Annotated in this window: 53 protein-coding genes (1 of these 53 running past the window's edge); 14 read left to right on the plus strand and 39 right to left on the minus strand. The window is 52.6% G+C overall.

Going from position 1 to position 57671, the window contains the following annotated elements:
- Positions 1-69 carry the beginning of a WD40/YVTN/BNR-like repeat-containing protein gene (locus NST26_RS17115; protein WP_036726547.1) on the minus strand. It extends 1179 nt beyond the left edge of the window, so the window shows 69 of its 1248 coding nt (coding positions 1-69); it begins with the start codon at positions 67-69; its stop codon lies off the left edge, out of view.
- An 85-nt stretch (positions 70-154) separates the two neighbouring features.
- Positions 155-1540 (minus strand): APC family permease, encoded by a 1386-nt coding sequence (locus NST26_RS17120; RefSeq protein WP_036726545.1) that lies wholly within the window; start codon positions 1538-1540, stop codon positions 155-157.
- A 199-nt stretch (positions 1541-1739) separates the two neighbouring features.
- On the opposite strand from NST26_RS17120, the gene NST26_RS17125 reads away from it, so the two are divergent.
- On the plus strand, positions 1740-2663 hold the full coding sequence (locus NST26_RS17125) for an L-lactate dehydrogenase (protein WP_036726543.1): 924 nt from the start codon (positions 1740-1742) through the stop codon (positions 2661-2663).
- Positions 2664-2931: 268 nt separating this feature from the next.
- Here NST26_RS17125 and NST26_RS17130 read toward each other — a convergent pair whose 3' ends face one another.
- The gene (locus NST26_RS17130; RefSeq protein ID WP_340979521.1) at positions 2932-3861 is read right to left on the minus strand and encodes a tyrosine-type recombinase/integrase; all 930 of its coding nucleotides are present in this window, start codon (positions 3859-3861) and stop codon (positions 2932-2934) included.
- Positions 3862-3897: 36 nt separating this feature from the next.
- Positions 3898-4809, minus strand: a complete 912-nt coding sequence (locus NST26_RS17135; RefSeq protein ID WP_036726540.1) for a LysR family transcriptional regulator — start codon at positions 4807-4809, stop codon at positions 3898-3900.
- A gap of 120 nt (positions 4810-4929) precedes the next feature.
- Between NST26_RS17135 and NST26_RS17140 the strand changes: the two genes are divergently transcribed.
- Entirely contained in the window at positions 4930-6204 is a 1275-nt protein-coding gene (locus tag NST26_RS17140) for an APC family permease (protein ID WP_340979522.1), read from the plus strand.
- 202 nt (positions 6205-6406) lie between these two features.
- Here NST26_RS17140 and NST26_RS17145 read toward each other — a convergent pair whose 3' ends face one another.
- The gene (locus NST26_RS17145) at positions 6407-7783 is read right to left on the minus strand and encodes a DUF4179 domain-containing protein (RefSeq protein ID WP_340979523.1); all 1377 of its coding nucleotides are present in this window, start codon (positions 7781-7783) and stop codon (positions 6407-6409) included.
- On the minus strand, positions 7780-8316 hold the full coding sequence (locus NST26_RS17150) for an RNA polymerase sigma factor (protein WP_340979524.1): 537 nt from the start codon (positions 8314-8316) through the stop codon (positions 7780-7782). The genes NST26_RS17145 and NST26_RS17150 overlap by 4 nt, the downstream gene beginning before the upstream one ends.
- Positions 8317-8452: 136 nt before the next feature.
- Here NST26_RS17150 and NST26_RS17155 point away from each other — a divergent pair, with 136 nt between their 5' ends.
- Positions 8453-9403, plus strand: coding sequence for an alpha/beta hydrolase (locus tag NST26_RS17155; RefSeq protein ID WP_340979525.1), 951 nt, complete (start codon positions 8453-8455; stop codon positions 9401-9403).
- A gap of 155 nt (positions 9404-9558) precedes the next feature.
- Here NST26_RS17155 and NST26_RS17160 read toward each other — a convergent pair whose 3' ends face one another.
- The 4 genes from NST26_RS17160 to NST26_RS17175 form a co-directional block, all read right to left on the minus strand.
- Positions 9559-9915, minus strand: coding sequence for a hypothetical protein (locus tag NST26_RS17160; RefSeq protein WP_340979526.1), 357 nt, complete (start codon positions 9913-9915; stop codon positions 9559-9561).
- 112 nt (positions 9916-10027) lie between these two features.
- Entirely contained in the window at positions 10028-11248 is a 1221-nt protein-coding gene (locus NST26_RS17165) for an aminotransferase class I/II-fold pyridoxal phosphate-dependent enzyme (protein WP_340979527.1), read from the minus strand.
- A gap of 267 nt (positions 11249-11515) precedes the next feature.
- The gene (locus tag NST26_RS17170; protein ID WP_209873797.1) at positions 11516-12013 is read right to left on the minus strand and encodes an AAA family ATPase; all 498 of its coding nucleotides are present in this window, start codon (positions 12011-12013) and stop codon (positions 11516-11518) included.
- A gap of 90 nt (positions 12014-12103) precedes the next feature.
- A complete protein-coding gene (locus NST26_RS17175; protein WP_340979528.1) occupies positions 12104-12409 on the minus strand; it encodes a hypothetical protein in 306 nt (101 codons plus the stop codon).
- Between the two features lie 170 nt (positions 12410-12579).
- On the opposite strand from NST26_RS17175, the gene NST26_RS17180 reads away from it, so the two are divergent.
- Positions 12580-12753, plus strand: a complete 174-nt coding sequence (locus NST26_RS17180; RefSeq protein ID WP_200869554.1) for a hypothetical protein — start codon at positions 12580-12582, stop codon at positions 12751-12753.
- A gap of 81 nt (positions 12754-12834) precedes the next feature.
- On the opposite strand, the gene NST26_RS17185 is transcribed toward NST26_RS17180, so the two are convergent.
- Positions 12835-14619 carry an ABC transporter substrate-binding protein gene (locus tag NST26_RS17185; protein WP_340979529.1) on the minus strand — a complete coding sequence of 595 codons (1785 nt, stop codon included), beginning with the start codon at positions 14617-14619 and terminating at the stop codon, positions 12835-12837.
- A gap of 144 nt (positions 14620-14763) precedes the next feature.
- Between NST26_RS17185 and NST26_RS17190 the strand changes: the two genes are divergently transcribed.
- Positions 14764-16005, plus strand: a complete 1242-nt coding sequence (locus NST26_RS17190) for an MDR family MFS transporter (RefSeq protein ID WP_209873789.1) — start codon at positions 14764-14766, stop codon at positions 16003-16005.
- A 412-nt stretch (positions 16006-16417) separates the two neighbouring features.
- Here the strand turns inward: NST26_RS17190 and NST26_RS17195 are convergent, their stop codons facing one another.
- The 8 genes from NST26_RS17195 to NST26_RS17230 all read right to left on the minus strand — a co-directional run bounded on the left by NST26_RS17195 (position 16418) and on the right by NST26_RS17230 (position 25514).
- On the minus strand, positions 16418-17767 hold the full coding sequence (locus tag NST26_RS17195; RefSeq protein ID WP_340979530.1) for an FAD-dependent oxidoreductase: 1350 nt from the start codon (positions 17765-17767) through the stop codon (positions 16418-16420).
- A 16-nt stretch (positions 17768-17783) separates the two neighbouring features.
- Positions 17784-18632 (minus strand): carbohydrate ABC transporter permease, encoded by an 849-nt coding sequence (locus NST26_RS17200; protein ID WP_209873783.1) that lies wholly within the window; start codon positions 18630-18632, stop codon positions 17784-17786.
- Positions 18616-19530: a carbohydrate ABC transporter permease gene (locus NST26_RS17205; RefSeq protein WP_036726527.1), complete on the minus strand. Its 915-nt coding sequence runs from the start codon at positions 19528-19530 to the stop codon at positions 18616-18618. Before NST26_RS17205 ends, NST26_RS17200 begins: the two co-directional genes overlap by 17 nt.
- A gap of 19 nt (positions 19531-19549) precedes the next feature.
- Complete coding sequence (locus NST26_RS17210; protein WP_340952440.1) at positions 19550-20242, minus strand: hypothetical protein; 693 nt, start codon at positions 20240-20242, stop codon at positions 19550-19552.
- A gap of 86 nt (positions 20243-20328) precedes the next feature.
- Positions 20329-21618, minus strand: a complete 1290-nt coding sequence (locus NST26_RS17215) for an ABC transporter substrate-binding protein (protein ID WP_340952439.1) — start codon at positions 21616-21618, stop codon at positions 20329-20331.
- A 130-nt stretch (positions 21619-21748) separates the two neighbouring features.
- On the minus strand, positions 21749-22516 hold the full coding sequence (locus tag NST26_RS17220; RefSeq protein ID WP_340952438.1) for a response regulator transcription factor: 768 nt from the start codon (positions 22514-22516) through the stop codon (positions 21749-21751).
- Positions 22509-24371 (minus strand): cache domain-containing sensor histidine kinase, encoded by a 1863-nt coding sequence (locus tag NST26_RS17225; RefSeq protein WP_340952435.1) that lies wholly within the window; start codon positions 24369-24371, stop codon positions 22509-22511. The genes NST26_RS17220 and NST26_RS17225 overlap by 8 nt, the downstream gene beginning before the upstream one ends.
- Before the next feature lie 186 nt (positions 24372-24557).
- Complete coding sequence (locus tag NST26_RS17230) at positions 24558-25514, minus strand: helix-turn-helix transcriptional regulator (protein ID WP_340952433.1); 957 nt, start codon at positions 25512-25514, stop codon at positions 24558-24560.
- Between the two features lie 101 nt (positions 25515-25615).
- Between NST26_RS17230 and NST26_RS17235 the strand changes: the two genes are divergently transcribed.
- Positions 25616-26569 (plus strand): Gfo/Idh/MocA family protein, encoded by a 954-nt coding sequence (locus NST26_RS17235; RefSeq protein WP_340952430.1) that lies wholly within the window; start codon positions 25616-25618, stop codon positions 26567-26569.
- Positions 26570-27168: 599 nt separating this feature from the next.
- Here the strand turns inward: NST26_RS17235 and NST26_RS17240 are convergent.
- The 5 genes from NST26_RS17240 to NST26_RS17260 form a co-directional block, all read right to left on the minus strand.
- Entirely contained in the window at positions 27169-27657 is a 489-nt protein-coding gene (locus NST26_RS17240; RefSeq protein WP_340952428.1) for a flavodoxin domain-containing protein, read from the minus strand.
- 12 nt (positions 27658-27669) lie between these two features.
- Positions 27670-28569, minus strand: a complete 900-nt coding sequence (locus NST26_RS17245) for a hypothetical protein (RefSeq protein WP_340952425.1) — start codon at positions 28567-28569, stop codon at positions 27670-27672.
- 10 nt (positions 28570-28579) lie between these two features.
- Complete coding sequence (locus tag NST26_RS17250; protein WP_340952423.1) at positions 28580-29203, minus strand: TetR/AcrR family transcriptional regulator; 624 nt, start codon at positions 29201-29203, stop codon at positions 28580-28582.
- 190 nt (positions 29204-29393) lie between these two features.
- Positions 29394-30416, minus strand: a complete 1023-nt coding sequence (locus NST26_RS17255; protein WP_340952420.1) for a hypothetical protein — start codon at positions 30414-30416, stop codon at positions 29394-29396.
- A gap of 72 nt (positions 30417-30488) precedes the next feature.
- Entirely contained in the window at positions 30489-30998 is a 510-nt protein-coding gene (locus NST26_RS17260; RefSeq protein ID WP_036726510.1) for a GNAT family N-acetyltransferase, read from the minus strand.
- Positions 30999-31133: 135 nt separating this feature from the next.
- Between NST26_RS17260 and xerS the strand changes: the two genes are divergently transcribed.
- From xerS to map, 4 genes are all read left to right on the plus strand, one after another.
- Positions 31134-32228 carry a tyrosine recombinase XerS gene (xerS, locus tag NST26_RS17265; RefSeq protein ID WP_340958041.1) on the plus strand — a complete coding sequence of 365 codons (1095 nt, stop codon included), beginning with the start codon at positions 31134-31136 and terminating at the stop codon, positions 32226-32228.
- Between the two features lie 48 nt (positions 32229-32276).
- Complete coding sequence (locus NST26_RS17270) at positions 32277-33143, plus strand: pentapeptide repeat-containing protein (protein WP_340952418.1); 867 nt, start codon at positions 32277-32279, stop codon at positions 33141-33143.
- A gap of 240 nt (positions 33144-33383) precedes the next feature.
- Entirely contained in the window at positions 33384-34010 is a 627-nt protein-coding gene (locus tag NST26_RS17275; RefSeq protein ID WP_036726507.1) for a TetR/AcrR family transcriptional regulator, read from the plus strand.
- 43 nt (positions 34011-34053) lie between these two features.
- Positions 34054-34803: a type I methionyl aminopeptidase gene (map, locus tag NST26_RS17280; RefSeq protein ID WP_036726505.1), complete on the plus strand. Its 750-nt coding sequence runs from the start codon at positions 34054-34056 to the stop codon at positions 34801-34803.
- A 970-nt stretch (positions 34804-35773) separates the two neighbouring features.
- Here the strand turns inward: map and NST26_RS17285 are convergent.
- From NST26_RS17285 to NST26_RS17320, 8 genes are all read right to left on the minus strand, one after another.
- Positions 35774-37102, minus strand: a complete 1329-nt coding sequence (locus tag NST26_RS17285) for a molybdopterin molybdotransferase MoeA (protein WP_340979531.1) — start codon at positions 37100-37102, stop codon at positions 35774-35776.
- Positions 37103-37286: 184 nt separating this feature from the next.
- On the minus strand, positions 37287-37793 hold the full coding sequence (locus NST26_RS17290) for a DUF4178 domain-containing protein (RefSeq protein ID WP_036726503.1): 507 nt from the start codon (positions 37791-37793) through the stop codon (positions 37287-37289).
- 41 nt (positions 37794-37834) lie between these two features.
- Positions 37835-38245 carry a DUF350 domain-containing protein gene (locus NST26_RS17295; RefSeq protein ID WP_036726501.1) on the minus strand — a complete coding sequence of 137 codons (411 nt, stop codon included), beginning with the start codon at positions 38243-38245 and terminating at the stop codon, positions 37835-37837.
- 126 nt (positions 38246-38371) lie between these two features.
- Positions 38372-39040: a PspA/IM30 family protein gene (locus tag NST26_RS17300; protein ID WP_036726499.1), complete on the minus strand. Its 669-nt coding sequence runs from the start codon at positions 39038-39040 to the stop codon at positions 38372-38374.
- Positions 39041-39108: 68 nt separating this feature from the next.
- Positions 39109-39459, minus strand: coding sequence for a prenylated flavin chaperone LpdD (gene lpdD, locus NST26_RS17305; protein ID WP_340979532.1), 351 nt, complete (start codon positions 39457-39459; stop codon positions 39109-39111).
- Positions 39460-39546: 87 nt separating this feature from the next.
- Positions 39547-40491, minus strand: a complete 945-nt coding sequence (locus NST26_RS17310) for a dihydroorotate dehydrogenase (protein ID WP_340979533.1) — start codon at positions 40489-40491, stop codon at positions 39547-39549.
- Positions 40484-41188 (minus strand): dihydroorotate dehydrogenase electron transfer subunit, encoded by a 705-nt coding sequence (locus tag NST26_RS17315; protein ID WP_340940340.1) that lies wholly within the window; start codon positions 41186-41188, stop codon positions 40484-40486. The genes NST26_RS17310 and NST26_RS17315 overlap by 8 nt, the downstream gene beginning before the upstream one ends.
- Before the next feature lie 86 nt (positions 41189-41274).
- Positions 41275-42315, minus strand: coding sequence for an NADH:flavin oxidoreductase/NADH oxidase (locus NST26_RS17320; RefSeq protein WP_340979534.1), 1041 nt, complete (start codon positions 42313-42315; stop codon positions 41275-41277).
- Positions 42316-42489: 174 nt separating this feature from the next.
- Here NST26_RS17320 and NST26_RS17325 point away from each other — a divergent pair, with 174 nt between their 5' ends.
- Positions 42490-43392: a polysaccharide deacetylase family protein gene (locus NST26_RS17325; protein WP_340979535.1), complete on the plus strand. Its 903-nt coding sequence runs from the start codon at positions 42490-42492 to the stop codon at positions 43390-43392.
- A 126-nt stretch (positions 43393-43518) separates the two neighbouring features.
- On the opposite strand, the gene NST26_RS17330 is transcribed toward NST26_RS17325, so the two are convergent.
- Positions 43519-44202, minus strand: coding sequence for a 3D domain-containing protein (locus tag NST26_RS17330; RefSeq protein WP_209873728.1), 684 nt, complete (start codon positions 44200-44202; stop codon positions 43519-43521).
- Positions 44203-44501: 299 nt separating this feature from the next.
- On the opposite strand from NST26_RS17330, the gene ppk1 reads away from it, so the two are divergent.
- Positions 44502-46622 (plus strand): polyphosphate kinase 1, encoded by a 2121-nt coding sequence (ppk1, locus tag NST26_RS17335; RefSeq protein WP_340979536.1) that lies wholly within the window; start codon positions 44502-44504, stop codon positions 46620-46622.
- Here the strand turns inward: ppk1 and NST26_RS17340 are convergent.
- The 4 genes from NST26_RS17340 to NST26_RS17355 all read right to left on the minus strand — a co-directional run bounded on the left by NST26_RS17340 (position 46570) and on the right by NST26_RS17355 (position 50533).
- Complete coding sequence (locus NST26_RS17340) at positions 46570-48096, minus strand: Ppx/GppA phosphatase family protein (protein ID WP_340979537.1); 1527 nt, start codon at positions 48094-48096, stop codon at positions 46570-46572. The two genes, ppk1 and NST26_RS17340, sit on opposite strands and share 53 nt — an antisense overlap.
- A gap of 109 nt (positions 48097-48205) precedes the next feature.
- A complete protein-coding gene (locus tag NST26_RS17345; RefSeq protein ID WP_340979538.1) occupies positions 48206-48928 on the minus strand; it encodes an amino acid ABC transporter ATP-binding protein in 723 nt (240 codons plus the stop codon).
- Entirely contained in the window at positions 48915-49574 is a 660-nt protein-coding gene (locus tag NST26_RS17350) for an amino acid ABC transporter permease (protein WP_076079313.1), read from the minus strand. Before NST26_RS17350 ends, NST26_RS17345 begins: the two co-directional genes overlap by 14 nt.
- Before the next feature lie 134 nt (positions 49575-49708).
- The gene (locus NST26_RS17355; protein ID WP_209873716.1) at positions 49709-50533 is read right to left on the minus strand and encodes a transporter substrate-binding domain-containing protein; all 825 of its coding nucleotides are present in this window, start codon (positions 50531-50533) and stop codon (positions 49709-49711) included.
- Positions 50534-50765: 232 nt separating this feature from the next.
- Between NST26_RS17355 and NST26_RS17360 the strand changes: the two genes are divergently transcribed.
- Positions 50766-52517, plus strand: coding sequence for an alpha-glycosidase (locus NST26_RS17360; protein WP_076079315.1), 1752 nt, complete (start codon positions 50766-50768; stop codon positions 52515-52517).
- 127 nt (positions 52518-52644) lie between these two features.
- On the opposite strand, the gene glgA is transcribed toward NST26_RS17360, so the two are convergent.
- Both glgA and glgB read right to left on the minus strand, forming a co-directional pair.
- Positions 52645-54081, minus strand: coding sequence for a glycogen synthase GlgA (glgA, locus tag NST26_RS17365; protein ID WP_340979539.1), 1437 nt, complete (start codon positions 54079-54081; stop codon positions 52645-52647).
- Between the two features lie 45 nt (positions 54082-54126).
- Complete coding sequence (gene glgB, locus NST26_RS17370) at positions 54127-56043, minus strand: 1,4-alpha-glucan branching protein GlgB (protein ID WP_340979540.1); 1917 nt, start codon at positions 56041-56043, stop codon at positions 54127-54129.
- A 216-nt stretch (positions 56044-56259) separates the two neighbouring features.
- Between glgB and NST26_RS17375 the strand changes: the two genes are divergently transcribed.
- Positions 56260-57483 carry a glucose-1-phosphate adenylyltransferase gene (locus tag NST26_RS17375; protein ID WP_340979541.1) on the plus strand — a complete coding sequence of 408 codons (1224 nt, stop codon included), beginning with the start codon at positions 56260-56262 and terminating at the stop codon, positions 57481-57483.
- The last annotated feature ends 188 nt before the right edge of the window (positions 57484-57671 follow it).

The following is a 57671-nucleotide window of genomic DNA, read 5'->3' on the forward strand; positions in this document are numbered from 1 at the left end:
AGGCCGGGTTGCCTCCGGCGGAGGGGCGGACGAGCAAGCTGAGAGAATCAGCAGAGTCATAAGAAGCATCAACGCCACTCTTAGAACCTTGGAACATGAAGCTTTGGCTGACAATGCTCTCTCTCCTTTTCTACATTAATGAGTAGTTAAAAGATTATTTCTTCGTATTCAGATTACTGCGTTTGTAGCCGTACAATGAGTAAATCACCAGTCCGAACGCAACCCAGATGATGAAGCCAATCCAGGTCTCTCTGCCGAGATTATACATTAAATACCCGCAGGCTGCCGCACTAAGGAGTGGAACCAGCGGAACCCAAGGAACACGGAAGCCTCTGCGGAGATCTGTCTTCGTCCGGCGGAGCATAATGACCCCGAGAGACACAACCAGGAAGGCAAATAAAGTGCCGATACTCGTCAGATTCGCCAGCCTGTCCAGAGGTACGAAGCCGGTAAGCACAGCGATCAGGCTGCCCACCATCCAGGTGCTGCGCACCGGGGTATGCGTCTTGGCGCTAACCTTGGACAAGCTCTTCGGCAGCAGCCCGTCACGCGAGATAGCGAACAGCAAGCGGGTCTGGCCGAACAGCATAACCAGCAGAACGGTTGTCATTCCGGCAATCGCCCCGATGGAGATCAGTCCGGCAATCATATTCTGGCCCACAAACCGCAGCGCAAAGGACACCGGATCGCTGACATTCAGGCTCTGATAAGGCACGATGCCCGTCAGGACCAAGGATACGGCGATATATAAGACTGTACAGATCGCAAGGGATGAGATAATCCCGATTGGAAGATCGCGCTGCGGACGCTTCACTTCTTCTGCCGCGGTTGAAATGGCATCAAAGCCGATATAGGCAAAAAATACAGTGGCCGCGCCGTTCATCACGCCATGAATCCCGAACGGCAGGAAGGGCGTCCAGTTCTCCGGCTTTACATAGAAAATACCGGTGATGATGAACAGCAGCACCACGGAGATCTTAATTGCGACCATCACTGCGTTGAAGCGGGCGGTCTCCTTGACCCCCCGTGTCAGCAGATAGGAGATCAGCAGGATAATGATGACGGCAGGCAGATTGATGAATGTTCCCTTATCCGCATTATACGCTCCAGACAAAGCTGTGGGCAAATGTATCCCGAAGCCCTCCAGCAGACCCTGGAAATAACCGGACCATCCGCTGCTTACCGCTGCGGCGGCAACCCCGTATTCCAGTACAAGATCCCAGCCGAGCACCCAGGCCAGCAATTCGCCGAAGGCGACATAGCTATAGGCATAGGCGCTGCCGGATACCGGCAGGGTCGAAGCAAATTCAGAATAGCACAAGGCGGATAGCACACAGGCAATCCCCGCGATGATGAAGGACAGCACCAGTCCCGGGCCGGCATGCTCCGCAGCAGCCACCCCCGTCATAACAAAGATCCCGGTGCCGATAATGGCTCCTACCCCAAGCATCGTCAAATCCAAGGCGCCCAGTGTCTTGCTAAGTTTCTCCGCTCCGGCATTCTGGGGAATGGCCAGCGGTTTTTTGCGGAATAAATCCATACTTCAGTTCGCTCCTGTCAAGTGGTTGAGTGGATAACAGAAAAATCGTTGTTAGCTTACCCTATTACGGGTAATGGATGAAAAACGGATAGCTTGAAAACACTATCCCTAGCGATTATGATGGATAAGATTGGACAGCAAGTGGAATGGCTCTGCCTTCCTTATACTACCAAAATACAAATGCTGGAGGAGATTTGACATGGCCCCATTTAAGCCCAATCGTGTTGTAGTCATCGGTACCGGTGCAGTCGGAACCACTACAGCCTATACGCTGCTGCTGCGTAAGCGCATGCCCGAGCTTGTACTGATCGATGTGAACCACCAGAAGGCGCTTGGTGAAGCGCTGGATATGAACCATGGTATGCCTTTTGTAGGAGGCGTGAAGCTATGGGCCGGTACCTATGAGGATTGCCGCGAAGCCGACATTATTATCGTCACTGCCGGAGCCTCCCAGAAGCCTGGTGAAACCCGGATCGACCTGCTCCGCAAGAACATCTCGATCTTCAAAGATATCATCCAGAAAATCACGAAATACAACCAGCACGCGATCCTGCTGATTGCGACCAATCCGGTCGATATCCTGGCGTACGCCACCCTGAAGATCAGCGGCTTCGACCGCAGACGGGTTATCGGCTCAGGAACGGTACTGGACAGCGCCCGCTTCCGTTACCTGATCGGGAAGCACAAGGAGATTGACCCGCGCAGCATCCATGGACAGATCATCGGGGAGCATGGCGATTCCGAGCTGCCGGTCTGGAGTCTCGCCAATGTCGCCGGGATTGATCTGGGCTTCGATGAAGCCGAACGCAAAGAAATCTTCGAGGATACGAAGAATGCCGCTTACGAGATTATCGATGCCAAGGGATCGACCTCCTACGCCATCGCGCTTGCACTGGACCGCATTGTAGCGTCCATCCTGAACAATGAAGGCTCCGTTCTGAATGTATCTACACTACTGAACAATTACAACGGCGTCTCCGATGTGTTCCTCGGCGCTCCGTGTGTTGTGGACCGCTCCGGTGTGCGTGAGGTGCTTGATCTTCCGCTCAGCGAAGAAGAACAGAGCTTATTCCAGCAGTCCGCTGACAAGCTCAAGAGTGAAATTACCAAGCTGGAGCTATAATTCCAGCCGGAACGAGCCGGCCGCCAATCCGCAGGGATTGGCGGCCTTTTTTTTGAAATCTAAGCATCCAAGCATTTACAAGACGCGAAGACGCGTTAAGCGACTAAAGCGAATGATGCGGTTGATTTCTCATCTCCGTTTTTCCCTTTCTCATGGTAGCAATTCATAGACAAGTTGTCATCATTAAAATGCACATTGCATGTAATTTATGAGTTAGGATATGAACAAAAATTCATAGTTCAAGTGATAATAATGCTAGACAGTTCGATTACAGGCTACCACTCAGCTTATCAGCGCTGCTGATTTGCAGTCGGGACATCGCCTCTTCCTTCTCCCGGCTCGTGATATGGGTATAGACTGTAGTTGTCTGAATGGAAGAGTGACCCAGCAGCTCCTGCACCGTCCGCAGATCCGCGCCCTTGCGCAGCAGCATAGTGGCGAACGAATGCCGCAGCTTATGGCTCGAATAGGCACGCTGCTGGGAAGAGGGCAGCTCACTCTGGAAGCGGCTGAAGGTATCCGCAGCAATGCCCTGAATTCCCCGGATCGACAATCTGCGGCCCTTCTGCGAGATGAACATGGCCTCTTCTTTGCTGCGCCAAGGGGCCAGCCGGTCCGCAATCGCCTGATCGAGATACGGGGCTACATCCTCCGGAACCGGTATGCCCCGCCATTTGCGCCCTTTGCCGAAGACCCGCAGAGTGCGTCGGTCTACATTATAATCACTCAGATTCAGCGTATGTACTTCCCCTACCCGCAGCCCCATATAGGACATAAGCAGGAAGACCGCCAGATTGCGGCTTCTGTACTTGCCGTCCACCGCTGAGAGGAACCGCTCCAGCTCTTTCTCCTCCAGATAGACCGGCTCACGGTTTTTGTCGGTCTTGGATTTCTTGATCCCTGCCGCCGGGTTAATAGATAACAGCTCCAGCTCGGACAGTGCCTTGAACAGACAGTTAACCGAGGCATGCTTGCGGTTACGGGTGGCATCGCTGACTCCCCGCTCACGGACCGAGGTCAGATAGGACACCACATGCAGCTTCTTAACCGTTCCCAGCTCCTTGCCGTTCAGATGGTCCAGGAATTCCCGCACATCCGCAAGGTAGGATTTCTGGGTATGTGCTGTATAACCGGCATCCTTCATCCAGATCAGGAAGGCCTCCAGCTCTTCTTCGTATGTTCGTTCCAGCTCATTCATGATCTGTCCCCCTCCCTCTTAAGTACAACTATTATATCATTCCTCCGCAGTAGCTTCCCTCCATCCGGCAGCATGCTTCTCTACCATTCTGAGGAATTCGCTGAGCGCAGGAGACTTCCATTTCTTGTTATGGTAAGCGATCTGGGTGGCCACCCGCTGCGACTGGTCATTCCAGTTCAGCCGGCCCAGCTTGCCTTCCGCAAGCTCGCGCTTCACCGTAATCTGCGGCAGAAAAGAGAGACCGAGTCCGGCCATCACGCACTGCTTGATCGCTTCAATGCTCCAGAACTCCAGATTCGGATCAGGAAAGACACCGTGGCTGTTCAGATGACGTTCAAACAAGGTGCGGTAGGTGCAGCCCGCTTCGGTATGCAGAATCGTTACGTTCTTCAGCTGATGCGGCTCCACTTCAGCAAGCTCCAGCAGCGGATGATCCAGCGGAGCCACCAGAGCCATAGCTTCATGAATCAGCGTCTCACAGTATATATCCTTATACTCTGTTTCCGGCTGCAGCAGGAAGGCCAGATCCAGCTCCCCGGAGCGGATGAATTCGGTCAGCTCCCAGCAGGCCCCCGGCTTCAGGGTAATCTGCACCTGCGGATAACGGCTGCGGAAATCCTTGATAATTCCGGGAAGCCGGAAGGCCGCCAGGGATTCCGGTGCGCCGATCCGCAGCGAACCGGCGATTTCGGTCTCAGACCGGAGGGCATTCTCAGCCATCGTGTGCATCTTGGAGATTTCCTGGGCATATGGCAGCAGGCGGCGGCCTGCATCGGTAAGCATAATCTTTTTGCTGATCCGGTCGAACAGGGGTTGCCCCAGCTCTGCTTCCAGAGCCTGAATCTGTGCGGTAATGCTGGACTGGGCATAATCCAGCTTCTGCGCAGCGCGGGTGAAGCTGCCGGTCTCTACCACAACGAGAAAGGTGAACAGATGCTTCGATTCCATAGCGAACCTTCCTTTGATCCATCGGTTTTTTGAATGGATGTTATTTGATAATTCCGTTTTTCCAATGGATCTATTATCTGATACTCTATAACTAAATACAAGGAAAGCGGGATTATACATATGAAGAAACACACCTCGTTACAACGTACCATCGGCATGCCTCAGGCCGTTGCCTTATACATCGGGGCTGTCCTCGGTTCGGGGGTATTAATTGTCCCCGGACTGGCAGCCGAGATGGCTGGCCCGGCTTCGCTGCTGGCCTGGGGCTTCATGACCCTGCTCATTCTTCCGCTTGCCTTATCCATGGGCCTGCTCTCTGCCAAGTTCCCTAACGCCGGGGGCGTCTCCCACTTCGTGACTCTAGCCTTCGGGCCGAAGGCCGGGGCCCTTGTCGGCTGGTTCTTCCTGCTGTCCGTTCCGATCGGCGCGCCAGTCGCCGCATTGACCGGTGCAGGATACATGACCGCAGCGATGGGCTGGGGCGATCCGGCCCGAATCGCCCTTGCCGCCGGGATGCTGGTCATTGGACTCCTTACGAACTGGATCGGCATGCAGGTCGCCGGTAAAGTGCAAATTGCTGTGGTGATCGCTATTGTTGCCGTACTGGTCTTCTCTTTTGCCGCTGCGCTTCCAAGGATGGAGCGTGCTCACTTCACTCCGTTTGCGCCGCATGGCTGGATGAGTGTCGGGCAGGCGGCGGCGATCCTCTTCTGGTGCTTCATCGGCTGGGAAGCAGTCTCGCATCTGTCGGAAGAGTTCAAGGAACCTGAGCGGGCTGCGGTTAAGGGTGTGACCCTCGCGGCCATCATTGTCGGTGTCCTGTATTTCCTCTCGGCACTTGCTACCGTAGGTACACAGAGCTATCTGCACGGCGGGGCAGATAGCTCCCTGCTATGGATCATCAGCCAGCCGCTGGGGGCATGGGGAGGCTTCATCGCCGGACTCACCGGTCTCTTCATCTGCACGGCGACGATCATTGCCTATGCAGGTGCGGCTTCACGCGTGGCTTATGCCTTGTCCCGGCAAAGTTATGCTCCGGGCTGGATGGGCCTTTTATCCAATCGTTATCAAACGCCTGTGGGGGCCATCGGCTTCCTGGCGCTCTGCTTCACCTTGATATTATCGCTCTACGGCAGCGGGGCGCTCTCGATAACCACACTGATCACCTTCCCCAACGCCACCTTCATTCTTACCTATATTGGGGGTTGTGCCGCCGGAATCCGCCTTCAGCGCGGCAGCCGTGCAGGCGTAACGATCAGCGTCATTTCCTTCGCCGCCACACTTGCCGTGTTCCCGTTCACAGGCTGGGCGATTCTCTACCCGCTGCTGATTACGGCGGCTTTTGCCGGGGTGGACTATTGGAGATCCGGGGCTAGGCGTGTGGGTGAGCGGTGAGGGGGACAAATCATCTGAGCGCTGCTTCCAGCCCGTGTACCTGGAAGCTTGCATATTGTGTTCGGTTTTTCGCCTACATTTGGTCCACGCGCCTCCGCACTGCCCATTGTGTTCGTAAAATTCCTCTACAACCGCAAACAGGCCACGCCATCCATAACAGGACAGGCGCGGCCTTTCTTTTATAAGCGTTGTAGTTAAGCAACTATTTGGTCCACTGAACCGGAATCCGCAGACGGAATTGCTGTATATCCTCTGGATAGGAGAAGTACCGGGCCCTAATCTCAAGCTGATCTGAAGGCTGCACGGGCGGAAAAATCAGTTTAAATGCCAGTTTGTCCCGGTTAATCCGAACCCGCTGTCCTGTTTGTGTGATCGGCTCACCTTTTCCTTGCAGTAAGGTTAGCTCAGTTAACTGGCTCATCACCTGACTGACCTCGTAATATACAACCGTCTGCTTTTCCTCATAATCAACTGCCGTAACCGTAACCGTTCCTCCCTCATTCCCCTTTAGTGTCAGCGGGAGCGAACCACTTAAGCGTTGACGATCTTCATGTGATTTAATCTGCGCATTTTCTAGTGTCTCATAGACGATCAGTGTCATATATTCCGGTTTGGGATTAAACGCTGTAAGCGGTGAGAAGTTGAAATAATAATACTCATCAGTAGCTCCATCTCCTCCTTTATTCATATACAAGGTTCCAATATCATCTTCAAGCATTACATTAAGCCAATCATGAGGATAACTTTTCATCAGAATAACTTGCGAAGTTAAAGGCCCCAATGTTAGCTTGTCTACAGTATATAGTGAGTTATCATACCTGAAATCCAAATTCTTGGGATAGACCGTTGTGCTTAGCGCGGCACTCTTCCCTCTATCCAGCATGACAGATACATCCCAGTTGCCCCTCGTCGTCCCTATGCAGTCGATACTCATATTCAGCCTAAGCTGATCCGGCAGATCCTTGTCCCCAAAGCTTAGACGGGTTGTACCTACGAAGGTATGATCTCCTGTAATCGTGAAATCATGGGTCGAGATTCTTTGCGGATCATGCCCTTCGAAATTAAGCTTATAGAAGACAGCCGCTTCCTTGCCGGTAATAGGCGCTGAGGATGACGGATAGGTTACCTCATAATTTAGCACCAATGAAATGCCATCGTAATATTCCTCTACCAGATTGAAGGTTATTCCTTTATCTGCAATAACCGCACCTGCCGGATTACTGAGATGCTTCTCTTCAATGGGCTTTAATTCTTCTCGACCCCCACCTTTGGCATACAGATAATCGAAGAACGGAATGACGCGCAGCGCCTCTGCAACCTGGGGCGAGATGAATCCGATCCCGGTAATGGATCCGGCTGTAACAGCCAGCGCAGCTGTGGCGCCGATGACCCACTTCCTGAACAGTGACGCCTGACGTCTATCCCTTCTATCTTGTGCTACTCCTCCGGTATGCAGCTGCCACAGTTGATCAAAATCAACAGAAGAAGGCATACTGTGTATGATGTGTTCTGCTTCCTTCTGTAAATGAGCGGATAATACTTCGGATTCAACATCCAGCCTGTCCTTAGCTATCGTCATTTAAGCCCCTCCTTCATCATCAGCACACCGGGGTCAAGTTCGCCGCATTCTCTCAGCTTGCGCAGTGCCGCATGAAGCCTGGATTTGCAGGTTCCCAGCGGAATACTTAATACCTCTGCGGTTTCGGGAAGCGATAATCCGGCATAATAGTGCAGGGAGATCACTTCGCGCAGCTTCGCGGATAGATGGGTGACCGCCTGCCATAATTCCAGCTGATTCTCACTATGCAGAGCGATGCTCTCGGCGGAGTGCTCTTTTCCCTCTATAGGAACGCCCGCCAGCAGTTGTATCCAGGTCTTCCTGCGTAACAGATTACGGGACGTATTGACGGCAATCCGGTACAGCCAAGGCCGAAGCGGCCTGGAGGGATCATATAAATGATATTTTGCAAAGGCACGCAGAAAAGTCTCCTGGGTAATATCATCGGCCAGCACCCGCTGCTTGGTCATCATAAGGGCAATGCCATAAATATAAGCGGAGTGTGCTTCAAACATGTCCTTGGCCTGTTGTTCTGTGATGGGATAATCCTTCAACGCTCGCTCCCCCTTTCTCTACTTGGTATACGCTTTGACCCGGGCGATCCGTTCGCTTTACGTTTCAGAAACTTGTCAGGCGGTTATGGATGAGGAGAGCATGACCTAATCTGCTAGAAGAAGGAGACTGTAACCTATGTCTGATCATAAAAGAGTTATTCTTGAACCTGCAGCTCAGAAATTCGCCGATGATAATGCCAAGCCTCCTTTCCTGCCCGATCTGGGTCCGGAAAAAGGCCGCGAAACGGTCAACACCGTCCAAGCTGGCGATATCGAAAAACCTGAGGCAGATCTTCAGGATCTGACCGTAACCGGCGGCCCCGGTGGTGAAGTGAAGGTCCGCATTGTCCGTCCGGTAGGCACCTCCGGTACTTCCTTGCCGGTCATTCTCTACATTCATGGAGCAGGCTGGGTATTCGGCAACAGTCACACGCATGACCGGCTCATCCGCGAGCTGACTGTGGGTACGGGCGCCGCAGTGGTATTCCCGGAATACAGCCTGTCCCCGGAAGCCAAATATCCTACGGCCATTGAAGAAATCTACGCAGTCCTGGAATGGATTGCTAGTGAAGGCTCCACGTACGGACTGGATGCATCCAGGCTGAGTGTCGCCGGGGACAGTGTCGGCGGTAACATGACTGCTGCCATCACCCTGATGGCCAAAGAACGCAGTGGTCCGGCCATCTCTAAGCAATTGCTTTTCTATCCGGTTACAGATGCTTCCTTCGATACCGAATCGTATCATCAGTTCGCAGAAGGATATTTCCTCCAGCGCGAAGGCATGAAATGGTTCTGGGATCAATATACCACCGATCCTGAGGAGCGGGCACAGATTACGGCCTCTCCGCTACGGGCCAGTCTGGACCAGCTTAGCGGTCTGCCGGAAGCCTTGATTATCACAGGTGAAGCCGATGTGCTTCGTGATGAAGGGGAGGCCTATGCGAATAAGCTTCGCGAAGCAGGCGTTCCCGTTACGGCAGTGCGCTTCCAGGGCATTATCCACGATTTCGTGATGCTGAACGCGCTGGCAGACACTAAGGCTAACCAAGGAGCTTTGCTGCTGGCAACGGCATGGTTGAAGGACTAAGTCACTAGAATATAACTATGTAAAAATAAAGCAAGCCCGTACCGGAGAATTCCAGTGCGGGCTTGCTTACATATATGAGGTTGCCGGATATGAGGTTGCCGGAACCGGCAGCAGTGCGGTTTAGACTACCTGCTTCGAAGCAACCTGCGGTCCGTCTATTTCCGCTGGGAATAGAACTCCGCTGCTTTGATCAGCATATCCTTCAGTGATCCGAAGGAAGTCGTCTTCGCTACATGCTCATCGAGCTGATTCGACGGGAGCGATTTTATCTCCTCTGCTGATCCGGCAGAGAATCCTCCTTTTTGCAGCAGATCCTTCAAGGACTCGAAGGGAGTGAACTTTTGCAAAAAAGAACTCGATAGCAGTTGCTCCAGCGGCAGCTTCTGCAGAAGTTGCTCGACAGGCAGCTTGTTTAGCGGTAATTTCTGCAGCAGCTCGTAGGCACGGCCTTCTTTGAGGGAACCGACTACTCCTTGTATTTTATCGCCTAATCCTCCAATGTTAAATCCCATAAGGTCAACCTCCTGAAAATCTGTAGTTGATCCTTATTACCCCGAATTCAGATCAGCGAATTATACAAGTTAACATAATGTTGATTATGTTACTCAACAGCACTTCTCAACCTCACCTGCCCGAACGCAGAAACTCCCCGATCCTCCTGGCGGCTTCCAGCAGACGTTCTTCCTCCTCTACCAGTGCAATTCGCACATACCCTTCCCCCTGGCTGCCAAAAGCATCTCCCGGAATAACAGCTACTCCGGTTCTCAGCAGTAGGTCATGCGCGAAGCGGCGCGAGCTTCCGGCTTCACCCATACTCCCATAGGCATCCGGCAGCCTTGCCCAAATAAACATAGTAGCTTCCGGCGAGGGGACTCCCCACCCTTCAAGATGCAGCGCTTCTACCACAAGGTTCCGCCGCCGCTCATACAGTGCAGCCACTCCTTGGTCCGGCCCGGAGTCCATCGCCTGCTCCAGCGCCACAACCGCAGCTTCTTGAATCGGCTCGAAGACACCGTAATCGACATTGCTTTTCAGCTCCCGCAGCGCCCCGACGGCCTGCGCATTGCCCGTCATGAAGCCGATGCGGCATCCGGCCATGTTGAAGCTTTTGGAGAAGGAATGAAATTCAACGGCGATATCCCGCGCCCCCGGTACCTGGAGGATGCTGATCGGCCGGTAACCATCGAAGCCCATCTCTGAATACGCCAGATCATGCACGACCAGCACCTCCCACTTACGGGCAAGCTCCACGAGCCGCTCCATATAAGCCAGATCCACAGTAACCGAAATCGGATTGCCGGGAAAACTGAGCAGGATAAAGGATGCTTCGCGCCATACCTCATCAGGAATACTCTCCAGATCCGGCCGGAACGCATTCTCCTCTAGGAGCGGCAGCGGCCAAGACCTAACCCCCGCTATTGCGAGCGCTCCTGAATAAATGGGATAACCGGGGTCCGGCACAATCGCCAGATCACCGGGATTGCAGATGGCCAGGGCCAGATGCGCCAGCCCGTCCTGCGAACCCATCAGGGACACCATTTCCTCCTCCGGGTCTACCTCCGCGCCGAAACGCCACTGCATCCATCTCGCCGCCTGATTGCGGAACGCCGCACTTCCCTTGGACGACGGATAGGCATAGCTATTCTCCCGAAGCACCGCATCACTTAACGTCTGACGAATCTCAGGAAGAGGAGCCCGGTCCGGACTGCCAATTCCAAGATCGATGATGTCCAGTCCCGATTGCCAGGCTTCTGACTTCCATGCCGCCACCTCGGCAAAGATCGATGATCCCAGATTAGACAGTTTGTCTGATCTCCATTTATGCTGCTTGCTGCTATGAATCAATGGACTCCCTCCAGCGTATGTTTTTCAATGCCGTTTCCACTTGATAGTATAGCACGGGTTCCACACTCCGAAGAGGAGAAAGAACAGATGAACTTTTTGGATGGGTATCAATCCTATTATTAATATATTATTCCAGCAAAAACATTCAATTTAAGGTGACAACTAGTTCGAGAAGTCATATAAAAGTCCATTAGAAGTGAAACAGCGTATAATTTATGTTATACGCTGTTTTTTCGATGTTATTATGCGCCTTCATCGCTATCTTTTTTAATTCCCGCCAGCAATCATATGTAGGAACTCTTTTATGATGACATCAATCTCCTTGCCGTTCGTATTCAGCTTTTGTGTATTCATTTCTTTGTAATTCTCTAACCTGTTAATGCTATTTTCAATTTCACTCTCGCTCCTCTCATCCTGACGCATACGCTTTATCAATTCTTCCTCAGAGCACATTAACGTAACTTTTATTAGCTCATATTCATTTCCTTTTAAGCCTGCAAGAATTTCATCGAATATGCTTTCCTTATGAATCACCCAAGAGAAGAAGACATACTTGAACATGGAATTCTCAAGGTACTGATTGAGCATATAATGGATGTTATTCATTACCATCGTTTTGTTCTCTTCGGTAACCTCCCAGGGGTTCATTAACCAGCACCAATCTCCATCAAGCCATACGGAATGTTCTAATTCTTTATACAGCTTACTGACAATCGTACTTTTTCCGACTCCCATGGTTCCATTTACGATTACAAGCTTTTTCATAATGCCCTCCTTCGAATAATTGACCAGCAGCTCCTAAATAGCAAAAATGCCCTGCATGGATTAGTCCAAGGCAAGGCATTTCCTATTAGTCTATGAAGATTGGGAGAACTGGGTTAATCCGCGTTCGGTTAGTTCTTTCTGCCGCCGCGTTAACTCTTCCAAATTGTACAGTCTTTCGGACATGTACTCAACATGCTGAAGCAAGGATGCGAATCCCAGTATGAAGATGCTTGAGACTGCGCCGCTAACCCAGAATGTTACCATGAATCCCCAGGAAAATGTCTTATCATCAAATGAAAATTCCGGCTCCGGTGCAAAAATATTACCTGCTACGATCCCCCCAATGAAGGCTGCTGCAATAGTTATGTAGGCTACCCATTTCAATGCTTTTACCACTACGTTTCCTCCAAGCTCTATAGTATAAAACCACTTTACCAGATTCATACAATAGAGTAAACAAACAATTCATTAGATTCCTTTATGCCGCAATAAAAATGCATCTCCGTCGAATCGCTACCGGCTCCCGGGCATAGGATAGAGTATTACAGACGAAAGTGGGAATTCACATGTCCAAGAATAAGCGCGGTAAAGCACTTTACACTACCCCCTCCCGGGCCAGGGGCACCTGTCCGATCTGCGGGAGCACCCGGATTAAGCTTTTGTATTTCGGCAAAGGCCCGGAGGGTGAGAAGCTGACGGTCTGCAAAAAATGTGACGGCAAGCAGCAGCAAGCGGTCTGAACTACGGCTTAAGCGCTAACCGCATCACGCACAAAAAAACGGCCTGCTTCCCCCTTCAGGAGAGCAACCGTTTCTTTGTGCCTACTCAAACCCCGATTTTACCCACAGCTTGGAGATATCCAAAAATCCGAAGGAGCCGGGCTCCAGTCCGAACAGATTCTGACTTAATTGCGCTTTTTTATTCATATGACAGCCATACAGTACCCAATCGTTATCACGCAGCTTGCCTTCGGCCAGCTCCAGTATCTCTGCCCTCTCCCCGGCGGCCAGCCGGGCGAAAGGCTTCAGCACCTCTGTGAGCTCAGATTTCTGGCTGTCAAGCAGCAGGTGATGCAGATAATTCGACTCATTGCGAAAATAATTAATCATCCCCCACTGCCAGTCATCCTCCAGTACTTCTTCGCAGATCACAAGATCCGCTTGGTTCACCAAGTCCGGCAGATCATATTCCCCTAAAGGATACAGCTCAAGCTGTAATCCAATTTTCCTGCTGCGCTCCTGTAGCCAAATCGCCTCATCCTGATCCTCTTTACAGGCCCGGTAGGCCAACTTCACTGACTCTCCTCTGTATCCGCCTTCCTCAAGCAGCGCCCGCGCTTCCTCCAGTTGCGGCTCAGCGAACTCATACTTGCTGCTCTGCCAGGGAAGGAAGCTGTCTGCCGGCATAATCCGGTTGCCTCCCAGCTCACGAATCAGGGCAAGCTGATTATAGAGGATACGCATGGCCTGCCGGACTGCAGGATGATGGTGTACGCCTTCTTTTCTAAAATTAAACAGAATGTATCTGCACCCGACAGCCGGATAATCGATATTATGACTCCTCCCGTCCTCCGCTGCCGGCAAGCTGTTCAGGCTGGTACTGGCACCCGTCAGCTGATATTGTCGTACCCCCGAGGCCAAATGCGGCAGGTACCAGATCTCGACCCGGTCCAGCAAAGGGCGTATTCCATAGTAGAAATCGTAGGCACCGAGTACAAGCACATCCTGACTCAGATCCACTACCTGATAAGGCCCCGTGCCGACCGGATGCACAGCGAAATCCACATCGTATGGAACAATCGACATATAGATCGAGCTGAACAGATGCAGGAAAAAGAAATTAGGCTGCACCAGATCGAACCGTATAACGTAGTCCCCCTCCAGCTCCACATGAATGATATCCTCAAAATGACAGATCGCCGGACTTCTAAGTCCGATCAGACGCTGTAGGGTTTCTTTTACATCCCTTGAAGTCATCATGCGGCCGTGGTGGAATCGCACCCCCTTGCGCAGATAGAACAGGTAGCTTGTACTGCTCTCGTTAGCCTCCCAAGTGTGGGCCAGCCCCGGCAGGAAAACCTCGTTCTGTGCATCATAGGTAATCAGGGTACTGCAAATGTGTCCCAGCAAATAAGTCTCAAAAGCGGTGTATACGGTGGCCGGGTCCAGCTTCTCCATCGCACGGTTACGGGAGATTCGCAGCACCTCCTGCCCGGATATGGAGCCGGGTTCTCTCCAAAAGCCCATTTGCTTATCGAGAACCGCCAGCAGGCGTTCTTTGAGCGGCTCGTTAACCGGGTATTGACCAATCAATTCGATAGCAGGCTTAATCCGGCCTTTGCTGACCAGCTCTTGAAATCTCTCCTCCAGTACCTCATCTACATGACGTAAAAAAGTCATCTGTGAGCGATTTCCTCTCCCTCTTCCGGGTATCCAGGCAATCAGCTGCTGCTCCTCCAGCTTCCGCAGAATAAACTTCACATTGCGCGGTGTGCAGCACAGGATACCGGTCAACTGCTCAATCGTCACCGGAATCGGCTGCTGGAGGTTATATGCCGGAGCCAGGGCTGCGGTCAAACAAAGATAATGTGTACTGCTGGTATCCATGTTCTCAAGCTCCTTTTAAAAGGTGAAAAGTGATATGTAATTCTTACACTTTTATTTCCCCCTTTGTTCTATACAATTATACATAATCATTCGCTAAGAAGCATGCTTCAAATTCAAACCATTGACTAGGAGACAGGGATTCAAATGAAACAACATCTGCGCCACATTCACCCGCTGGCCTGGACCATCATCATCGGCACGATGTTCGGCCGGCTGGTTACTTCAATGAGCATTCCTTTTCTCTCGATCTATCTCACGCAGGTGCTTGGAGCTTCCGCTACCCAAACCGGGTTCACGGTGGCCGTCAGCTCGCTGGCAGGGGTAATGATCAGCTTCTACGGCGGTTATATCTCGGATGTGATCGGGCGCCGGATCGTCATGCTGGTCTCCGTGTTCGGCTGGGCCTGTGTATTCTTCGGCTTCGCCGCAGCACAGCATTTATGGGTGTTTTTCTTGGTGAACACGCTCAACGGACTGTGCCGCGCCGTATTTGAACCAACTTCACGGGCATTATTGTCAGATATCACCCCGCCGGAGCAAAAGCTGCTGGTCTTCAATCTGAGGTATGCCGCGGTGAATCTGGGTGTGGTCTTCGGCCCGATTATCGGCCTCCAGCTCGGCTCCGCCAAGTCCACCTTCCCGTTCGTGATCGCAGGGATCGTCTATATCGCCTATGGACTTGTTCTGTTCCTGCAATTCTCGGTGCACCGTGCCAGTCTGCCTGTTCATGGAGAAGTGCGGACGCCGAAGCTGCTCGATGCGCTCGCGGTCACCGGAAGGGATAAGGTATTTTTGCCTGTTCTGCTGGGAACCATCTTCTGCGTCCTCGGGTATGGCCACTTTAGCTCTACACTGGCGCAATTTCTGGCGATGAACACCCATTTCAGCAATGGCAGCCAAGTCTTCTCTTACATGCTGTCGCTTAATGCAGTCACGGTGCTGGTCGTACAGTATCCCATCGTGCGTACAGCCAGCAAGTTCGCGCCGATTATCCCGCTCATTCTGGGCAATGTCTGCGTAGCCCTTAGTCTGCTGCTGTTCGGGATGCCCGGGGGGGTGCCCCTGCTGATGTTCAGCGTGGTCCTGTTCACGGTCGGGGAGGTTCTGCTCTTCACGATGATGGATATGCTGATCGACCGGATTGCTAAGCCGGAGTGGAAAGGCACTTATTTCGGCACGATCGGCTTCAATAATCTGGGCAGCGTTATGGCACCTATTCTCGGAGGACTGCTGCTGGATCAGTTCGGCGCTCTGAATGGGCCCGCTGTATTCGTACCGCTTGCGCTGACCACGGCGCTCGGCCTTCCTTTCCTGATTACCGCGCATAAAAGACTCCGCATCCGCGAGCTTGCTGAAGTAAGTGCGCAGCGTAAGCTTGGTGCTTGAGCTATTTGAGACGAAAATAAACCCCAGACCTGCGTAAAGCGGATTTGGGGTTTATTAATATATACTTATCATTGTTTTTAACTCTTGTGATCGTTAATAAGTTAACATAATAATTATTATGTCGTAAATAATAATTATACTGCAACTAAACGCCGCTGCACTAGCCCAATGTGGTCGGTTTTCCGACTACATTCCGCCTACGAACCCTCCCAGTGCCCAATGTAATCGGTTTTCCGATTACATTCCGCCTACGAACCATCCCAGTGCCCAATGTAATCGGTTTTCCGATTACATTCCGCCTACGAACCATCCCAGTGCCCAATGTAATCGGTTTTCCGATTACATTCCGCCTACGGGACCCTCCCAGTGCCTAATGTAATCGGTTTTCCGATTACATTCCCGCTCCGCAGCTCTATAAAACTACCCCATCCCGCTTCAGCTGCTCCTGCAGCTGAAGGATATCGAGCGCCTGCGGCTTCACCCCTGCGGCCGCCGCGAGCGCCGCAGCTGTTCCGGCCGCCTGGCCCGTGGCCATGCAGCTTGGCGTTAGCCGGGTCGTGGCCAGCGCTTCGTGCGAGGTCGAGATGCATCTGCCTGCGGCCAGCAGATTGGACACATTGGCGGATACCAGACAGCCGTATGGAATATCGTACGCGCCGTCTCCGGCGATGAAGGAGGCCGTTACCCCCTTGCCGGACGGATCGTGAATGTCGATCGGGTAGCCGCTGCGGGCAATGACATCACTGAACTTGCGGCCTTCTATGACATCTTCTTTGATTAGCAGGTAATGCCCTTTAATCCGCCGCGATTCGCGGATGCCGATTTGCGGCGCAACCGCTGAGATCGAGGCCCGTTCGAAACCTGGAACATCGCGCTTCAGAAACTCGGCCATGAGCAGCACCTGCTTGCGGCCCTCCTGCTCCGCCAAGGTCAGATCCTCTGCATTCGTTGCATCCAGCCCCTGGACGCGGGTGCAGTTAATCAACACCTCATCGTCTGCCGGACCGGCAAAGAACAACACCTGGTCACGGTTGATCGGCACCTCGCCCCGCTTCCATTGCGAGTAGAATCCGCTTACCCCGGTCAATGGCAGGTCCGGCAGCTCGGCAATCGGCGTTTTGCTGTAGAACTCTTCGGGATGGCTGATCATATACGATTTGACCTTGTGCAAATCAACGCCGCGCATTCTGAATTTCATCGTCATCGGCTGGGAGCGGTTATCCCCCTCCCGGCCTTGCAGCGTTTCGGCCCCGGACAGCTTGGCTACGTCGGCATCTCCGCTGCAATCCACGAAGATGCGCCCTTTGATAGGCGTACGCCCGGATTTATTAGTCACCACCACATGTTCAATCACGCCGTCATTCACCATTACCTCATCCACAAAGCTGTGCAGCAGCAGCTTCACCCCAGCTTCGCGCAGCATATCTGTAGCTACCACTTGATAAATCTCAGGATGGTATGGCGTCAACGTATGCACGAAGCCTACCGTATCACGCAGGTGGCCCGGCGAACCGCCGTTTGCTTGCAGCCGGTCTACGATTTCCTGAGCGATGCCCTTGATCACCTGCTCGCCGCTATCGGTATGAAAGGTCATCCACGGATAGACCATAGCAGCGGTAGACATCCCGCCCACGAATCCGTAACGTTCAACGAGCACCGTCTGCGCCCCCAGCCGTCCGGCAGCAATGGCCGCCGTGATTCCTGCCGGGCCGCCCCCCACGATAACGACATCTGCCTCTATTGCAGGATTCATTTCATCCACTCCTTTTCGGTATGTGCTATTCCTTCAGCCCCGTCATAGCTACGCCCTCGATGAACCGCTTCTGCGCCAGGAAGAAGACGATCAGCAGCGGCACGGTTGCCATGACGGTGGCACTCATCAGATAATGCCAGGAAGTGCCCACTTCATCTGTAAACAACGATAATCCCAGCGGCAAGGTCATCAGCTCACGCGTATTAATGAAAATAAGCGGGTCGAAGAACTCATTCCAGATGGACACGAACGTGAAGATCGTCAGTGTGGCCATGCCCGGACGGGCAATCGGCAGCATAATTGTCCAGTAAATGCGGAACCGGCTGCAGCCGTCGATCATCGCCGCCTCCTCAAGCTCCGTGGGTACAGTAATGAAGAATTGCCGCATCACGAAGATTCCGAACACGCCGCTTGCGCCGAAGATCGGCAGCAGAATCAGCGGCAGATGCGTGTCAATCCAGCCCAGGTCGCGCATGAACAGGAACATCGGGATCGCCGTCACTTCATGCGGGATCATCATGGCGCTGAGCAGCACCAGAAACACAGCATTTCTGCCTGTGAAGGGAATTTTGGCAAAAGCATAACCGGCCAGCGAAGCGAAAAACACCGTTCCCGCCACGACGACAAACGAGATATAGACACTGTTAAAATAGAAGCGGTGAAACGGGATCAGTGTAAAGACATCCACATAATTCTGAAACTGGAATACCGGCGGAATCAGCTGCGGCGGGTAGGTGAAAATATCCTGCGGCCGTTTGAAGGAGGTGGACAGCATCCACAGAAACGGAACAAGCATAATCAGCGATACCGCCGTTAATGCAGCATACACTCCTGCTACAGACAGCCTTTTGCTGGTGTTAGGCGTCGCCTTCATTGAATACCCACCTCTTTCGCAGCTGCCACTGCAGCAGAGTCAAGATCAACACGACAAAGAACAACACAAATGCGAGCGCCGAAGCGTAGCCCATCTGGAACAGCTTGAACGCTTTTTCCCAGATGTAATAGACCAGCACCTTGGTGCTGTTACTCGGTCCGCCCTGGGTCATGACATAGATCTGGCCGAACACCTTCAGCGAGCCGATTACGGTCATCACTACAGTCAGAAATACGGTGGGCGTAATCATAGGCAGGGTCACGTTGAAAAAGGTTTTGGTCTTGCCCGCCCCGTCCAGCTCAGCCGCCTCATATAACGAACGCGATACCTGCTGGATCGCAGCGATAAATAACACCATATTTAGGCCCACGTTCTTCAGTACACTTGTCACAATAACGGCTGGCATCGCCAGTCTCTCATCATACAGCCAGGCGGCTCCTTTAATGTTGAACAACATCAGCAGCTGATTGATCAGCCCGGAATCGGTGGCGAACATATACTTCCAGACGATGGACCATACAATCAGCGAAGTCATCACGGGAACGAAGATCGCGGTGCGGAAGATACCAATGCCCTTTAGGCTTCGGGATAACAGCAGCGCCAGCATCAGAGCCAGCACAATGTTAAACGGCACCAGACCCAGCGTGAAATAAGCCGTGTTGCCGAAGACCTTCCAGAACAGCGGGTCCACCGCAATATCCTTGTAATTATCCAGACCGACAAACCGGTGCCCGCCAAGCAGCGGCCAGTCATTTAAGCTCATATAGAGCGCTTTCCCCATTGGAAATAACAATAATAACGTGAACCCGAGCAGCATTGGCGATATAAAAAGCCATCCGGTCACCTGTGCCTCGCGGGCAAGCGGACCCTTGTTTCGTCTCTTGACCTTTCTGTTCATGCCGGAATCCACCGCCCCCCTAGCTCAATTTGTCTATTGCACCACGGAACGAGCTAACCGCACGCCGCAGCTCCTCCTCTGTCTTGCCCGTCACCACCGCACCTAACATGATCGCTTTCACTCCGGCACGTTGCAAGGATGGTACATCTCCTGTAAGCAGCTTACGCTGGGAAGGTACCAGCACAGGAAGACCGGAATGGTCGGCCAGATACCGGTATTTCAGCAGATCTGCGAAGCTAAGACCCGTACCGTATTCGCTGCCAGGCACAATTGAAGCTTCAAGCGCCGTGATCCCGAATTGCGCCCCTGCCTGAACCTGACTAAGATCATAGGTGTCATTAATGGCAAAGGTCCGGTCCAAGCTGTGATCCTCCAGCATGAAGGAAGGCAGATGATGGGCATAGATCGAATAGAAATCGAAACCGAGCGGAGCAAGCCGCCTAATCTCTTCTTCCGCCACACCTTCTAAGCTGCCTGAAGGAACTACCCCCAAGGGACCGTCAAAGGTAGAGCGGATCTCGCTAAAAATGTCTTCATAGCTGTCAAGCGCACCGAAATGCGTACCGCTGGCCCGGTGGCCGACATTAAAATGAACCTTCAATGCATCCGCGCCTTCCTCAAGCGCTGCCTTTGCCAGTCTTACATCATTGGCAGGAAGGCTGATGATCAAGGACAAGCCGCTTAGCTCCAATCTTTGCTTCAATTTACCCATTGTATTTCGCTCCCCATTTCGGGCGGTCCGTCAAGCCGGACGCTGCGCTCTGCTGAACGCCGGTTGACGGCCCCTTGCCCGGAGTCTTATTTCAAAATAGCCTCGACATCGCTCTGCATCTTCGCCATATTGTCCTTGGCGGACGCGGACCTGCCGAACAGGCGGTCAAAGCCTTGCAGCACCGCATTGTCGATATCCTGCCAGCGGATGTGGCCTGGAATGATGCGCGCCTTCGGCATTTCATCGATAACCGCTTGCACGATGTGCTCAGCTGGCGGGTTGTTCGGCTGATTCAGGAACGCATCAGAATTGAGCACTGATGTGCGCGGAGGTACGAAATAGGTGGATGTCGCCTCAATGCCTGACTGGCTGGCGAACAGCTTGAGCAGCTTTTTGGCTTCCTCCGGATGCTTGCTGTCCTTGAACAGCGTATAACCTGCTTGGCCCAGCATCGGAACACTGCCTGCGGAGCCGGACGGCATCGGAGCAATGCTCCATTCAAACCCTTTAATGTCACGCGCTTTCGAGACATAGCTGTAGTTGTCGAAGAACATGCCCAGATTCCCTGCGTCGAAGCTGATCTGCTCGCCTGCTTTCGGATGGGATTCATCCTCATACATCATCCGCTCCAGCAGCTCCATGGTCTCCACGCCGTACTGGTCATTCCAGGTGAACGCAGTCAGATCCTCATTGAACGGGCCGCTTCCATAAGACCACGCGTACGAAGATAGAATCGCCCAGGTCTTCCAGTCACGGAAGAAGTTCGCGCCATATACCCGGCCCCCAGCGTCTTTGACAGCAATTGCTTTGGCCGATTCCTCAAAGGTCTTCCAGGTCCATTTCCCTTCGGAGGCCAGCGTATTCGGGTCTGTCAGGTTCGCCTTGTCGAACAATGTCTTGTTGTAGAACATGACCACCGGCGGTGTTGAGAACGGCAGGCCCAGCAATTGATCCCCGTCCCGGAACAAGTCTAGTGTGCTCGGAATATAATCGTCCAGGTTAAAGGAAGCATCGTCTTTGAAGGAGGAGACATCCGCCAGAATCCCGTTAGCCTTGAACTGCGGGATCATCCGCTCCGAGACCCAGGCGATATCCGGAAGGGATTTCCCTGCGGCCAGCACCGATATTTTCTGCTGATAATCCGTGAATGGCACCGAATCCATAGTCACCTTAATACCCGGATTGTCTGCTTCGAATTGGCTGATCAGCTTGTTGTACACATCCATATGCCCTTGATTGCCCCACATCAAGAACTTTAACTCCACATCTTCCTGTTTCCCGGGACTCTCGGCATTTCCGCTTGCTGCGGGCTTGGCACAACCTGCCGTTAAACCCAGCAGCATGGCTGAAAGAAGCATTGCTCCTGCTTTTTTCATGAATATCCCCCTTTGATATGTTAGTTTTAATGACTCTTTTAGTATAAAGGAGACGTATTCGGTGTAGAAATCATCCAAAATACAGGAATGGTTCGTTATATTTATGTTTTACGTTAGAATAACTAACATTTCATTCATGACTATTAAATTGATTGCGGTATTCTCCACCCGTCATCCCCGTCTGCTGCTTAAATACCAGCATGAAATGCTTCGGGCTTTGATGGCCGGATAGGCGGGCGACATCATAAATTTTGAGCTGGGTATGGCTGAGCAGCCACTTCGCACGTTCCATCCGGGAATCGGTTACATAGTCTGAATAATTGCAGCCCGCCTCCCCCTTGAACAGCTGGCTCAGATACGTAGCGTTCAGATTGACATGGGAAGCTACCGTCTGCAGGCGCAGATCACCGTCAATATGCAGTCTGATATATTCCTTAACATCCCGTATGATCTTGCGTGTATCTCCTCCGCTCTCCACCCGCAGCGGGCCTGTCGTCTGTTCCGGGGAAGTGATGCCATGACGTTTATCGAGCAGCAGCCGTGCTTTTTCCATCACGCTAACTAGCTCATGACGTTCAACCGGTTTTAACAGGTAATGAAGAACTCCGTATTCTATGGCTTTTTGAGCATATTCAAATTCGCCGTATCCGCTCACAATAATGACCAGCAGCCCGGGATACATCGACTTCACCTTTTCGGCCAGCGCCAGTCCGTCCATTTCCTTCATGCGGATATCGGTAATCATCACATCCGGCAGCTCGGACTTTAAGTACAGGAGCGCCTCCCGTCCGCCCGGCATTTCAGCCGTCACCTCGAAAAAGGGCGCCGACCGGCTAATCAGCTCGCGCATCCCTTGTCTAATCACGATTTCGTCCTCTACGAGCAGCACTTTATACATCCTCTTCTCCCCCTGATTCCGGTATCGTTATCGTAATGGTCACGGCCAGCCCTTGCCCCGGACTTCCGTCAACCGTGAGGCTCCCGCCTTCCCCGTACAGCAGCTTGATCCGCTGGCCGATATTGCGCAGCCCCAGACTCTCCTCCTCGCTGCGCCGGAGCGAATCCATGGAAGGAGATTGTTCGATCTCCCGGTTCAGCGCCGTGAGTTCCTCCTCCTCCAGTCCGTTCCCGTCATCGCGGACCGTAATCAATAGCTCGTTGTCAAAACGCAGCGCTGACACCCAGATCGTCCCTTCTTCGCGCCCGGCGATCCCGTGATCGATGGCATTCTCCACCAGCGGCTGAATGGTGAGCTTCGGAATGCGTAAATACTGTACATCCTCTTCAATCTCGTTATGCACCGTCAGCTTACCGCCGAAACGAATCTGCTGGATACGGACATAGGAGTCCACGAACGCGATCTCCTCTCCCAGCGACACGAGCCGGCCGGCCTTGTCAATCGTATAGCGAAGCAGCTTGCCCAGTGCGGATACCATATCGGATACCTCATCATGCCTGCGCTGGACGGCCATCATATTGATCGATTCCAGCGTATTATAGATAAAATGCGGGTTGATCTGACTCTGCAGGGCAGACAGCTCAGCCTCCTTTTCCCGGAGTCCAATCACGAGTACCTCATGAAACAGGCGGTTGATTTCCTCCATCATCTTATTAAATCCCCGCCCGAGCTGCCCGAATTCATCTCCCGCCAGCGGACTGACCCGCATGTTGAAATCCCCCCGCTCCACCCTGGACATATTGCTCTTGAGCTCAACCAGAGGGAGGGTGATCCGGTACGACACCGCATAAGCGAGCAGCAGCACCGTCACCAGGCAAAAGAGGGCAAGCCATAACGTAAAAATCATCATCGCGCGCGATTCCTTCAGCATCACTCCAATGGGAGTCAGGCCGATGACGGTTAAGCCCGAATACGGGGACTTATGGCTGACAAACAAATAATCTGTGCCTCCCAGCCTCTCCCGCTCCCCGCCATGCAGCTCCTTAATCCGCCCGGAGCCCATAAGCTCGCCGTAGGCCGACTGCCCGTTATCCGGCTTTTGCTCATACAGCAAGCGCTGGTCTCCGTCAATGATCATCAGGTTCGTAGACTCTTCAATCTTCAGCTTAGAGAAGACGGAGCCGAAGGCTGACTGCTTAGCGTCAATGAGTATGTAGCCCAGACGCTTCAGCGTTCTGGGTTCCTTGATCACCCTGGCTACCGAAATATAAGATGAGGGGTCGGTTCCGGCATAATAAGACGGATGATGCGGAGGAAGAAGGATCCATTCGCCGTCTGACCGCTTGAGGGCGCTGAACCATTCGTCATGCCTGCCATCCCATGAGGTGTTGACCGCCAGCGGCTCCACGTTGGAGAACAGGGTTCCGCTGTTGCTCAGCAGGTGAATGCCCCGGATTTCCGGGCGATCGTAGGCCTGCGCAGAGGTATAGAGCTTCATTTTCTGATAATCATCAGACAGCGCCCATGTGCCTGAGCCCATAGGACCATCGTATTTAGCCAGAATAGATAACACCTGCTCGTCATACAGAGGCATCAGCGACAACCGCTCCAGATCCTTCAGCAGCCTGTCCAGATTGGCGTTGGCCTGTCCGGCGACATCCACCGTATATTGCTTTGTTTTCTCGTTTAAGGTGGAGGAGAAATGACGGTACGTCACCATCCCCTGCACACTTAACGGCAGCAGCGTCAGCATGGTGAACAGGAGCAGCAGTCTGGTACGCATTTTACTTCTTCTCAACTGTAGGATCAGCCCCCGCAGCATCTCAAGCCCTCCTTTTGTTAAGTAAGCTGACATCAAAACCTCTTTACAGTTTATCGTATAATGTTCTGTAATTGAATTCTATCCTCTTATGTTTGGAAAAGGTACGGTTCAACAAAGTCAATAAACCCCAAACCTGCTGAAAAGCAAGGTCTGGGGTTTATTATTTTCACTCTTCGATTGTAGAATTAGTTAACATAATGTTGATTATGTCGCCTTATTTCAATTATACATTTTATCCCACATTCGCACTTGATTGCTGATATACTCTCTCAGCTCTGGCGGCCCCACAATTTCAGCATGAACCAATAGCGGCAGCACCCTCGCACAGGCCGAGCTATAATCGTACATATTCACAGTAAACAGCCAGGCATCTCCATCAGATCCGGTATTCATAACCTCCAGCCCCTGCAACATCTGCTCATTCTTAACACGGGTACGGATGACCACCGGATAGAACTCCCGCGCTCTGCTGGTCTGAACGAAGGCTTGCTCTGCTTGACTCCAGTATGCTTGGAGGGAGAAATGCTCAGGAATGGCATAGGTCTCCTCCAATAAAGTAACGGCTGTGAACCGTTCGCACTTGAATGTCCGCAGATCCCCGGCGCTCTCGCAGTAGGCGGCAAGATACCATTCCCCCTGCTTCACGATGAGTCCATAAGGCTGCAGCTTCCGCTGCGAGCTCTCCCCATTCACCTTAAGGTACTCTGCCGCAATCTTCCGTCCCCGCCACACCGCAGTGCGCAGAATCTCAAGATACGGCACCGCTGCCTGACCGCTCCACCACGGCGTATCATCGAACAGAAACCGGCGCTGCGCGGTACGAATATCCTCTTGATACGGAGCAGGCAAGCTTGCTTCCAGCTTCAGGAGCGCATTTTTGAGCAGCAGACTGGTCTCTCCTGAACCGCCCGCCGGCATTCCCATCCCGGTCAAAAAGAGCTGGACCACCTCTTCCCCATGCAGTCTCCGCAGACTCACCGTATAGCCTTCCATGAGCGAAATCCCGCCGTTCGGCCCGGTGGTGGTGACCAGCGGGATTCCAGACTCCGCCAACACATCGATATCTCTGTAAATGGAGCGGACGGACGTTTCGAGGGCGATGGACAGCTCGTTCGCCTTCATCCGGCCCCGGGATTCAAGCAGTAAAAGTATAGCAATCAATCGGTGCAGCCGCATGCGTCTCCCCCAAACCTTCTTATTCGTCATCTATTCTTGCCACTCAGTTGTCAACAATACTGCGTTAAGATGAATGTATCAAAATCAAGGAGCTGCTGCAAATGAATATTGGTATATTGGGAACTGGATTCGGGGCGTATCACGCCTCTCTGCTGAAGCAAATGGAGTTCGTGAACAGGATCGTGGTCTTCGGGAGAAATGAGGACAAGCTGCTGAAGCTGAAGGAAGAGCTGGGGGTAGAGGTTACAACGTCCATCGAGGACATATTGTCTGATCCCGAAGTGGATGTCATCGATCTCTGTTTGCCTTCTGCGCTACATAAGATCTATGCGGTAGAGGCACTGAGACGGGGAAAACATGTCTTTTGCGAGACGCCGGTTGTTCTGGAGCCTGAAGAAGGACGGGAACTGCTGGATGCCGAACAGCGGTATGGCCGCAGAATCCTCGTCAATCAATTCATCAAATTCGATTATGCCTATGAATACCTGGAACAGTCCGCCCGTGAATCCGCCTACGGCCAGCTGCTGCATGTCAGCTTCCGCAGGGAGACCGCACCGGTGTGGGGGGATCTGGGCCTGTCCGCCATCGCTGCCAATCTGATGATTCATGACCTGGATGCTATCGCGTGGCTGCTGGACACACCTGTACCCACTTCCGTCTGGGGGACCTCTGGAGGTATGGACGGTCAGGCGCTGGTTCATGCTTCTTTCGCTAAGGCCGGTGTTAGTGCGCAGTTAACCGTCTCTTCACAGATGCCGGAAGCGTACCCGTTCACGGTTGGTTACGAAGCTTATTTTGAGCGCGGCAAGCTGGTATTCCAAGAGACCAATGCTGCGAACGGAGAGGTTGAAGCCAGCCTGACCAGCTATACTTCTGAGGACAAGACGGCTATCCCGGTAATCCCGAACAATCCTTATGAGAAAAGCCTGCGGCATGCCCTGCTCTCTTTGCAGAACGGGACCCTCTCCCAACTGTCATTGCAATCTGCACTGAAGTCCGTGGATATGGCCTGTAAGCTGACGGATCAGCTTACAGCGGGCACAGTAGCTTTGTGATTATGCAGCCCAGAAGTTGGTCAATGCAGGCTTAACAAATAGCTCCTCAGAAAGTTGTATTTGGAGAGGGGCTTAGTTGGATTTTCTCCACTTGCTGAAGATCGAATCGCCCAGGATGGGGTAACAATTGGAAAAATGGCACTTCTTCAGGCAGTTTCCCCGCAAATAAGCATAATTGCCTCCAGTAGATGCTGTTTTTCCAATTGCTTAAGGAAATCTATCGGAAAGCGTTGATACAAGATACATTTTTCCACGTGTTTCAGGATTCAGGTGCGAAACCTCTCCCGGGTTGACAGCGAGAACCTGTTTTGGCAGGGGGTTGGCCTCACTTTTTCCTTTTGTTAGTTGCTAAGTTAATGTGGTGTGCCGGATTTAAGCGTAGTAATTAGGAGAGCAGGTAATTTTGTTTTCCTATTATGAATTTTTCATATAATGAAATATTATAATTATAGGGTGTAGATTTATGTTAAATCATCATGCGATGTTTGGGGCTAGACGTTTGGCGATTAATCGGTGAGGGGATATTGCTCAAGTTAACATAATTATTTTTATGTTACTTTTCAGTCTCTGCTCATTACAACTATCCCTCGTCCCCTACCCTACTCGCCTGCCGACATCGTATGCGCAAAGCGTTCCAGCTTATCCATGGACAGCCCGCCTCCTGTCTTGTGCTCCTTACCTTTTACCATACGCAGAATCCACTTGTCTAAGGCAGATATCCGGTCCGGGTAGATCTCATCGCCCATGATCTCCCTGGCAAGCGCCTTGTTGTAGATAATCTCAGGGTAAGCCTGCTTCAGTTCCTCCTCCCCCTTCTCCCCTGTCATTCCTGCACAGATGAACAATCCCAGCCGTTTGGTTAAAAGCTCTTGCTTGTGCGTTGCTGTGAATGCAGTCATCTCCTTCCGGATTCTGCCATAGTAGATGGAGCCGCCTAGGATTACTGTGTCATAGCCAGTTAGAACCGGCAACTTGCCAGTTCTCAGATTCACCACTTCGGCCGCGTTCAGCCTGGCTTGCAGCAGTAAAGCGGCTTTTTCCGTACATCCGTATTTGCTTGCATACACGATCAATATCCGGTTGCTCACTTAAGTCCGCCTCTATTCTATAGGTAATGGGCTTGCAGGTGGTGCGGGTTCCTGCGCGTTGCGCAGTACAAGAATGAGACACCAGATGACTGCCAGATTGAAGATTGGGAACAGGATCAACTCTACCATCGAGACATGAACTCCTGCCCTCAGCATCCCAATCATCATGGAGGAGATGGAGGTCAGCAGGGTGGCGGCTTTTACCAGGACGACTGGAGCCAGAAGGTAACCATAAGACTGCCTGCGGACGAGCAATGCCCCTGTCAGAACCATGAGCGGAAGCAATACAGCTAAATCCAGTGCCTGAATCACCAGCGTGGTGTAATGCTCAAGCAGAGCAGGTGCGGTTCCATTCCGCCAGCCGCCGGCAATCCGGCCCAGCCATAGCATAATAATCAGGAAGGCGATCAGCAGCAGGATGAAGCCAATGCTTACCCCCGGAAGCTTCGTCTTCATCAACACCCCCTCCCGCTCCACCGAGCGAAAGACCAAAATAAATGCAAATAAGCTGCCCGAGAACAGCAAGACGTAGACCAAAAACAGATCATTATACATGGCCAAAAAACAATATGAAGCATAGGTATAGGTGAAGTATCCGAGCGCTCCGGCCAGCAGCAACCGACCCCGGATCGTTCCTCTGAGACTCAGCAGCAGTGATACGAGCAGCAAAGGAATGCCCACCACTAAAGTAACGCCATCCTGAGCGATCGCCTGGGCTGCTGCGGACAAAGAATCATTCTTGTAGATTCCGCTTCCGTACAATTCAATCTGTTCTCCCCGGATGGATGTGTAAATTGGATGGCTCCCCCCTTTCTCAGCTCCTTCCCCTGAAAATAGCCCGATGCCTGACGCAACAACACCAAGCACTATCACCATCCACGTTAAAAAAGTAATGGTTCGTCTATGGCTCATTCTAATCCTCCTATCCTTGTGCAATATGCACCATGGCTTCTATGTGCCGGGTAATCAGAGCCTCCTTCTGCGCCTCAGGCAGATTCTCCTCCACCATCAGCCTCATAATCAGCCCGAATGCTGCGCTCCAGATGATTTGGGCGGTGAGCTCTAGCTCCCTCTCCTCACAGGAGGCCATCCCGCTGAATTGACGGAGCGTATCACAGAGACCCGCGATCCCGCTGCGTTCCAGGGCAGCCCCCTGATGCAACACCCCGGTGTGGCTAAGCACAGACGGCGAATCATTCAGCATCATACTCCGGTACTGTGAGCCTTCTGCGGTTGTGATCTTAATGAACTGTCTCAGCGTGCGTCTTAAGCGCTCTTCTGGAGATGTTTCATCCGGCGAAGCTTCTGATCCGGCAATTAGTCCGCCCATTAGCTCCCGGTAGCCCCGCTGAAGAAGCTGCTCCACAATGTCCTCTTTTCCCTGAAAATAGTGATAAATAATGCCGGCCGAATACTCCATCCGTTCAGCGATTTTGCGAATCGACAGCTGCCTGATCCCCCTCTCCGCCAGCAGCTCGCCAGCCGTAGTCAGAATCAGATTACGCATCGCTTCGCGCTCCTGCTCTTGTCTCTCTGCTTTGCCCATGATTGTTAGACTCCTTCTGTCAGGGTGTTGCTGTTCCGCTTCGTTGAACACTGTAATGGTTTTGAACATCGTTCAACTTAGATTATAGACGCCGGAACCTGGGAAGGTTGTGATTATTAATACATTACAGCAAAAAAAGCCTGAAACCCCGCAGGTGTCTCAAGCTTTCGAGCTTCGGCAGATGCTCTGCCTAATCAATATTAGCGATCTTCCACTCCCCCTGCTTATTCGGCAGCAATGAAATCTCGTAAGTGCCCTCAGTAATATAGCCCTCAGAGGTCATCTGGGTAAACTCCACATAGAAGCCCGCCCGCTTGGTTCCCTCGATAGGAATTCCGGCTACGGTCAGTTTATTGAAGCGGTAGACATTCTTCTTATCCAGCAGGAACTGCAGAGCTTCATTAAGCTGCGGTGATTGCATAGTTGCAGCAAATTTCTCTTTGTCCTTAGCTGCCCAAGCTGCAATACAGTCCAGTGTCTCCTGGAGCGCTTGCTTGTTGCCTGGACTTGTACCTACATCAGGGGCTATGAAGAACACTCCCGGCTTAATCGGGGGTTGCTTCTCCAGGTATTCCATACCACTCAGCATGGATGTGAAGAGTGGAAGCAGCTTATCGCGTTGCTCATCCTGAATATGGATCTCGGCCCGGTAAGAATCGTTATAGGCTGTGAAAATAAATGCCTCAACCCTCCGGTCCTCCTCCATCCTGCTCCCTTCATATTCCTTGAACTTCAGCAGCCTCCGGTCCGTGCCCGGCTCAAACTTCCCTCCAGCTGCATCCTTCGCAGAGCTTAGCTTAATTAACGTAATATAATTATGCTTGTCCTCTGTCCCCCATGCCGTTCTGCCATCCTGTTCAAAACGGATCATCGTCTCCGGCAGAAATACCCCGAGCGGTAAGGTCTGGTCTGCGGAATAATCCGCTTGGACATTGACGCCATCCAGCTCGTAGCCACTGCCGCTTCCTGTATACTCCCGTACTTCGGGAATCAGCGACACGGATTTAACAGCAGGCGCGGCAGTTGCAGACGGAGCCGGAACCGCGGTTGCAGGAGCAGTTATTGCAGCAGTAGCAGCTGCGGGCGTTGCTGATGCCAGATCGGTATGTTCTGCACCCGAAGAATTCTGATCCGAAGCATTGCTGCAGCCTGTGCTGATTGCTATTGCAACTGCTATACAGCCCGCTCCCCATAAGCTCATTTGCTTGGACAATCTAATCACCTCAGTTACCAGACGCTGGATACGATCCAAAGTTGCGCTGAAGCCTGCCAGGAATAGGTAATTTTATTTCTTAACCCTATTCGTATTTAATGTGCTGAAGTATTGACTTGGATTGCCTTGGCGGGAGTTGAACCGCTCCTGGAAATCACCGCCGGTGTAAGCTCCGATAACCCGGTGCCAGAAATCCCGTGCTGGAGTGTTGGCACGAATCTGTGACACCTTCCAGTTGCCGGGGAACATATCGAACAGCCGGTGTGCGGCCCAGGTCCCTACGCCGCTGCGCCGGTAGCGCTGCATTACAAAAAACTCCGTCATATAGAACTCGCCCTCCGGGTCGCGCAGCAGACGGTCGATCAGGGCAAAGCCTGCGACATTGCCATCTACAGTGAACAGGTAGGCGAATTTATTTTTACCGCTGCTCCAGTAAGCCTCAAGTCCCGGATAGGACGGGAACAATCCTTCACGGTCGACCTGCAGCTCCAGATAGCGGGTAAAGTCATACAAGTAGAACTGCATTAATCTGCTGATAATCTGCTTCTGCTCTTTAGGAACCAGCTCGATTCCAAGTTCCATTCAGGTTCACCTCAACCGTTTTTGTTTACTACCCATCATATAACTTTGTCTCATCAGGAGCAAGGTTTGCCAGAAACATGGTAAGATAGAAGGACAGCCCTCCCCTTTGGGGAAACTATAAAGAAGGTGAAACTCATCAGTATTCAAAAAGCGGCCGACCGGACAAACCTGGATCAGCGGCTGCCGCAGATGCCCTGGTTTGTCCAGCAGTTTATCGACTATAAACGGCCGGATCTGTCCCCCTCCACGCTGCTGGAGTATATCCGGGACTATGAATCCTTTTTCGGCTGGCTGCGGGGTGAAGGTCTCTCTGTAGCGGCCAGCAATGCTGACATCACACTGCTTGAGCTGGAGACCCTGCATATGGACAGCATTGTCGGCTACCGTCTGCACTTGACCACCCGGGCTGAGAATGCCAATTCGCGGGTGACCGTATCCCGTAAGCTGTCTGCGCTGCGCTCGCTGTTCCATTACTTAAGCCAGATTGCCGAGGATGAGAACTTCTACCCGCTGCTGAAGCGTAACATTATGGCCAAGGTTGAGATCAAGCGCATTCACAAACCGAAGGACACCGCCGCCAAGCTCAAAGGTAAAATTCTGGAGGACGAGGAGCTGCTGGAGTTCGTTGGCTACATCTATGAAGGATATGGCACAGCTGTGGAAGCCAATAAGCAGGCTTATTATTCTTGGCAGCTTAACCGTGAACGGGATGCCTGTATTGCCAGTCTGATCCTGAATTCCGGCCTGCGCGTCTCCGAGGTGGTTAACCTGAACGTGGATGATCTGGATGTCAACAATAAGCTGATTTATGTCTTCCGCAAGGGTCATAACGACGAGACCTTCAAGACCCCGGTCTATTTCCGGGAACAGTCGAAGGATGATCTCAGCTTGTATCTAAGCCTCCGCCAGAACAGGTACAAGACGCCGAAACGGGAAAAAGCGCTCTTCATTGCCCTGCCCAACGGCAGCAAAGAAGGCAAACGGATGACCAAACGGGCGATCCAGGAGATGATCATCAAATACGCCAAACGGTTCGGCAAGCCTTATCTGACGGTGCATAAGCTGCGGCATTCTTTTGCCACAGATTATTACCTGCAGAATGACATCTACCGGACGAAGGAACAATTGGGCCATGCTTCTACGGAGACTACCGAGATCTATGCTCATCTCACAGATAAAACGATGTCCGAGGCGATTGAACGCCGTCTGGACAATGAACCGCCGCAGTAAGCTGTATGACCGCTATGTTAATCTCATTTATTTTTTGGAGGAATACGTTTGTCAGACAATCATTCATCTACTGAATTTCCTACGAATCCCGAACTGCCGGAGCTGCAATCGGATTGCCTGAACTGCTTCGGGTTATGCTGCGCAGCGCTTCATTTCTCTGCATCCTCAGACTTCGCCATTGACAAGCCTGCCGGACAGCCCTGTCCCAATCTGCGTGAAGACTTCCTCTGCGGCATTCATACTGAGCTACGGGAACGCGGCTTCCGGGGCTGCACCGTTTACGACTGCTTCGGGGCCGGGCAGAAAATCTCCAATCTGACCTATGGCGGACGCGACTGGCGTCAGGCTCCCGAGACTGCTGGACAGATGTTCGAGGTTCTTCCCGTAATGCGCCAGCTGCATGAGCTGCTATGGTATCTGCACGAGGCACTCACGCTGCGCGGGGCCGAGACCCTGCATGATTCGCTTATCAAAATGCTGGAGCAGACGCAGGCCCTCACCCTGCTCAGCCCGGACCAGCTGCTTCAGCTCGAAGTGCCCCTGCACCGAGCTGAAGTCAACGAGCTGCTGCTGCGTGCCAGCGAGCTTGCGCGCACCGCTGCCCGCAAGCAGCTCTCTCCGGCACCGAAGCGCCAGAAGAACTATGGGCGCGGGGCCGATCTGATCGGGGCCAAGCTGCGCGGGGCCGACCTCCGCTGCCTCAGCTTACGGGGCGCGTATCTGATCGCTGCGGATCTCAGCGGCGCTGACCTGCGGTTCGCCGATCTGATTGGCGCGGACTTCCGCGATACGAATCTGCGCGGAGCCGATCTGCGGGGCAGTCTCTTCCTGACTCAGGCGCAGCTGCAAGCTGCGCAAGGCAGCCCGTCCACCAAGCTGCCGGAATCCTTAAGACATCCGGAGCACTGGGCTTGATAAGTGGAAACGGCTTTGCCGTCCTTTTAAGGACGGTACCGTTTCGGCGAGAAATAGAAGGATAATTTATAGCGTGAAACATATACATTCTTATATTTGGAGAAGAAACCGGATGATGTTCTATCCGGTTTTTTTGTGTCGTCCAGATGGTTGGTTCAACGATTTTCCCTTGCCATTTGCCTGCCGATGATTTATATTGACATGACAGCAGGTCTAAAATAAATGAGGTGAACGGATAAGATGACTCCCCGCACGAAGGAACAGAACGAAGATATCCGGCTGCGGCGGCTGGTGCAGATCCGAAAAGCAGCAGCGGACGTATTTTTGAATAAAGGGCCTTTATTAGAAATCCGGGATGTGGCTGCGGCGGCCGGTCTCGGTTATGGTACGGTCTATCATTATTACAGCAATAAGGGTGATTTGCTTCACGACTTGTTATGGGATGCGCTCGACCGGGCCGGGGAATGGCTGAAGTTCCCGCCTATGGCAGAGCCCGGGCTACCGCTAAAGATCCCGCTGGAGGGTTCTGCCGCCGGGGTGCGGCTATTGCAGCTATGGGCGGAGGATCACGCTATCTATCTGCTGTGTAAGCAGGCTGGTGAGGGATTCCCTTCCCTGCCTGAAGCCCGCTCTTCCCCGCTCACTGCCGAGTTCCGCCGGGAGGTGCTGACCCCGCTGTCCATGATGCTTGGCACTGGACTTACGGAGGAATCACTTTCTCCTGGAGGGACAGTAGTCGATGCGCCGTCTGGATTACAATATACAGAGATGCTGTTAGCCGCTCTGGTTGGCTGTGCTGCATTGTCCCTCCGCCGAGGGCAGCTTAATGAAGATGCAACGGAGATCGTCAGAGTTCTGAAACTATAAAAGACAGACAATAGTGAAAGATTAAGGAGCGAATGCACATATCATGATTATTCTTAAATCCCCCAGAGAAATTGAAGAGATGAAGCAAGCCAGCCAAATTGTTGCCGATTGCTACCGTGAAGTCTCCAAACACATTGTACCTGGAATCACTACGCTTGAAATTAATGATTTGGTAGCCAAACATATCACCAAGCTAGGTGGCAAGCAGTTCACCAAAGGCTACAACGGATTCCCTGCCGAGACCTGCATATCCATTAACGATGTGGTTGCCCATGGGATTCCATCCAGCAGACGGGTCGTGAAGGAAGGCGACTTGCTGAAGCTGGACATTGTGGCGCAATACGGGGGTTGGTTCGGAGATTCGTGCGTGAGCTACGCTGTCGGTGAGATCGGGCCGGAGGCACAGAGATTAATGCAGGTAACGAAGGAGTGCCTGGATCTGGGAATCGCCCGGGCTGTTCCGGGAGGACGGCTGGGTGACATCACATCGGCCATACAACAGCATGCCGAAGCACACGGTTATTCGGTCGTGCGCGATCTGCTGGCGCATGGCATCGGACGAAGCTTGCATGAGGAGCCGAGCTACGTGCACATCGGCACCGCAGGCAAAGGCATCCGACTCAAAGAAGGCATGGTATTTACGATTGAGCCCATGATTAACGAAGGCACATACCAAATCACCATCGACGATGATGAATGGACCGCAAGAACGGCTGACGGCAAGCTCTCCGCGCAGTATGAGCACACCATTGCAATTACTGCAGATGGACCGCTGATTTTAACAGCCCAGTAAACATTGTAGTAGAACGTTAACACATATAGGCTGGATCTAGTTGACCACTTACGAACCCTAAGAACCCTCCCGTTTCTGTCTAGGGATTGTCCCCTATTAGAAAACTGAAGGGTTTTATTTGTTACCTTTATGACCGGGTTTTGTGGTTACGGCGTTGGATGCTGTCGCGCGATTGGGTGATTCTGCTTGTTGGCTGCTGGTTAGTGTTTTGAACTTACTATTATGAATTTTTCATGTGTTGAATTTTTGGAATTTAACTACTATTGTTGGATAATTGTCTGTTGCCAGAGCTCCATTCTTCAATTTCTGCTCCAGTTCTGACTTCATTAATTCCAGCTGTTGAGTTATAGAGTGATCCCGAGGTCCTACTGTTCCAATATCCCAATATACCTTGATCTTCTAACAATTCATTTTTATTAATTATTGTTGGTGTTGTTTGGTGGTTGTTATTTGGTTGTTGTTTGGTTGTGCATGTTTCTGTTATGAATTTTTCATATGTTGAAACTTAATAATAAAGGTTTAGTTGGTTAGTCATTTGACTTATCGGCTTGCTGGCCGGTCGCTACTAGAAATGCTGAGAACTTGCCGTGCTCCTTCAGGTTAAGGGGATGCTTAAGTGCAGTTTGTACAACTAAATCTCCTGATGTCCCGCCGATAATCCGTTTAGTTGTATTTCGTGCATTTAAACTAACCTGATTCCTCGATTCTGGCCTATTCGGGCAAATTTAGTTGTACAGACTACAATTAGAGGAGGAAATCCTTGATTTTTACTGTTTTTAATTGTACTGAATACATCTATCCCTGAAAGCTCGCCTCAAGCGAACGTCCTCAAGTCCTCAAGTCATTCATCCATCCATCCGCTCGTCCATCCATCCGCTCGTCCGTCCATCCGCTTATCCATAGCCTCATCTCCCTCCTAACTGAACTCACTTCATAAGCTCTGATACTCCCCAATTCCTTTGCTTCAAATTCACCCTCGAATCTCACCCGGCAGCTTCAGCACGGTTACCTTGTCACCAGCAGATAATTGTCCGCTGTCCGGCGGGATGACGATCAGGCAGTCGCTGTCTTTGATCGTAACTGTGACGGATGACTCGTCCACGGCGGCTGGATAAACATAGAGAACTGCTTCGCGGATCTCCAGACGGGCGCGGACATAGCGGGTGAAGCTGTTGGCCCGCTCATAATTTACACCCAGCACCGCTGTCCACTCCGGCAGATACGGCTGTACTGCACCCTGCATCAGCCCGATGACCGGACGGGCAAACAGTTGGAATCCTACGAAGCATGCGCCCGGATTGCCGGATAAGGCGAGCAGGATGCTCCCGCCGCGAACGGCTGCCGTAGTGACGCTGCCGGGGCGCATGGCTATTTTATTGAACAGCATCTCTCCGCTCTGCTCACGGACCAAATCACCCATAATATCATAATCCCCGACAGATACGCCGCCGGTAGTAATCACCAGATCATAGCTCTCCAGTGCCATCTGCACCTTACTGCGGGCCAGCTCCAGATCATCGATGATTGCACCCAGCATCACGGGCTCCCCGCCCGCTTCCCGGATTAGCGCCTCCAGCATGGGTGAGTTGCTGTTGCGGATTTTGCCCGGCACTAACGGCTCGTCCACCTCCAGCAGCTCAGTCCCGGTAGCGAAGACCGCCACCTTGGGTCTGCGGCGGACAGGAACGTCCGGCACCCCGAGCGCTGCCAGAACAGCAATCTCGCCAGCGCCGATTAGAGTCCCTTCAGGAAGCACTGGATCACCCGCTCTAAGCTCCAGCCCGCAAGGCGTAATATGCTGACCCCGCTCTTGCGGCTTGCGGATACCGACATAAGTGACTCCGCCCTCTATCCGGCTCTCCGTAGCCTCCATCATAATTACGGTGTCTGCGCCGCCAGGAATCTGCGCTCCCGTCATAATGCGCGCAGCAGTGCCAGCCGTAATCTCCCTTGAGGCTACTGCGCCGCAGGGTATGACATCGATGACTTCAAGCCACACCGTGTCAGGGTCTCCTGCCGCTAAAGTATCTGCCGCAATCACGGCGAAGCCGTCCATACTGGAGCGGTCAAATGCCGGAAAGGGATGTGGTGCATGGGCAGACTCAGCCAGATAACGCCCGCTGCTGAGATGCAGGTGTACAGCTTCCGGCGCAAGCAGCGCAGCATAAGGCTTCAGCCTGCCTTGCGCCTCTGCAACCTGCAGCACTGACCGCTGAAATTTATCACTGCTGTATTCCTTGTTATTATCCCTGCTATATTCGTTGTTATATTCCTTGTTATGATGCTCTCGGTTAGTCACTGTTGAATTCACTCCTTCTGCTTCTCCGGTAGATTGCTGCTGATTAAACCAATTACGCCCTATTCTAACATGAAGGCATGGCAAAAGGGATGCACAGGCCTGTTACAAGCGCATGCATCCCTTAGTCCATTGCAATTCTATTCTGCAGTCAGCAGCGCAGCCGCAGCCCAGCTCCAATTCAAGCTTAAGATGCGCGGATCACTCTGACATCAGCCGAAAGGACGCTTTCACCCTCATAGAGCATGAACCGTCCATTCTGCCATTCCACACGCAGCAGCCGCGAATCATCCGCCTGGTATTGCCAGACATGCTGCTCCCCGCCGTTCATATAAGGCGTCTGCCCGGTAACGGCGGCATATCCTTCATATTCTTCCTCCAGATAGAAGGTCCGGTCATCCAGCTCCAGGGTAGCCGGGACCTCGGAAGGACTGTCCAGACGCCCGTCTATCGGGTGATACAATCTGTATTGCAGCTCTTCCCGCTCTTCTATATACAGATAGGCGATCCGGCTCCCGTCACGCAGCGTCAGTACAACAGCATTACGGCCACTCGTCTTCGTCCGGCCCGTCACTTCATAGGTGACCAGGGAGACCTCACAGATATCTCCGGGAGACAGGGTCAGCATGCTTGCGGGCGCTTTAGGCGCCTCCGGCTTCGAGAACAGATTGCCGATTCTTTTCCAAAGACCCAAAGCCATCATCCTCCTACAGATTGGTACGCTAATCCTTCTTCTTATCCGCGAATAAAGGCCGCTATAATCAATGCCCCCGTCACATGCAGCGAGCCTGCCATCAGGCCGTAGCCGACCTTGCCAAGCTGAGTGCCATGATCCAGTTCAAGGTTCCCCCACCGGCTGAGGAGCTGCTCTACCGTCTTCTCCAGCACGAATAACAGGATAAAAGAGACAATCGAGACGATAAGGGCGGTCCCGAGCCGGTTCGCCGCAGCAATGGATGCCGATAAAATATAGCCTTGTGACAGCAGCTTCAACACCAGCCGGGTAGTCACGGCCATATTCCCTGCCTTCAGCTCTTCCATATCATTATAACGGGTAAACAGCGAATCCACGAGCATCAGCACACACAGTAGTACTGCGCCGCTGACCGTCCATACTACCATGGACACCAGGGTATCGAAATCCATTACTCCAGCCCCCGCTTGTTCATATTTCATAACAGGTAAGACAAACATAAAGCGAAGGAGAAACCGCTGGTTCTGTCTCCCCTTCGCCTGTGGCCATCAGCCTGAAGTCCGGCTTATGCCAATATGTTATTGTTTATCGTATTGCTTCATCAGCGCAGCCAGCTCATCTTCAACCGCCTGGTCTTTGCCCAGCTTCTCGAACTCATCATCGAGCGACTTGTTGCCCGAGCTCATCTCGTTGCTGGCTTCTGCCTGTGCTTCGGCCTGCAGCATCTTGTCTTCCATCCGTTTGAGTCCGGCAGAAGCAGAGTCGGAGCTGAAGCCGCTCATCGCTTTGTTGATTTCGGTCTGTGCCTTCGCAGCGTTGTAACGGGCAACGAGTGTCTCCCGCTTGTTCTTCATCTGGGTAAGCTGTTTGCGCATTTCATCAAGCTTGCCGCGCAGGTTGTCGGCGGAAGCCTTGTTCTGGTCGAAGCTGGCCTTGTACTCTACAAGCTTGGCTTCTGCCGATTTCTTCTCTTCAAGAGCACGGCGGGCCAGATCGGCGTTACCGGCTTGAGCGGCTGCATGAGCTTGTTGATTACGCTTGTTCACGAGCGCTTCCTGCTCTTCGTACAACTGTTTGAATTTCTTCTCAATAGCGATCTGGGCAGCTACCGCTTTCTCAGCATCCTCCAGATCCTCCGTCATGTCACGAATGTACTGGTCGGTCATTTTAACCGGATCTTCAGCTTTATCGATAATCGCATTCACATTGGACATGGTCAGATCACGCAATCTTTTGAATATAGACATCGTTCATTCCTCCAAAATAAAAGTTAGTTGTTCAATGGTATCTTTTACGCAGGGAGATGGGGATCGTTTCAAAAATTTGTTCCGGCCTTCTGTAATAAATATTGCTCCACCTTATCATTCACAATATTTACGACCGCAAGGATGCCCTCTTTGCTCAGATCGTCATAGTGGATGCCCATCACAACTGTGACTGTCCGGTTCAATGCGGCAGCAGCCTTCAGCGCAATGGCTTCACTGATCGTATGCTCCTTATGATGGGGAACGGCAGAGGTCATCACCCGTGCGAATTCTCCGTCCATGTACGCCGTGCTTGCTGCACCGATATGGCGCACTCCCCCGGTAATCAGCAGCAGCAGATCACGGCCCACCTCGGTCTCGGACAGCACGATATCGTCAGGATGCACCAGATTCGTTGTCAAGCAGAACTCCCCTCCCTTTATATTAACCATAGGCTGTAGAGATCTCTCATTCTGCGGCAAAAAGATCATTGCAAACCGGCTTGCTGCCTATACAATACCACGGATCTCATCCAGTGAGGAAATATTCTCTTCCTTCATAAACTGCTGCAATTCTTCTACAAGTGTGCTGCCCGCCCGCAAATTCATGAAATTGTAGGTTCCAACCTGTATTACAGTCGCTCCCGCCATAATAAATTCAATAATATCCGTGGCTGAAGTGATGCCGCCCATGCCGATTACCGGAATGGTTACCCGGCGGGCAACCTGATGCACCATACGCAGAGCCACCGGCTTAACCGCTGGTCCGGATAGTCCCGCATAGAGGTTATTGAACACACTGCGGCGGCGGCGGACGTCGATCTTCATCCCGGAGATCGTGTTAATCAGAGAGACGGCGTCCGCCCCCTCTGCTTCACACATCACAGCCATCTCCGCAATATCCTCGGCATTGGGCGACAGCTTCACGGCCAGCGGCAGACTTGTAGCCGCCCGTACCGCACGAACCACTTCCTGCGCTGCCGGAGTCTTCACGCCAAAAGCAATTCCGCCCTCCTTCACGTTCGGGCAGGAGATATTCAGCTCAATCATATCCACGGCCTGCGTCCCGGCCAGAATACGGGCATCCGCATCCCGCTGGATCAGCTCAGCACCCAGCACGTAATCCGCCAGCGTGTTGCCGCCTAGGTTCACGATACGTGCGGTATCCAGCGTCTCCCAATACGGCAGCTCCTTGGCCAGAAAGGCCTCTACTCCCGGATTCTCAAGCCCCACGCTGTTCAGCATACCGGAAGGCGTCTCATAGACGCGGATTCCGGGATTACCAGCTTTGGCGTGAAGCGTTAGCCCCTTGCCGGAGATTCCGCCAAGCAGGGACACATCATATAACCGGCCATACTCACGGCCGAAGCCGAAGGTGCCGGAAGCCATCACAATCGGATTCTTGAAGGATACACCGGCAATCGTTGCAGTTGTATCAATAGTTGTATTAATCATGGAATAATACCTCCTCAGCCAGGAAGACAGGACCGTCTGCGCAGGCTTTGCGTTGCCCGTCCTTGCAGGAGACGCTGCAGACCAGACAAGCGCCGATTCCGCAGGCCATCCGGTTCTCCAGTGACAGATAGACGTCAGGGTGCTTACCCGCAGGATCTGGAGCGCTGCCCTTGAGCTGTGCAGCCTTCAGCATCGGATGCGGGCCGCAGACGAAGATATGGTCATACGCCGAGAAATCCACGCTGTCCAGAATCAGTCCGCCTACATCAACGGTCAGCTCAGCAGCCAGAGGACGGAAGGCTTCTGTACGGAACGGCTCACGGCTGAAGCCGAGATAGATATCACTCCCTGGAAGCTTCTGCGCACAATAATACAGCGGAGCAATTCCGATCCCCCCGCCCACTAACGCTACCTTACCTTCGACCTGCGGGAAGCCTGTGCCGAACGGTCCTTCCAGCTCCAGCGGATCGCCCGGATTCAGTCCGGCAAGGATCTCTGTTCCTTCACCTACTACGTGATACAAGAATTCAACACCGTTATCATTCACCTGATGTATGCTAAGCGGTCTGGACAGCAGCGGATAGGCTCCCCATGCCCGCAGCATGTAGAACTGACCCATCTCCCCGCTGTTCCCCCCTTCAACTGCCAGGTGGTACACTCCTTCAGCCAGCCGCTCATTACTAATTACCGTCGCCACGTTATCAAGCTCCTTCAAATTTAATCTTATTAACCATGCCTTAGAAGGAACTTAAAATCTGTGACATTATTCACAAATGATGCCCTCTATTTCTTATTCCAGATTCCGCGCAAATAAGGTACGGGCAGATCGGACGTATTAATTCCGCCCAGCGCCTCCGCAGCATGAAGTGCCCAGTACGGGTCACTGAGCATACCTCTGCCTACAGCTACCAGCTCTGCCTTCGCTTCCGTAATCACCGCCTGCGCTTCCTCATACGACTCCAGACGCCCGACTGCGATAACAGGAACCTGTAATCCGCTGCGTATGTATTCGGCAAGCCCCACCTGATAAGCCGGCCCCGCATTAGGGCCTCCATTCGAGCCTATCGGCCCTTCCCCGCCCGAGGATACATGGAACAGGTCTACCCCTGCCTCCTTGTAGCGGCGGCAGAATTCCAGCGCATAAGCTTCATCATAACCGCCCTCGACGTATTCCTTGGCGGAGACCCGCATGATTAGCGGCATCTCAGCCGGCAGCACCTCACGCACCGCCTCTACCACCTGTTCACCGAACAGAATGGGGTCTTGGCCATACTCATCATCCCGGACATTGGATAGCGGGGAATGGAACTGGTGAATGAGGTATCCATGGGCTCCATGCAGCTCAACGGTATCGAATCCCGCTTCAACCGCGCGCCGCGCCGCTTCCCGGAAGGCGATAATCAGCTCCGCAATCTCTTCACGGCTAAGCGCCTTGGGCATAGCATAGGTATCATCAAACGGTATTGCCGAAGGTGCAACCGGCGGAGCGGCATCGACGGCCTTGCGGCCGGCATGTCCGAGCTGGATGGCAACCTTAGCACCATGGGCATGAACGGCACCCGTCAGCCGCTTGAACGCCGGAATCTGCCCGTCCTCCCAGATCCCGGTGTCCCGGTTCGTGATCCGTCCATCGGGGTGAACTCCGCTCATCTCTACAATAATGAAGCCGCTCCCGCCGACAGCCCGGCTGACATAATGCACATGATGCCAATCCGTCGGAATACCGTCCTGCTTCTCAACCGCATACTGGCACATTGGAGGCATGACCACGCGGTTCTTCAGGGTCAGAGCCTTCAGTTCATAAGGTGTGAACAAATCGGTCATTCTTGTCTCCATCCTTCCCGTATCTATGATCCATTTCAGTATACAACGATTTGCGGATGTGATAAATCTTTGAATGCTCTGCTGCCTGTACGGCATAATTTCACGGCTGCTTGGAAATAACAACCCTTATATTCTAAAATAACCGGACCCGTGGTTGGAGGAGGCATCATTCCGATGAAACTGGCAATATTCCGCCGCATTGTGCTGCTCATATCCGTCATTGCCCTGGCCCTGGCTGCTCCTGCACCGGCTGCGGAGCTTGTATCTGTCTCTGCTGCTGCGGCAGATAGTCCTGCGCCAGTGCCAGCACAAGAGATCCTGCCATCTTCCCGGCCACAGGCTTCTATTGAAGAGGAAACGGCGGTACCGGCGGGATCAGCGGCCTCCCAATCTTCAGTAAGGCGCCATAAAAAAAGCAAAGGCCTCTCCCTCAGCCAGTTGCTGCGCAAATACCCGGAGACCCTCAAGACCCAGGGTCCCCGCCGCAAAATGATCGCTCTCACCTTCGATGATGTGCCTGATCCGCGCTTCACCCCGCAGCTCCTGGATGTGCTGCGCAAATATAAAGTCAAAGCTACATTCTTCGTGGTCGGCAGCCGTGCGGAGAAGCATCCCGCCCTGGTAGCCCGGATGATCCGCGAAGGCCATGCTATCGGCAATCACTCCTATAATCACCCCCAGTTCAGCAAGCTGAGTATGAATGCCTTCCGCATCCAGATTATCCGGACGGAGAATATTCTGCAGCTGCTGGCCGGATACAAGCCAAAGCTGATCCGCCCGCCGTATGGCGACATCAACGAGCCGCAGCTTAAATGGGCGAAAGCGCATGGCTATAAGATGGTGAACTGGAACGTCGACTCGCTCGACTGGAGAGGACTATCCAAAAATCAGGTCAAGCATAACATCCTCTCCCGGGCCGGCAGAGGGGCCATCATCCTACAGCATGGGGGTGGCGGCAGGGGCAGTAATCTTCAGGGAACATTGCAGGCCTTGCCCGAGATTATCAGCAATCTGCGCCAGCGCGGATACAGCTTCGTAACCGTTCCCCAGATGCTCCAGGTCAGCAAAAGCAAATAACCGCTTGATAAGCAGGGTAACAAAAAAGGAAACAAAACCGGCGAAGCTGCCTGGTTTTGTTTCCTTTTCATTAATACCTGTTATGCTTGCATTCGTGCAACATTGGTGCAACTTATCATTATCGGTTTATTCAATAATATATAAATGTACATACTGATAACCGAAATCGGCTACAAAGCTCTGGCTGCCCGGAATAAAGATATCGATCCGGTTGCCCTTGATCGCGCTCCCCATATCCGTGGCTGTAGCTACGAAAGCTTGCTTCGGAAGGCCCGGATGGGTATACCCGGTTACGAGCACCTTCGTTCCCAGCGGAATCACGCTCGGGTCAACGGCGATGGTTCCGAGCTTCAGCGTATTGCCGAAATAATCGACTGCGCCCCACTTGCCATTCTCGCTGGCTGCTGAGGAATAGGCGGAAGCCTTGACCTGCAGCACTTTGGCATAATTAAATTCTTTGCCCCAGGCTTGAACAGTGTTGGTTGCCGGCTGCACACTAAAGGCTTGAACTTCTGCAGCGTCCACAGCTTCTACTGAAGCTGCTGCAGTATTGGCTGCTGCCACAGTCTTGGCTTGAACATCACCCGGAATGGTGAATTTCAGCCCGGGATAAATATTTAGCGCTGAAATCTGCGGGTTCGCATTCATAAGCTCTTCTACACTTATGCCATAATGATTGGATAGAGTATAATAGGTTGTAGTCTCTCCAGCGATATGTACGCTGTCGGCTTGAACGGGAGCTGCGTGAAGCAAGGTGCCGAGTCCCAGTACGGCCGCCAGGGCGGTGATGGCTCTGATCTTGAGTTTCATGAATTGCCTCCTTCAATGGTGACGCGCGGTTTGTAAACTAACAGTAATGAATATATCACAACTTTGTAACCATTGGCTATGTTTTTGTGGATATTGGAAATAATTAGCCCTATTAAAGCGTTATCAAGGATGCAAATATTACATATTCTTAATCATTATGAAGAGACTCTGCAGAATTATGCCATGTTTCCTGAATATTCGCAAAAATTTTACACAGTTTTAACATTTCTCGCTTAAGCAAATAGTAGAATGAAAGAATACGATATCATAACTAGACATTGAAGCAACTTGGAGGGTCCATGAACGTGAATACAGATGAGAAAAAAATCAACAATATCAGTCCTGCAACAGCCTATCTTAACCGTGACCTCAGCTGGATCGAGTTCAACCGCCGGGTGCTCGGCGAGGCACAGGACCCGGAGAACCCGCTGATTGAGCGGGCCAAATTCCTGGCCATTGTGTCCAGTAACCTGGATGAGTTCATCAGTGTCCGGGTAGCGGGCATCCAGGATCAGATCCGGGCGGGATATACCAAAAAAGATTTTACCGGCTACACGCCCTCCGGCCTCTATAAACGCCTCAGCAAACGGGTGACCAAGATCGTCGCCGACCAGTACCGCACCTTTAAGGATATTTCACGCAGCCTGCACAAAGAGGGCATTGTGTTCGTTGATTATGAAGACTTGACACCGGCACAGGAGCTGTCGGTTGAGGAATACTACCGTGATATTATTTTCCCTGTGCTGACTCCGATGGCCGTGGACCAGAGCCGTCCGTTCCCGCTGGTTCACAGCCAATTCATCTATCTGGCTGTCGTGCTGACACGCAAGGACAGCCAGGAGGATGAGCCTTACTTCGCCATTCTGCAGATTCCGTCCAATCTGCCGCGCTGCATTCCCTTGCCTCACCGCTCGAACAGCAAAAAACGGCAATTCGTATTCATTGAAGATGTGATCCGCCATCATATTCAGACCTTATTCAGCGGTTATGATCCGGTAGCTGTCAGCGAATTCCGTCTGACCCGCAACTCCGACCTGACGATAGATGAAGAAGGTGCGGAGGATCTGCTGGAGGAGATTGAGAAGGAGCTCCGCAAACGCCGCCGTGGTGTGCCTGCCCGTCTGGAGGTCCAGAAAGGCATCCATCCCTATGCACTGGAGCAGCTTCAGGCTGAATTCGAGCTGGAGGACTTCCTCTTCGAAATTGAAGGTCCGCTTGATCTCGGCTTCCTGCGCAGCTTCAGCAGCAGTCTGAAGGGCTTCAGCTATCTGCTCAACCCGCCTGTCGAGCCGATGTATCCGGCAGAATTCGAGGAGAATGAGGATTTCTTCGAGGTGCTGAGCACCCGTGATGTGTTGGTCTATCATCCGTACGAATCCTTCGATGCGATGACGGATTTCATTATCCAGGCCTCTGAGGATGAGCAGGTGATGGCGATCAAAATGACGCTGTACCGGGTCAGCGGCAATTCTCCGCTGATTACTGCCCTCGCCAACGCAGCCGAATCCGGCAAGCAGGTTACGGTGGTCGTGGAGCTGAAGGCCCGCTTCGATGAGGAACGCAACATCGCCTGGGCGCGTAAGCTGGAGCAGTCCGGCTGCCACGTGGTCTACGGTCTCGTCGGCCTCAAGACCCATGCCAAGGTGACGCTGATCGTCCGCCAGGAAGGCTCAGAGCTGCGCCGTTATGTTCACGTGGGGACAGGCAACTACAATGACAGCACGGCCAAGGCCTATACCGACCTTAGCCTGTTCACCGCCAATCATGAGATTGGCCTGGATGCGTCAGAGCTGTTTAATCAGATGACAGGCTACTCCGCCAACTACAACTGGAACTCCTTCATCGTAGCACCGACCAATATGAGTCTGTCGCTCCAGAAGCTGATTCTGCGTGAGGCGGAGCATGCCGCCGCAGGCCGGCCTGCACGGATTATAGCCAAGATGAACTCTCTGTCGAACCAGGAGGTTATTGATTATCTGTACAGCGCGGCCCAGGCGGGAGTGTCTATCGACCTGATCGTCCGGGGAGTCTGCTGTCTGCGTCCGGGAATTGAAGGCCTCAGTGAGCGCATTACGGTACGCAGCATTGTGGACCGCTTCCTGGAGCATTCACGCATCTATTACTTCGAGAATGGCGGCGATCCCGAGGTCTACCTGTCCAGTGCCGACTGGATGACACGCAACCTGACCCGGCGGATCGAGCTGATGTGTCCGGTGAAGGATAGCAGTATCCGGGGGCAGATTGTCAAGATTCTGGAGCTGTCGCTGATGGACAATGTCAAATCCAGCTTCCTTCAGCCCAACGGATATTATGAACGGATCGACGACAAAAAGGCCCCGCTCCGGAGCCAGTTCGCCGCTATGGATGTTACCCGCTGGAAGGGAAGCCGAGCTTTACCTTCACCGACCAAGCATTCCTGAAGGCTTTGAGTGCATTCTCAATGTCCTCCAGGCCGATAAGCACTTGTCCGCCCTGAAGCTCCAGATCCAGCGTATGATTATGCAGACGGGACTTCAGCCCGCTGACAATGCCGATCTCGGTGCTGTCCAGCGCAATGCTTAACTGCACTAATGTACCCAGCTTATGAATCCATTCCTCGTCGGAAGGCAGCAAAATGTCCTTATGCATCAGGGACAGTTTCTGCTTCCGGCTTTTTGTGCTGTAGGAAGCGATGTACGCGCTAAGAATCAGCTGGCGGTGCGTCAGTCCCCGGATGGGTGAATTCATCAACCAGTAGTGAGTGTGCCGCTTGGATTGATAATAGTTAATGTTGGAGCCTGTCCGGTGCAGCATAATCGCCACATAGACCAGCATCTCCTGCTCCTCCCGGTCCCCTTCCCGATCAAAGGCCCCCAGGAGGCTCAGCGCCAGCTTGTTGATATGGTCGAGATGCCGCTTGGAGGTACGGATATCGAAGCGGATAATCGTATCCAGACTGTACTCCAGCGCGCTGTCACGCACCGGCTGCTCCGGCTCCAGCAGATCATGCAGCATGCCCTCACGCAGGCCTTCGCCGCTGATCAGCGCCCGGCTGGCTCCAATGTAATGATAGACGGTATGGAAAATAATCAGCCCGGACACGATGATATCCGCCCGGCTTTTGGACAGCCCGTCCAGGTCCTTGCGCTTCTCAAACGGGGTAGCAGGCAGAACTTCCATGAACCGTTCGATCGTCTCATTCTCCAGGACATAGCCATGGGAATTAGGCAGCGAATAATCCCGGTTCCTCTGATCCAGCTTAGCCATTGACCGCAGTGTTCCCCCCAGCCCGTATAGCGGAAGCCCTGTGCCCGTCGATAGCCAGTCATGCTCCACCAGCCTGCCGGTGACGTATAATTGCAGCTTGCGGATCTGATCCGCATTCCAGTTGCCGCCCTGGCTGAACATCTGATTCGTATTGACCGCACCGAACGGGAACGAGATGCTCTGCTGATAACGCCGTCCGCGGAATAAGGTGACCTCGGTACTGCCCCCTCCAATATCAATCACGAAGCCATCCTGAACGTCAAAAGCATTGATCACCCCAAGGAAGCCGAAATACGCTTCCTGATATCCGCTGACCACTTCAATCTGGATGGATGAAGCTTCCGACAGATAGCTGATGATCTCCGCTGAGTTCGCTGCATTACGGATGGCGGCGGTGGCGCCTGCGCGGATTTTATCCACCTCAAAATCATCACAAATCTCCTTGAACTGCTGAAGAACAGGTATGATCGTATCCATATCCTTCTTCTCCAGCCTGCCCTCCTTCGTAATCTTCTCGCTCAAACGGGCAGAGTACTTACATTCCTTGATGATTTTGTAGCCGCCTGCCTGCGTCGTGTCATAAATTACTAGTCGTATAGAGTTGGAACCAATATCAATAATGCCGATCCGGCAAAGATCATCTCTCATCTGTATGTACTCCTTTTCAAGTAGATTGATCATCTGTATACTATATCACCCATTGTGCACTCCGCCAAAATAAAATAACCCCATATGGTGGGGTTATTTAGCCAGCCTTCTATAATACCTTGCTGAGAAAATCGCGCGTACGGGCATGCTTGGGATGACCGAACACCTCTGCCGGTGTCCCCTGCTCCACAATCACTCCGCCGTCCATGAACAGGATTCGGTCCCCGACTTCACGGGCGAAGCCCATCTCGTGCGTCACAATCACCATAGTCATGCCGTTCACCGCCAGCTGCTTCATAACCTCCAGCACTTCACCGACCATCTCCGGGTCCAGCGCCGAGGTTGGCTCGTCGAACAGCATGACATGCGGCTGCATAGCCAGCGCCCGGGCGATTGCGATCCGCTGCTTCTGTCCGCCGGAGAGCTGCGCCGGATAAGCATCGCGCTTGTCTTCAAGGCCTACAGTCCGCAGCAGCTCCATCGCGTACTTCTCGGCCTCAGCAGCCTGCTGTTTCTTCACCTTGAGCGGAGCGAGCATAATGTTCTGCAGCACGGATTTGTGCGGGAACAGGTTGAATTGCTGGAACACCATTCCCATTTTCTCGCGGGTCATGTTGATGTCATGGCGCTTCGCGGTAATGGATTGACCCTCGAAGCTGATCTCCCCGCCTGTGGGCTGCTCCAGCAGGTTCAGGCAGCGCAGAAAGGTACTTTTACCCGATCCGCTGGGACCGATGACAACAACGACCTCACCCTTGTGAATATTCAGATCAATGCCCTTCAGGATCTCCAGCTTCCCAAAGCTCTTCCGCAGGTTCTTAACCTCGATCATCCGTGTTCAGCCTCCGTTCCAATATACCCAGCAGCTTGGATAGTGTGAATGTTAGTACGAAATACATGACCGCAATCACAAGCAGCGGACTAAGTCCTTCATAAGTAATGGTGGTTATTGTTCTGGCTTGGAACAGCAGATCCGCTACACCAATCATCGATACGATAGAGGACTCCTTAATAATTGTAATGAATTCGTTGCCGATGGCAGGCAATACGTTCTTCAATGCCTGCGGCAAAATGATGTAACGCATGGTCATACCCTGCTTCATTCCGAGTGAACGAGCCGCCTCCATCTGGCCGCGGTCCACCCCTTGAATTCCTGCACGGAAAATCTCAGCCAAATATGCCGAGCTGTTAATCGTAAGTGTGATCGCACCCGACTGAATCGGGGACAGCGAAATACCAAACTCCGGCAGGCCGTAGTGAATCAGAAACAGCTGCACCAGCATCGGCGTCCCGCGTAAGAATTCCACCCATGCGGTGGCAATAAAGCGCAGAATTCTCCATTTGGACATCCGCAGGAGCGAAACCAGGATGCCTAGTACGAAACCGAAGAATACCCCCAGCACCGCAAGCAGCAGTGTGTACTGCAGACCGGATAAGAATAAATTGCGGTACTCATAAGCCATATCGAATATATTCATTGCCTCAAACCCTCCTCTTCTCAAAAAAATAGAAAACGGCGGATCACCGCCATTTTCTGCATGGTAGAGCATGATCCCGCAGCCAGCTGCGGGCCTATCTTGATCTCCGCTAACCGTATATGCGGCTTCGCGTGTTATTTGCTCTCAGCAAGCTCGCTTGCTGCCGCTACAAATTCATCAATCTTGCCTTCGGAGTTCAGCCGTCCGAGCGTCTTATTCACTTGATCGAGCAGCTCGGTGTTGCCCTTCTTCACACCGATGACATAGCCGTCATCTTCAACCTCCGGCTTGGCATCCGTGATCACGAGGCCCTTGACGTTCTTCACAAAGGACTTGGCAACAGGTCCTTCCATGATGGAAGCATCCACCCGGTTCGACTGTAGCTGCAGGACGATTTCGGAGATTTTGCTGAGGGAGGTCAGCTGTGCGCCTTCGATACCCTTGGCGATCCCCTCCTGGATGGAACCGGTCTGAATTCCGATCTTGGCACCCTTCAGTGCGTCCATGCTGGCGAATTTGTCCTTGTCGGCTTCACGCACTACGACAGCCTGCTCTGCCTTATAGTAGATGTCCGAGAGACCTACAGCTTCAGCGCGTTCCGGTGTCGGGCTAAGTCCCGAGATCACCATATCGATCCGGCCGCTTGCCAGCTCATTCAGCAAAGAGTCGAACGGAAGATCCTTAACCTCCAGCTCCTGGCCCAAATCAGCGGCAATCTCCTTGGCAATCTCGATATCAAAACCAACAATCGTATCCGTACCTTCAACCATCTTGTGGAATTCATATGGAGGAAAGTCTGCGCTTGTACCCATAATCAGCTTCTTGGCCGGCGCCTCCGTGCTTGCAGCACCGCCATTTCCGCTTGCTGCGGTATTGTTCTTATCGTTATTGGAGCCGCATCCGGCCAAGAGTCCTGCTGCCAGCAGCAGTCCCATAGAAAGTTTACCCCATTTGTTCATTTGTCTCGTCTCCCTGTTCTATTTATATTCTCTATTCTATCCGTCCCATGGACCGACTTATTATAAATCACTTCGCATGAATATGCAAAGACGATTTTGTGACAAAAACCTGTTACGGCGACAAAAAAATGCACATCCTATGAAGGTGGTATATAATACTATCTACTATAGATTATCTCCAAATGCCGCACGAATCATTACAGCTTCCACCCAACTTACAGGAGGTGCTACTATGCTGCTTGAAGCGATGTACCATGTTCCCCGTGACAAATGGGCCTATGCCTATGATACTGAAACGATTCATCTGCGTGTGCGCACCAAACGTGATGATGTGGACTACGTAGTCGCCCTTACCGGCGACAAGTATGATTGGCAGCATACCTCTTATGACATTATCATGGAGAAGGCCGCCTCCGATGACAAATTCGATTACTGGGAAGCAGCGGTCCGGCCCAAATATAAGCGGCTTAGCTATACTTTTCGCGTAAGTAAGGGTATGGAGACGGTCTATCTGCTCGATAACGGTATTCGCTCTGAGTGTCCTCCTCCGCCGAATCACTTCTACGAATTCCCATATATCCACGGGATCGACTTGTTCCGGGTTCCTCCCTGGGCAAAGGATGCCGTATTCTACCAGATCATGACCGAGCGTTTCGCGAATGGCAATCCCCTGATTAATCCGGAAGGCACGCAGCCTTGGGGCGGCAAGCCTGAGCTGAATAATTTCTTCGGCGGTGACCTTCAGGGCGTGCTGGACCATCTGGATGATCTGCAGGAGCTGGGCGTCAACGCCCTCTACTTCACGCCGCTATTCGTCTCCCCTTCCAACCATAAATATGACATTGTGGATTACCGGAGAGTTGACCCGCATTTCGGCGATAATGAGCTGCTGAAGCAGGTTGTCGAGGAATGCCACAGACGGGGCCTGCGCGTCATGCTTGACGCGGTGTTCAACCATTGCAGCGATCAGTTCCCGCCCTTCCAGGATGTGCTGGCCAAAGGGGAGTACTCCGTCTACCGGGACTGGTTCCATGTGAACTCTTTTCCGGCTGAGATTGTGGACGGTATTCCCACCTATGACACGTTCGGCTTCTACGGCAATATGCCGAAGTTCAACACCGCCAATCATGAAGTAAAATCTTATCTGCTGGAGGTGGCCGAATACTGGATCAAGGAGATCAAGGTGGACGGCTGGCGGCTGGATGTGGCCAACGAGGTGGACCATCACTTCTGGCGTGATTTCCGCAAGGTGGTCAAGGCCGCGAACCCGGATGCCTACATCGTCGGCGAGGTATGGAGCGACTCCTTAACCTGGCTGCTCGGCGACCAGTTCGATTCGGTGATGAACTATCCCTTCTCGGGGACGGTGCTGGAATTCTTCAACGGCGGGATGGACGGCATCACCTTCGGTCACCGGATCGGCGGCCTGCTCATGCGTTATCCGCAGCAGACGAACGAGGTGGTCTTCAATCTGCTTGGCAGCCATGACACCCCCCGCCTGCTCACCGTGCTTGGTGAAGACAAACGGAAGCTGAAGCTGACGGTCGTCTTCCTGTTCACCTTCATGGGCACCCCCTGCATCTATTACGGCGATGAGATTGGCCTGACGGGCTACGAGGACCCGGATTGCCGCAAATGTATGGAATGGGATCAGGGCAAGCAGGACCGCGAGCTGTATGACTTTTACCGGATGATGATTAGTTTGCGCAAGGAGCATAAGGCGCTTCGTGAAGGCCGCTTCCGGATTCTTCAGGCCTGTGAGCATGACCCGTGCATTGTCTATGAGCGCGCAGATGAGCTGATCCATTTCACGGTCTGGATGAACAATTCACCGCAGCAACGCACGCTCAGCCACCCGATGGAGACCAGTGACTGGCTGGATGCGCTGACCGGCGAAGCAGTAGCCCCGGAACGCGGGATGATGAATGTGGCACTGGAGCCGTACGAGTACCGGATTCTGTTCCGGCATATTGTGGAGGCTTGATGAAATTAGACACATTTAAGTTTTGAACACGTTGCATGGTCGCCGTTGCGGTGAACAACGTCAAAAAGGCATCCCTAAGTTCATCATGAACTGAGGGGTGCCTTTTCCCATCTAAACCTTACTGTACCTATTCCTCCGCAGCCACAGTAATCTTGTTATAAATATCAATGTACTGCTGTGCGGATACGTTCCAGCTGTAGTCGCCGGAGAAAGCGTTTTTGGCTACTTTTTTCCAGTGCTCGGGCTTGTGGTAGAACGAGACGGCGCGGCGGAGCGTGTGCATCATATCATGGGCATTATAATCCTTGAAGGTGAAGCCGTTGCCTTCTCCGGTGTATTCGTTGTATGCCTGCACGGTATCGTTCAGCCCGCCTGTCTCACGGACCACCGGAATGCTGCCGTAACGCAGCGCGAGGAGCTGGCTGATGCCGCAAGGCTCGAATTTGGACGGCATCAGGAAGATGTCGCTGGCGGCGTAGATTTTGCGGGACAAGGCATCACTGAAGGTAATCTGTGACGACAGCTTGGTCGGATAACGCCACTGTGCCTCACGGAACCAGCGTTCGTAGACCTCATCCCCCGTCCCCAGCAGCACGAACTGAATGTCATCGTAGTACAGCAGCTCATCCAGCACACGGGTTAGCAGATCCAGTCCCTTGGAATCCACCAGACGCGTAACCATAGCTACCATTGGAATGTAAGGGGCCACCGGCAATCCAAGCTCCTGCTGGAGTCCCAGCTTGTTCTCGGCTTTTTTGGCCAGGTTAGAGCGGTACTTGGTGAAGATTGCCGTATCACTGGACGGATTATAGCTCTTGGTATCAATTCCGTTCACAATGCCGCTGAGCGCGTCAGAGCGCGCAGTCAGGAGACCATCGAGACCATAGCCGTAGTACGGGGTCCGGATCTCATCCGCATAAGTCGGGCTGACGGTGGTGACATGGTCACTGTAGACAATCCCGCCCTTCATATAATTCACATTCCCGTAATACTCCACGCCCAGGAAATAACTGTCGTCCAGACCCAGCAGCTCACCCAGCACGGTATACGGGAAGACTCCCTGATACAGGAGATTATGTATGGTGAATACCGTACTCATCTCACTGTAGAACGGATTATGGCGGTAATGCGCCTGCAGCAGCAGCGGAACCACCGCAGCATGCCAGTCATGGCAATGGATTACATCCGGCTGGAAGCTAATGGCCGGCAGACATTCCAGCACCGCCCGGTTGAAGTACGCGAACCGCTCGCCGTCATCCATATAGCCATAGATTCCGTCACGGCCGAAGTAATACTCATTGTCGATGAAATACACGGGAATCCCTTCAAATACCACCTTTTCGATCCCGCAATACTGATTGCGCCAGCCAATCGGGACCTCCAGAGTAGCGACATGCTCCATCTGAGCGGAATACTTCTCAGGAATTCCTTTGTATTTGGGCAAAATGACCCGGACATCGACCCCGGCCGCCTTGAGGGCTTTCGGCAAAGCGCCGATGACATCGGCCAGTCCGCCTGTTTTGATAAATGGATGGGCTTCCGCCGCGGCAAATAATACTTTCATTCCATCTCCCCCTTATATAGTGGCTTATTCGGACACTTCCTGCCCTTAAACGGTCTTGCGGCCTGACTTCTTAAGCACCAAGAAGCTAAGTGGCGGCAGGGTCAGTTCTATACTGTTCACCTGATTATGCCACTCGGTCTTGGTGCTCTTCAGCGGCTCATTATGGAAGCCCGATCCGCCGTATTCGTTGCTCTCCGAGCTAAATAACTCTTCATAAACACCCGAACGAGGCACGCCGATACGGTAATGGCGGCGCTCGGCCGGCTGGAAGTTGATGATCATTAAGAGCGTGTCTACCGGACGTTTGCCTCTGCGGATATAGGATACGACACTCTGCCCGCTGTCATCGGCATCGATCCACTGGTAGCCCGTCATGTCATGATCGAGCTCCCACAGCGCTTTTTCGGCAAGGTATAGCTTATTCAGCGCAGCTGTATAGGCCTGCATCCGCCGGTGGCTCTCATAATCCAGCAGCAGCCAGTCGAGCTGATCCTGATCCTTCCATTCAATGAATTGCCCGAACTCTCCGCCCATGAACAGCAGCTTCTTGCCCGGATGGCTGATCTGATACCCCAGAAGCTGGCGCAGACCGGCGAATTTCTGCTCATAGGACCCCGGCATTTTGTCCAGCAGCGACTTCTTGCCGTGCACTACTTCGTCATGCGACAGCGGAAGTGTATAGTTCTCGGCATACGCATAGCATATCGGGAAGGTCAACAAATTATGATGATAAGGGCGCGAATCGAAATCCCGTTCTATGTAGCCCAAGGTGTCATTCATCCAGCCCATATTCCATTTGTAGTTGAAGCCCAGGCCCCCTTCATGCACCGGTGAGGTTACACCCGGCCAGGCACTGGATTCTTCCGCCATCATGAGCGCCTTCGGATAATACCGGAAAATCGTCTGGTTGAGCTGCTGAATGAACCGGATAGCCTCCAGATTCTCCAGCCCGCCATGCTCATTCGTCCGGTACTGATGGGGTTCCTTCTCGAAATCAAGCCGCAGCATACTCGTAACCGCATCCACGCGCATGCCGTCAATATGATACTTCTCGAACCAGAACAAGGCATTGGAGATCAGGAAGGATGAGATTTCCGGCTTGCTGAAATCGAAGGACAAGGTGCCCCAGCCCGGCTTCTCCGCCAGCATCGGATCAGCATACTCATACAGCGGCGAACCGTCGAACAGGCGCAGGCCATGAGCATCCTTGGCAAAATGGGCAGGAACCCAGTCCAGAATAACCCCGATGCCGGCCTGATGCAGCTGATCGATCAGATACATCAGATCCTGCGGCTCTCCGAAGCGGCTGGTAGCCGCAAAATAACCGGTTCCCTGGTAGCCCCAGGACAGATCATATGGATGTTCAGCGAGCGGCATAAACTCCACATGGGTATAGCTCATTTCGCTCAGGTAAGGAATCAGCAGACTGCTGATCTCCCGATAAGTATAGAGTTCGCCGTCTTCCTTTTGCCGCCAGGTGCCCAGATGCATTTCATAAATATTCATGGGTGCCTGATACGGACCTTTACTCTTCCGCCTCCAAGCAGCATCCCCCCATTTGTAGCCGTCCAGATTCGCTACAACAGATGCTGTTGCCGGGCGAACTTCCGCGTGGAAGGCATATGGGTCTGCTTTGAGGAAGCTTGTACCATCTGCTCCTGTAATCCTGTATTTGTAAAAAGTTCCAGGCTCCATTCCCGGAAAAAAACGACTCCAAAATCCTGAATCGGGTATCTTATATAACGTATCAAGATCGGATGTTCCATCCCAGCTGTTATGATCTCCCGCCAGTCCTACATATGCCGCATGAGGAGCCCACACGGTAAAGCGAACGCCGGCCTGCCCTTCTTGGACGGCAATGTGCGCGCCAAGCATCGTATAGCTGCGATAATTCGTGCCCTCATGGAACAGATAAATATCTTCAGCGGACGGGAGGTTTTCTGTTTTTGGTAAATCGGCCAAATCATCACCACCTTAGGATATATGATGCACCTATTACATTACCCGAATATATAGATTTTGAAAATGATTTTGAGAGAAGTCCAGGCAATTTCTGAATATTGAAAATAAACATGTAATTTTTGCAGATATGCAGCAATATAATTCACCTATGTCGTTTCAAGCGCTTGTTCTGCGTGTATATTACAAGCATTGACAAAAAAATGGGAGGGATAACACATGAGTAAGAAAGAATGTATCGCCATGCTCCTGGCAGGCGGGGAAGGCCGCAGATTAGCCCCGTTGACTTCCAGCATGGCTAAGCCTGCAGTCCCTTTCGGCGGACAGTACCGAATTATTGATTTTCCCCTAAGCAACTGTGTGAATTCCAAGATTGACACCATCGGAGTATTGACTCAGTACGAAGCAGAATCCTTGCATCAGCATATCGGTGAAGGTGAGCCCTGGGGGCTGCACAGCCGCAGTGACCGTGGTGTAAGACTGCTCCCTTCTGGGATTGAAGGCAGAGACAGCTATACAGGCACCGCCGATGCTATTTATAAGAATATTGAATATATTGACAGTCAGAACCCGGAGCATGTACTTATTCTGTCGGGAGACCATATCTACCACATGGACTACCGCAAAATGCTCGATTATCACATCGCCAAGTCTGCGAAGGCAACGATATCGGTTATGGAGGTTCCTTGGGATGAAGCGAGCCGCTTCGGCGTGATGAACGTGGATGAAGATTTCAAGATCTCCGAATTTGCCGAGAAACCGAAGGCTCCGAAGAGCAATCTGGCTTCGATGGGTATTTATCTGTTCGAGTGGGCGTACTTAAAAGCTCATTTGCTGCGGGATGCCGTGAATGCGGAGTCCGGTCATGACTTCGGCAAGGATGTCATTCCATCCATGCTGGATGCAAATGATGAACTGTTCGCTTACCGCTTCGAGGGCTACTGGAGAGATGTGGGTACCGTTGGCAGCCTCTGGGAAGCTCATATGGATCTCTTGCAAGAAGACGGCTTCCAGCTTGATAACTCACGCTGGCCGATGTACAGCCGTGCACAGCGGACCAAGCTGGCTGCGCTCAGACCCCGCACTCAACAAGCTACTTCAGCAGATTGCCTGATTCACGAAACCTGCCAGCTCGAAGGCAGCCCTCATCGCTCGGTCATCTTCAGCGGTGTAGAGATCGGCAAGCAGAGCAGAATCAAGCAGAGTGTGGTAATGCCCGGTGCCCGTATTGGACGCGGTGTTCTGATTGAACACGCCATTATCGGTGAAGGTGCTGTGATCAAGGACGGCGCTGTGATCAAAGGCAGTGCAGACAACATTGTGGTTGTCGGCCCGCATGAGATTGTAGCTGCCAAGCCGCTGGTCCGTACCCAGCCTGCCCGCCTGCTTCAGGAGGTCTATGAGAAGGCCGGCCGTCTGCGTGCGGAAGGAATGCCTTCATAAATAATCGTTCAGCACAATCGTTCAGCCCTTAGGGCTGTTACATACAAAGGGATACAGCTCCGGTCTGTCCGGATGATAGCTGTATCCCTTTTGTATAAATATAAGAAATTATATGTTTCACAAGATAACTTATCCTTCTATTTCTCGCTGAAACGGGTGCCGTCCCTGGAAGGACGCCAAAGCCGTTT

This window comes from Paenibacillus sp. FSL R7-0128 (genome assembly GCF_038002245.1).
Lineage (GTDB): Bacteria > Bacillota > Bacilli > Paenibacillales > Paenibacillaceae > Paenibacillus_AQ > Paenibacillus_AQ silagei.

Excerpts from the sequence above, each read along its gene's own strand:
- NST26_RS17345 (WP_340979538.1), bottom strand. The coding sequence starts at position 48,928 with ATGATCGAGGTTAAGAACCTGCGGAAGAGCTTTGGGAAGCTGGAGATC.
- NST26_RS17160 (WP_340979526.1), bottom strand. The coding sequence starts at position 9,915 with ATGGGATTTAACATTGGAGGATTAGGCGATAAAATACAAGGAGTAGTC.
- NST26_RS17185 (WP_340979529.1), bottom strand. The coding sequence starts at position 14,619 with ATGGATACCAGCAGTACACATTATCTTTGTTTGACCGCAGCCCTGGCT.
- NST26_RS17210 (WP_340952440.1), bottom strand. The coding sequence starts at position 20,242 with ATGGGTAAATTGAAGCAAAGATTGGAGCTAAGCGGCTTGTCCTTGATC.
- NST26_RS17275 (WP_036726507.1), top strand. The coding sequence starts at position 33,384 with ATGACTCCCCGCACGAAGGAACAGAACGAAGATATCCGGCTGCGGCGG.
- NST26_RS17145 (WP_340979523.1), bottom strand. The coding sequence starts at position 7,783 with ATGACGATAGCTAAGGACAGGCTGGATGTTGAATCCGAAGTATTATCC.
- NST26_RS17355 (WP_209873716.1), bottom strand. The coding sequence starts at position 50,533 with ATGAACAAATGGGGTAAACTTTCTATGGGACTGCTGCTGGCAGCAGGA.
- NST26_RS17200 (WP_209873783.1), bottom strand. The coding sequence starts at position 18,632 with ATGAAGGCGACGCCTAACACCAGCAAAAGGCTGTCTGTAGCAGGAGTG.
- NST26_RS17155 (WP_340979525.1), top strand. The coding sequence starts at position 8,453 with ATGTCTGATCATAAAAGAGTTATTCTTGAACCTGCAGCTCAGAAATTC.
- NST26_RS17300 (WP_036726499.1), bottom strand. The coding sequence starts at position 39,040 with ATGTCTATATTCAAAAGATTGCGTGATCTGACCATGTCCAATGTGAAT.
- NST26_RS17245 (WP_340952425.1), bottom strand. The coding sequence starts at position 28,569 with ATGAGCCATAGACGAACCATTACTTTTTTAACGTGGATGGTGATAGTG.
- NST26_RS17310 (WP_340979533.1), bottom strand. The coding sequence starts at position 40,491 with ATGATTAATACAACTATTGATACAACTGCAACGATTGCCGGTGTATCC.
- NST26_RS17220 (WP_340952438.1), bottom strand. The coding sequence starts at position 22,516 with ATGTATAAAGTGCTGCTCGTAGAGGACGAAATCGTGATTAGACAAGGG.
- glgA (WP_340979539.1), bottom strand. The coding sequence starts at position 54,081 with ATGAAAGTATTATTTGCCGCGGCGGAAGCCCATCCATTTATCAAAACA.
- NST26_RS17180 (WP_200869554.1), top strand. The coding sequence starts at position 12,580 with ATGTCCAAGAATAAGCGCGGTAAAGCACTTTACACTACCCCCTCCCGG.
- NST26_RS17140 (WP_340979522.1), top strand. The coding sequence starts at position 4,930 with ATGAAGAAACACACCTCGTTACAACGTACCATCGGCATGCCTCAGGCC.
- NST26_RS17130 (WP_340979521.1), bottom strand. The coding sequence starts at position 3,861 with ATGAATGAGCTGGAACGAACATACGAAGAAGAGCTGGAGGCCTTCCTG.
- NST26_RS17350 (WP_076079313.1), bottom strand. The coding sequence starts at position 49,574 with ATGAATATATTCGATATGGCTTATGAGTACCGCAATTTATTCTTATCC.
- NST26_RS17330 (WP_209873728.1), bottom strand. The coding sequence starts at position 44,202 with ATGAAACTCAAGATCAGAGCCATCACCGCCCTGGCGGCCGTACTGGGA.
- NST26_RS17360 (WP_076079315.1), top strand. The coding sequence starts at position 50,766 with ATGCTGCTTGAAGCGATGTACCATGTTCCCCGTGACAAATGGGCCTAT.
- NST26_RS17225 (WP_340952435.1), bottom strand. The coding sequence starts at position 24,371 with ATGTCAGCTTACTTAACAAAAGGAGGGCTTGAGATGCTGCGGGGGCTG.
- NST26_RS17170 (WP_209873797.1), bottom strand. The coding sequence starts at position 12,013 with ATGAAAAAGCTTGTAATCGTAAATGGAACCATGGGAGTCGGAAAAAGT.
- NST26_RS17250 (WP_340952423.1), bottom strand. The coding sequence starts at position 29,203 with ATGGGCAAAGCAGAGAGACAAGAGCAGGAGCGCGAAGCGATGCGTAAT.
- NST26_RS17190 (WP_209873789.1), top strand. The coding sequence starts at position 14,764 with ATGAAACAACATCTGCGCCACATTCACCCGCTGGCCTGGACCATCATC.
- map (WP_036726505.1), top strand. The coding sequence starts at position 34,054 with ATGATTATTCTTAAATCCCCCAGAGAAATTGAAGAGATGAAGCAAGCC.
- NST26_RS17340 (WP_340979537.1), bottom strand. The coding sequence starts at position 48,096 with ATGAGAGATGATCTTTGCCGGATCGGCATTATTGATATTGGTTCCAAC.
- ppk1 (WP_340979536.1), top strand. The coding sequence starts at position 44,502 with ATGAACGTGAATACAGATGAGAAAAAAATCAACAATATCAGTCCTGCA.
- NST26_RS17295 (WP_036726501.1), bottom strand. The coding sequence starts at position 38,245 with ATGGATTTCGATACCCTGGTGTCCATGGTAGTATGGACGGTCAGCGGC.
- NST26_RS17230 (WP_340952433.1), bottom strand. The coding sequence starts at position 25,514 with ATGCGGCTGCACCGATTGATTGCTATACTTTTACTGCTTGAATCCCGG.
- NST26_RS17375 (WP_340979541.1), top strand. The coding sequence starts at position 56,260 with ATGAGTAAGAAAGAATGTATCGCCATGCTCCTGGCAGGCGGGGAAGGC.
- NST26_RS17205 (WP_036726527.1), bottom strand. The coding sequence starts at position 19,530 with ATGAACAGAAAGGTCAAGAGACGAAACAAGGGTCCGCTTGCCCGCGAG.
- NST26_RS17125 (WP_036726543.1), top strand. The coding sequence starts at position 1,740 with ATGGCCCCATTTAAGCCCAATCGTGTTGTAGTCATCGGTACCGGTGCA.
- NST26_RS17235 (WP_340952430.1), top strand. The coding sequence starts at position 25,616 with ATGAATATTGGTATATTGGGAACTGGATTCGGGGCGTATCACGCCTCT.
- NST26_RS17320 (WP_340979534.1), bottom strand. The coding sequence starts at position 42,315 with ATGACCGATTTGTTCACACCTTATGAACTGAAGGCTCTGACCCTGAAG.
- NST26_RS17215 (WP_340952439.1), bottom strand. The coding sequence starts at position 21,618 with ATGAAAAAAGCAGGAGCAATGCTTCTTTCAGCCATGCTGCTGGGTTTA.
- NST26_RS17120 (WP_036726545.1), bottom strand. The coding sequence starts at position 1,540 with ATGGATTTATTCCGCAAAAAACCGCTGGCCATTCCCCAGAATGCCGGA.
- NST26_RS17260 (WP_036726510.1), bottom strand. The coding sequence starts at position 30,998 with ATGGAACTTGGAATCGAGCTGGTTCCTAAAGAGCAGAAGCAGATTATC.
- NST26_RS17135 (WP_036726540.1), bottom strand. The coding sequence starts at position 4,809 with ATGGAATCGAAGCATCTGTTCACCTTTCTCGTTGTGGTAGAGACCGGC.
- NST26_RS17325 (WP_340979535.1), top strand. The coding sequence starts at position 42,490 with ATGAAACTGGCAATATTCCGCCGCATTGTGCTGCTCATATCCGTCATT.